General features: G+C 42.9%; 40 protein-coding genes. 22 read left to right on the plus strand and 18 right to left on the minus strand.

Features of this window, described 5'->3' with window-relative positions:
• Nucleotides 1–52 precede the first annotated feature (52 nt).
• Together ccoG and GQS54_RS19955 are read left to right on the plus strand one after the other, a co-directional pair.
• Nucleotides 53–1,363 carry a cytochrome c oxidase accessory protein CcoG gene (gene ccoG, locus GQS54_RS19950; protein WP_166425681.1) on the plus strand — a complete coding sequence of 437 codons (1,311 nt, stop codon included), beginning with the start codon at nt 53–55 and terminating at the stop codon, nt 1,361–1,363.
• Nucleotides 1,364–1,724: 361 nt separating this feature from the next.
• Complete coding sequence (locus GQS54_RS19955; RefSeq protein WP_166425682.1) at nt 1,725–2,192, plus strand: hypothetical protein; 468 nt, start codon at nt 1,725–1,727, stop codon at nt 2,190–2,192.
• Between the two features lie 382 nt (nt 2,193–2,574).
• Here the strand turns inward: GQS54_RS19955 and GQS54_RS19960 are convergent, their stop codons facing one another.
• Complete coding sequence (locus GQS54_RS19960) at nt 2,575–4,167, minus strand: class I adenylate-forming enzyme family protein (RefSeq protein ID WP_205967857.1); 1,593 nt, start codon at nt 4,165–4,167, stop codon at nt 2,575–2,577.
• Between the two features lie 529 nt (nt 4,168–4,696).
• Between GQS54_RS19960 and GQS54_RS19965 the strand changes: the two genes are divergently transcribed.
• Nucleotides 4,697–6,400: a protein adenylyltransferase SelO family protein gene (locus tag GQS54_RS19965; protein ID WP_166425683.1), complete on the plus strand. Its 1,704-nt coding sequence runs from the start codon at nt 4,697–4,699 to the stop codon at nt 6,398–6,400.
• A gap of 208 nt (nt 6,401–6,608) precedes the next feature.
• Here GQS54_RS19965 and GQS54_RS19970 read toward each other — a convergent pair whose 3' ends face one another.
• The gene (locus tag GQS54_RS19970) at nt 6,609–7,019 is read right to left on the minus strand and encodes a hypothetical protein (RefSeq protein WP_166425684.1); all 411 of its coding nucleotides are present in this window, start codon (nt 7,017–7,019) and stop codon (nt 6,609–6,611) included.
• Between the two features lie 192 nt (nt 7,020–7,211).
• Complete coding sequence (locus GQS54_RS19975) at nt 7,212–7,703, minus strand: DUF2938 domain-containing protein (RefSeq protein ID WP_166425685.1); 492 nt, start codon at nt 7,701–7,703, stop codon at nt 7,212–7,214.
• Nucleotides 7,704–7,781: 78 nt separating this feature from the next.
• On the opposite strand from GQS54_RS19975, the gene GQS54_RS19980 reads away from it, so the two are divergent.
• The 3 genes from GQS54_RS19980 (at nt 7,782) to GQS54_RS19990 (ending at nt 10,736) form a co-directional block, all read left to right on the plus strand.
• On the plus strand, nt 7,782–8,210 hold the full coding sequence (locus tag GQS54_RS19980) for a helix-turn-helix domain-containing protein (RefSeq protein WP_166425686.1): 429 nt from the start codon (nt 7,782–7,784) through the stop codon (nt 8,208–8,210).
• Nucleotides 8,211–9,129: 919 nt separating this feature from the next.
• The gene (locus GQS54_RS19985; RefSeq protein WP_166425687.1) at nt 9,130–10,323 is read left to right on the plus strand and encodes a hypothetical protein; all 1,194 of its coding nucleotides are present in this window, start codon (nt 9,130–9,132) and stop codon (nt 10,321–10,323) included.
• The gene (locus GQS54_RS19990; RefSeq protein ID WP_166425688.1) at nt 10,323–10,736 is read left to right on the plus strand and encodes a hypothetical protein; all 414 of its coding nucleotides are present in this window, start codon (nt 10,323–10,325) and stop codon (nt 10,734–10,736) included. The genes GQS54_RS19985 and GQS54_RS19990 overlap by 1 nt, the downstream gene beginning before the upstream one ends.
• Nucleotides 10,737–10,895: 159 nt before the next feature.
• On the opposite strand, the gene GQS54_RS19995 is transcribed toward GQS54_RS19990, so the two are convergent.
• Entirely contained in the window at nt 10,896–11,489 is a 594-nt protein-coding gene (locus GQS54_RS19995) for a hypothetical protein (RefSeq protein WP_166425689.1), read from the minus strand.
• A gap of 294 nt (nt 11,490–11,783) precedes the next feature.
• Nucleotides 11,784–12,158: a hypothetical protein gene (locus tag GQS54_RS20000; RefSeq protein WP_166425690.1), complete on the minus strand. Its 375-nt coding sequence runs from the start codon at nt 12,156–12,158 to the stop codon at nt 11,784–11,786.
• A gap of 328 nt (nt 12,159–12,486) precedes the next feature.
• On the opposite strand from GQS54_RS20000, the gene GQS54_RS20005 reads away from it, so the two are divergent.
• The 3 genes from GQS54_RS20005 (at nt 12,487) to GQS54_RS20015 (ending at nt 14,820) form a co-directional block, all read left to right on the plus strand.
• A complete protein-coding gene (locus GQS54_RS20005; RefSeq protein WP_166425691.1) occupies nt 12,487–12,912 on the plus strand; it encodes an energy transducer TonB in 426 nt (141 codons plus the stop codon).
• A gap of 122 nt (nt 12,913–13,034) precedes the next feature.
• A complete protein-coding gene (locus GQS54_RS20010) occupies nt 13,035–14,351 on the plus strand; it encodes a DEAD/DEAH box helicase (RefSeq protein WP_166425692.1) in 1,317 nt (438 codons plus the stop codon).
• A gap of 220 nt (nt 14,352–14,571) precedes the next feature.
• The gene (locus GQS54_RS20015; protein WP_166425693.1) at nt 14,572–14,820 is read left to right on the plus strand and encodes a DUF3297 family protein; all 249 of its coding nucleotides are present in this window, start codon (nt 14,572–14,574) and stop codon (nt 14,818–14,820) included.
• A 525-nt stretch (nt 14,821–15,345) separates the two neighbouring features.
• Here GQS54_RS20015 and putA read toward each other — a convergent pair.
• Together putA and GQS54_RS20025 are read right to left on the minus strand one after the other, a co-directional pair.
• On the minus strand, nt 15,346–19,140 hold the full coding sequence (gene putA, locus GQS54_RS20020; RefSeq protein ID WP_166425694.1) for a bifunctional proline dehydrogenase/L-glutamate gamma-semialdehyde dehydrogenase PutA: 3,795 nt from the start codon (nt 19,138–19,140) through the stop codon (nt 15,346–15,348).
• A gap of 409 nt (nt 19,141–19,549) precedes the next feature.
• Nucleotides 19,550–21,358 carry a dipeptidase gene (locus GQS54_RS20025; protein WP_205967858.1) on the minus strand — a complete coding sequence of 603 codons (1,809 nt, stop codon included), beginning with the start codon at nt 21,356–21,358 and terminating at the stop codon, nt 19,550–19,552.
• A 305-nt stretch (nt 21,359–21,663) separates the two neighbouring features.
• Between GQS54_RS20025 and GQS54_RS20030 the strand changes: the two genes are divergently transcribed.
• The 5 genes from GQS54_RS20030 to GQS54_RS20050 all read left to right on the plus strand — a co-directional run bounded on the left by GQS54_RS20030 (nt 21,664) and on the right by GQS54_RS20050 (nt 25,882).
• Nucleotides 21,664–22,530: a phytanoyl-CoA dioxygenase family protein gene (locus GQS54_RS20030; protein ID WP_166425695.1), complete on the plus strand. Its 867-nt coding sequence runs from the start codon at nt 21,664–21,666 to the stop codon at nt 22,528–22,530.
• Between the two features lie 448 nt (nt 22,531–22,978).
• Nucleotides 22,979–23,743, plus strand: a complete 765-nt coding sequence (locus tag GQS54_RS20035; RefSeq protein WP_166425696.1) for an undecaprenyl-diphosphate phosphatase — start codon at nt 22,979–22,981, stop codon at nt 23,741–23,743.
• Between the two features lie 163 nt (nt 23,744–23,906).
• A complete protein-coding gene (locus GQS54_RS20040; protein ID WP_205967859.1) occupies nt 23,907–24,413 on the plus strand; it encodes a helix-turn-helix transcriptional regulator in 507 nt (168 codons plus the stop codon).
• 214 nt (nt 24,414–24,627) lie between these two features.
• Entirely contained in the window at nt 24,628–25,005 is a 378-nt protein-coding gene (locus tag GQS54_RS20045; RefSeq protein ID WP_166425697.1) for a VOC family protein, read from the plus strand.
• A 256-nt stretch (nt 25,006–25,261) separates the two neighbouring features.
• Nucleotides 25,262–25,882: an FMN-binding negative transcriptional regulator gene (locus GQS54_RS20050; RefSeq protein ID WP_166425698.1), complete on the plus strand. Its 621-nt coding sequence runs from the start codon at nt 25,262–25,264 to the stop codon at nt 25,880–25,882.
• Nucleotides 25,883–26,041: 159 nt separating this feature from the next.
• On the opposite strand, the gene GQS54_RS20055 is transcribed toward GQS54_RS20050, so the two are convergent.
• The 7 genes from GQS54_RS20055 to xdhA form a co-directional block, all read right to left on the minus strand.
• Nucleotides 26,042–27,247, minus strand: coding sequence for a urate hydroxylase PuuD (locus GQS54_RS20055; RefSeq protein ID WP_166425699.1), 1,206 nt, complete (start codon nt 27,245–27,247; stop codon nt 26,042–26,044).
• A 21-nt stretch (nt 27,248–27,268) separates the two neighbouring features.
• The gene (gene guaD, locus GQS54_RS20060) at nt 27,269–28,567 is read right to left on the minus strand and encodes a guanine deaminase (protein ID WP_166425700.1); all 1,299 of its coding nucleotides are present in this window, start codon (nt 28,565–28,567) and stop codon (nt 27,269–27,271) included.
• 16 nt (nt 28,568–28,583) lie between these two features.
• Nucleotides 28,584–28,916: a hydroxyisourate hydrolase gene (uraH, locus tag GQS54_RS20065; RefSeq protein WP_166425701.1), complete on the minus strand. Its 333-nt coding sequence runs from the start codon at nt 28,914–28,916 to the stop codon at nt 28,584–28,586.
• On the minus strand, nt 28,909–29,418 hold the full coding sequence (uraD, locus tag GQS54_RS20070; RefSeq protein WP_166425702.1) for a 2-oxo-4-hydroxy-4-carboxy-5-ureidoimidazoline decarboxylase: 510 nt from the start codon (nt 29,416–29,418) through the stop codon (nt 28,909–28,911). Before uraD ends, uraH begins: the two co-directional genes overlap by 8 nt.
• Entirely contained in the window at nt 29,415–30,308 is an 894-nt protein-coding gene (gene xdhC / locus GQS54_RS20075; RefSeq protein ID WP_166425703.1) for a xanthine dehydrogenase accessory protein XdhC, read from the minus strand. The genes uraD and xdhC overlap by 4 nt, the downstream gene beginning before the upstream one ends.
• 1 nt (nt 30,309) lies before the next feature.
• A complete protein-coding gene (gene xdhB / locus GQS54_RS20080; RefSeq protein WP_166425704.1) occupies nt 30,310–32,661 on the minus strand; it encodes a xanthine dehydrogenase molybdopterin binding subunit in 2,352 nt (783 codons plus the stop codon).
• Nucleotides 32,662–32,726: 65 nt separating this feature from the next.
• Nucleotides 32,727–34,169 carry a xanthine dehydrogenase small subunit gene (xdhA, locus tag GQS54_RS20085; RefSeq protein WP_166425705.1) on the minus strand — a complete coding sequence of 481 codons (1,443 nt, stop codon included), beginning with the start codon at nt 34,167–34,169 and terminating at the stop codon, nt 32,727–32,729.
• Nucleotides 34,170–34,488: 319 nt separating this feature from the next.
• Here xdhA and GQS54_RS20090 point away from each other — a divergent pair, with 319 nt between their 5' ends.
• Entirely contained in the window at nt 34,489–35,133 is a 645-nt protein-coding gene (locus tag GQS54_RS20090; RefSeq protein ID WP_166425706.1) for a TetR family transcriptional regulator C-terminal domain-containing protein, read from the plus strand.
• Between the two features lie 13 nt (nt 35,134–35,146).
• Nucleotides 35,147–36,052, plus strand: a complete 906-nt coding sequence (gene puuE / locus GQS54_RS20095; protein WP_166425707.1) for an allantoinase PuuE — start codon at nt 35,147–35,149, stop codon at nt 36,050–36,052.
• A 186-nt stretch (nt 36,053–36,238) separates the two neighbouring features.
• Here puuE and GQS54_RS20100 read toward each other — a convergent pair whose 3' ends face one another.
• The gene (locus tag GQS54_RS20100) at nt 36,239–37,570 is read right to left on the minus strand and encodes an NCS2 family permease (protein ID WP_166425708.1); all 1,332 of its coding nucleotides are present in this window, start codon (nt 37,568–37,570) and stop codon (nt 36,239–36,241) included.
• A 399-nt stretch (nt 37,571–37,969) separates the two neighbouring features.
• Between GQS54_RS20100 and GQS54_RS20105 the strand changes: the two genes are divergently transcribed.
• The 6 genes from GQS54_RS20105 to GQS54_RS20130 all read left to right on the plus strand — a co-directional run bounded on the left by GQS54_RS20105 (nt 37,970) and on the right by GQS54_RS20130 (nt 45,392).
• Entirely contained in the window at nt 37,970–38,992 is a 1,023-nt protein-coding gene (locus tag GQS54_RS20105; protein WP_166425709.1) for an adenosine deaminase, read from the plus strand.
• Between the two features lie 317 nt (nt 38,993–39,309).
• The gene (locus GQS54_RS20110; protein WP_166425710.1) at nt 39,310–40,776 is read left to right on the plus strand and encodes a NarK family nitrate/nitrite MFS transporter; all 1,467 of its coding nucleotides are present in this window, start codon (nt 39,310–39,312) and stop codon (nt 40,774–40,776) included.
• A gap of 30 nt (nt 40,777–40,806) precedes the next feature.
• Nucleotides 40,807–42,519: a bifunctional protein-serine/threonine kinase/phosphatase gene (locus GQS54_RS20115; RefSeq protein ID WP_166425711.1), complete on the plus strand. Its 1,713-nt coding sequence runs from the start codon at nt 40,807–40,809 to the stop codon at nt 42,517–42,519.
• Between the two features lie 424 nt (nt 42,520–42,943).
• Nucleotides 42,944–44,170 (plus strand): alginate export family protein, encoded by a 1,227-nt coding sequence (locus GQS54_RS20120; RefSeq protein ID WP_166425712.1) that lies wholly within the window; start codon nt 42,944–42,946, stop codon nt 44,168–44,170.
• 275 nt (nt 44,171–44,445) lie between these two features.
• Complete coding sequence (locus GQS54_RS20125; protein WP_158770199.1) at nt 44,446–44,643, plus strand: antitermination protein NusB; 198 nt, start codon at nt 44,446–44,448, stop codon at nt 44,641–44,643.
• Between the two features lie 29 nt (nt 44,644–44,672).
• A complete protein-coding gene (locus GQS54_RS20130) occupies nt 44,673–45,392 on the plus strand; it encodes an SIMPL domain-containing protein (protein ID WP_166425713.1) in 720 nt (239 codons plus the stop codon).
• A 331-nt stretch (nt 45,393–45,723) separates the two neighbouring features.
• Here the strand turns inward: GQS54_RS20130 and GQS54_RS20135 are convergent, their stop codons facing one another.
• The 3 genes from GQS54_RS20135 to GQS54_RS20145 are packed head-to-tail and all read right to left on the minus strand — an operon-like array spanning nt 45,724 to nt 49,207.
• The gene (locus tag GQS54_RS20135; RefSeq protein ID WP_166425714.1) at nt 45,724–48,345 is read right to left on the minus strand and encodes a cation-translocating P-type ATPase; all 2,622 of its coding nucleotides are present in this window, start codon (nt 48,343–48,345) and stop codon (nt 45,724–45,726) included.
• Between the two features lies 1 nt (nt 48,346).
• On the minus strand, nt 48,347–48,931 hold the full coding sequence (locus tag GQS54_RS20140) for a hypothetical protein (protein WP_166425715.1): 585 nt from the start codon (nt 48,929–48,931) through the stop codon (nt 48,347–48,349).
• A gap of 6 nt (nt 48,932–48,937) precedes the next feature.
• The gene (locus GQS54_RS20145) at nt 48,938–49,207 is read right to left on the minus strand and encodes a DUF211 domain-containing protein (protein ID WP_166425716.1); all 270 of its coding nucleotides are present in this window, start codon (nt 49,205–49,207) and stop codon (nt 48,938–48,940) included.
• Between the last annotated feature and the right edge of the window lie 421 nt (nt 49,208–49,628).

Raw genomic sequence — 49,628 nt, forward strand, 5'->3', positions numbered from 1 at the left:
AAAAAGCGATTAGCATATATTCGGCTGACCGTTTTTTCTACCCGTTCAAGTTATGCACTTATTCTTTGAATCCAAGCGTTTTTTTGGTGTTGTGTCCTTATTATTATTTAGCTTAATTCCTTGGTTAACTTACCAAGGACATCAAGCAATACTGCTGGATTTTAGTGAACAACGATTTCATTTGTTTAGCATGACTTTTTGGCCCCAAGACCTTGTTTTAGTCTCGTGGATTTTTGTTATAGCTGCGTTTTTACTGTTTTTTGTTACCACTGTTGTTGGTCGAGTTTGGTGTGGTTTTATGTGTCCGCAAACAGTGTATACCTTTGTGTTTATTTGGTTAGAAGAAAAAATAGAAGGAAGCCGCAACAAACGTATTCATTTGGATCAACAAGACTGGTCATTAGCTAAGGTGTTTCAAAAGTTAATTAAACATGGCGCTTGGTTAAGTGTATCCGTTTTTACGGCACTAACCTTTGTGGGATATTTTGTGCCGATTCAGTCATTATTCATTAATTTTTTCAACGCTAACATTGGTTTCTGGCCACTCTTTTGGGTATTGCTTTTTACGTTTTGTACTTACGCCAACGCAGGTTGGATGCGCGAAATAATGTGCACTCATATGTGCCCTTACTCGCGTTTTCAATCCGCCATGTTTGACAATGATACTAAGACGGTAACCTATGACCATCAGCGCGGCGAAGGTCGTGGACCACGATCTAAAAAACTATCTAGGAAAGAAGTCGCAGCTAAAGGTATGGGGGATTGTATAGATTGTAATCTGTGTGTGCAGGTTTGTCCCACTGGAATTGACATTAGAAACGGCTTGCAATACGAGTGCATTAACTGCGGTGCATGCGTGGACGCATGTAACAATGTCATGGATAATATGAATTATTCTAGAGGCTTAATTAGTTTCACCTCTGTAGCTGCACTAGCAGGTCAACAAGCCAAATTACTGCGACCAAAAGTACTCGGATACTTTTTTGTTACCGTTGTAATTTTAATCGTTATGGTGTTTCAATATAATGCTCGTAAAGAACTTGACCTAAACGTAGTTCGAGACAGAACATCATTGTATCGTGAAAGTAATTTAGGCATGGTTGAAAATACGTATACCTTAGTCCTCATGAATAAATCACAGTCAACCATACCCGTTACCATTCAAGTACATGATTTAGTTTACCAAACACTTTCTGGTGACACCCATTTAACTTTAGCGCCTGGCGAACTGCTGCATCATCCAGTTTCTATATCTGTTAATCCAGCAACGTTACAACAGGCCGTAACTCCCTTTTATTTTACCCTCACAAGAGATAATACTGAAGAACCAACTAAACAAAAAGCTACTTTTATCTACCGATAGAAAGTCCTAAGTTAATAGCAAGCAAGCAAAAGTAGAGCAGCTAATTACTTAGATAATGTAGTAACAGGTGTTGTAGTCAACTAATTCACAAACTTTGGATTAGTTTGACTCTCCGCTCTGCAGGGGGCTGACCGTTGTAGATCCTACGAAGACATCCACCTTGACCCTACGAAGACATCCATGTTTCTATACAGAACAAAAAAAGGTACGGTGCGGTAAAATATACTACCTTTGCAATGCGTTAACGCGCGGGCTAAAAATGACCTAAGACGAAAGGCAGAAAATTCTGTTTTTAATACGTGAATGTCGACAATGAGTATTTTTAGAAAATACTATTGTTAGGTTTTTTAAGGAGGAAAGTATGAAGAAAATTTTAGGGATGGCGTCCATTGCCTTTTTGACGGGATGTGCATCAGCTAATTATTCGGACATCAACACTAGCCAAGCCGTTATTAGCAATCTCAAAGTGATTGAACTGGGTAAAGCTGGAACAAAAAAGCATCAGTTAGATGTCAAATTTGATTATAGCATCAAGGACTATAGTGACGTTACTGGGCTGTATAAATGCTCAATCTTGTTTACGAGCTCTCAGGAGGAACTGGTAACGGTCACTACAAAGCGAGAGCCGTGCAAAATTGATTCTGAAAGTGGTTCTGTATCAATTAAGTGGGATACCCCTTTATCAACGAGTGCTGGTTACTCAAAGGAAAGTTTACGCAAAATGGTATTCCCCCTCGAGTATCAAGTGACTATACATCAGAAGAGGACAAAGAATTCAAATGTCGTGATAGGAATGAGCCAACCTCTTTACATAACCTCAGATACATAACTGACGTTTGAACACGCTTGTTTATCCAGTAAGGGATAAAACACGGCGCTTCTTCACTGTTATCGCGTCGTGTTTTTGGCCATTAAAAATATACAGACCTATAAGTTTACGTAAAATAAAGTAAATATTCTGTTCCGCAAGATTACTCAACGGAATGCGCTGATTACCGGGCGCCGGGCGCCGGGCACCGAGCACCGGACGCTCATCACCAAATAAGTCTAGTTCAGGCCTTAAATTTGAATCTGCTACCTTTTATCATGAATGTCCTTATATCTTCTTTTTATATACCAATTAAGTTTTGATAGGAGTAGCTTGCATAGCCAACAGCTTTGTTGGCTAATTGGTAGGGGGTTTGGGGTAAGCCTAGTTTCAGTAATTCTCTCTATTTCTTGACATATTCATCCCTTAATTCTCGCTTCTGAATTTTGCCAATCGTGCTTCTTGGTAGCGTACTTCTAAATTCTACAGCTGAAATTCGTTGGGTTTTACCTAACCGGTTATTAACCCAATCTGTGATGTCTTGTTCAGTTTCAGTTACACCTTCTTTCAACACGACTAAAGCAAGTGGCGTTTCCCCCCATTTGTCACTGGGAATACCAATAACTGCGACATCTGAAATGCCATTATGTTGAATAAGTTCGGCTTCGATATCAGCAGCATAAATATTAAATCCTCCCGAAATGATCATGTCTTTTTTCCTGTCCAGTAAGAAAAGAAATCCATCTTCATCAAAACGGCCAATATCACCGCTTTTAAAGTAGGTCTTACCTTTAGAGCAAGTCCAAAGCATGTCATTGGTTAAATCTGGGCGTTTATAATAACCGCTCATCATCGCAGCGGAGCGCCCGACAATTTCGCCAATACTTCCTTGCGGTAATTCTGCTCCTTGTTCATCGATTATGCGTAGCTCAACGCCCTCACTAGCACGGCCTACAGACGCTAATTTATCGGGAAAATCAGTTACTGATAACACCGTGCCTATCCCGCCTTCGGTCAAACCATAGACTTCAATAAGCTTGCCTGGCCATTTATCAATCGCCTCTTGTTTTATTCCTTCTCGTAACGGCGCACTTGTCGATAATTTAACCTGGAAACTACTCAAATCGTAATGATGGAAGTTTTTATGATCCAAAATACGTTGGTATTGAACTGGTACCAGCATTGTATGGGTCACTTTCTCCGCTTCAGCTAGTTTTAAAAACGCTTCAGCTTCAAACTTTGGCATTAGAACAATCCGGCCGCCAAGGGCAAGAGTTGGCAATAATACAACCAGTGTCGTATTAGAATAAAGTGCTGTAGAACTCAGCGTAATCGCTTCTGATGAGATGCCTAATCCTTCAAAACCCACCACATGTTGATTTCGCATGGAATGACTTTGTTCAATCCCTTTAGGTACGCCTGTCGTACCAGAACTATAAATAAGGTTGAACGGATCCTCTGGAAGAATATCGACACTCATTGCAGTGTCAGGCGCAGAGGATACCAATGGTTCATAAGGGGTCCATGCCTCTGCCGAAAAGTCTAGAGAGACATAGCCATCTGTCGGCACTGCTTCGAGGGTTCCAATAAATGGTTCAATATAATGTTGATTATTTTTGGATACAAAAACCATTTTAGAGCCACTATCCCGGATCATGACTTTTAACTGCTCGCTAGATGCCATTCCAGATAAAGGGACAATACATACGCCGGCTTGCAACCCGCCCAAGAATATTTCAATATATTCGATACTACTTTTAGCAAGGATTGCGATTTTACTACCTCGCCCTAAACCACGGCTTGCCAACATGTTTGAGACTTGATTGATACGTGGCATAAAAGTCTTCCATTGACGCGTTTCGCCATCAACGGTTAAAACGTTTAATTCTGGGAAGTTCTTAGCGATATTTCTAATCCGTTCCGGAAAGGAGGTAAAGTTATCTTTGTAGATGATTTCTTCTAAAAAATCTGGTTTAACGTTTGGCATTTCGCTCATATGATTATTCCCATTTTTACTATTTATTGAAGAGCCTTAAGTTCATTCTCAGTATTTTTTAATGGATTGTAAACACTATGTTGGTTTTTATTACATGGGTAAAAGCCAGTGATAACTAACTATTTTTATTGGTGATATTCGTTACGGCAACTAGGCGCTTCACGTAAAGCATATGGACGTTCTTGTACGGGATCCGGAAGGTAATGCGTTAGGTCATTTTGTTTCAAGTCAGTTTAATTATTGGTATTTTTTCAAGGCAACTTTAGCAAATAGCGTTTCATCCATTTCTTTAGTGCAAATAGTCAAATAAACCTTAAATGCTCAACAGTGTTCGCACTTACAATTAAGGAAACTAATTACTTACTTTGTACATGAGGTAGCACAAAATTAGTAAAAAGGGCGAGAGAAAATGATGGCGTCTGCGTTTAGAAGTATTCCTGACAGTGGTACTTTAAAGAAGATCTGAGGTATCTAAATGCAATATACTGTTGTTAATTAGATTTATATGAAAAAAGGGTGTTTGAATTCCATGGCTAACCAACTTATTACTGATGTGCCTAAAAGCGTGCACACACTTGAAGATTTGGCCAAGTTAAGTGATTACTCCTTACTTGATTCTCTTAACTGTGACCCCGATGCCACTGAAACGGGCGATGACTACGCACCAAGACAGGTGTTTTCTGGGCACTATGTGCCGGTTAAACCTACGCCTATTGCTAACCCGGTATACGTTGCCCATAGCGAAACATTCTTTGCTGAATTAGGGTTTGATGACAACCTAGTGCACACAGAGGGTTTTGCTAGTTTATTTACCGGCGATATGTCCAATGTTCCATCCCCTATGCGCCGAGTTGGGTGGGCCACAGGCTATGCGCTGTCTATTTATGGTACTGAATACATTCAGCAGTGTCCTTTTGGTACTGGCAACGGTTACGGCGATGGGCGAGCGGTTTCTGTGCTTGAAGCCGTGATTGATAAAAAGCGCTGGGAGATGCAGTTAAAAGGTGGCGGGCCAACCCCTTACTGTCGTGGCGGAGATGGCAGAGCCGTGTTGCGTTCAAGTGTCAGGGAGTTTTTAGTACAAGAGCACATGCATGGCTTGGGTGTGCCAACGTCGCGATCGTTATGTTTGTTTGTCTCGCAATCAGAACAAGTAAGGCGCCCTTGGTATTCTGAAGGCTCTTATGCCACAAACCCAGATATGAACGTATCTAACCCTGTGGCGATTTCAACGCGCGTCGCACCTTCGTTTTTAAGAGTGGGTCAACTTGAACTCTTTGCTCGTCGCGCTCGCGTTAATCAGCATCCCGATGCGCTCAAAGAGCTAGAGATGATCGTGTTGCATTTGATTGCGCGTGAATATCAAAATGAGATTGATCACGAGCTCGCCATTGCAGAAAAAGTCGTACAATTAGCGCTCGCATTCCGTGACCGATTAACCACGTTGATTAGCCACTGGCTGCGCGTAGGCTACTGCCAAGGCAACTTTAATAGTGACAACTGTGCTTGTGGTGGTTATACGCTCGATTACGGTCCATTTGGTTTTATTGAGCTTTTTGACCCTTATTACCAACCATGGACGGGTGGGGGACAACATTTTTCGTTCTTCAACCAAGGGGCGGCAGCACAAACAAATTTCGACATGTTTTGTAAAGCTTTACAACCTTTGCTCTCGGTAGCGCCCGAAGCGCTTGCGGAATTGAATCAGATAAACCTTGGGTTCGCTTCAGCCATGCAAGATAAAATGGAAAAAATGTGGGCATCAAAACTTGGCCTAGCGTCTTTTGATGCTCAGCTGTTTAATCAACTGATCACGTTAATGGTACAAACATCGGTCGACTACAGCATTTTCTTTCGTGAACTCTCCAAAATCCCAGATGATATTTCAGGTGTCAGCAAAAGTTTCTACAACACGCCAACAGACGAGTTATCCGAACAATGGGCATTGTGGTTACAAAAGTGGCGAAGTATGCTTAATACTCAAGAGAGTATTCAAAAAACTGCGCACATGATGCAGCAGGTTAACCCTAAATATACCTGGCGAGAATGGCTAGTTGTGCCAGCTTACCAGCAAGCGGGTAAAGGTGACTTCGAACTTGTTCGAGAGTTGCAGCAGGTATTAACACAGCCCTTTGATGAACAGTCGAGCGAGATTGAAAGTAAGTACTACAGCTTAAAACCACAGGCGTTTTTTGATGCAGGTGGGGTGTCTCACTACAGTTGTTCTTCTTAAATAGAAATAAGCTCGCTTACTCTTTATCAAACAAAAAACACGGCGCTGCGATAGCATTATCGCGCCGTGTTTTTCACCGAGTAAATAGATAGCGAGCATAATTATCTTCATATGCTTTAGCGCGGAGCATATTTCATATGTAACACTGAAAATTGATTTAGTTGCGTTACTGCACACCCCCTTAAAGGCTCAAAAAACAGATACCGCTTTAATGCTCTTTTGCTTTTTGGTTATCTGAGAATAACAGCAAGTAGGTCAGGCCGATAATGCCAAACAATGCACAGCCTGATAATAAGAAAGGGTCAATCACGATGTTTTCTTTAAATTCGAACGTTCCTGCTGATATCTTCTTCCAGCCCATAAAATGTTGGTTAGCAGCAACGGTCGCGCCGAAAAAGCCGATGACCAAGCCAATGTATTTAGCAATCCAGTGCGTGGCGACGGGGGATATTAATATAAGTCCTAAAATACCGATAACGGTGCGTTGTGCTCGGCAATAAGGGCAAACGTAAGCCATACCGGTGAGGTCCGTTGACCATGCCACTAGTGAGACAACAATTGCGACTAATCCAACTATCTTAGTGTGCGCCAAATAGGTGTTTAAATTCAAAAGGTTCATGTGTGTTTATTTCCTTATTCAAAGCGATATTTGGTAGCGTGTGTAGTATTAAGAACAGCTGCACGCTAATCGCACCACGGCTTAGCTATATTGCTGACAAACTCGACCCCGCAAAAAAATCGATACGCGGGCGAAATTCGATAGTGAATAATGTACTCGCCATTGCCTGTTATCACTTATGTCATTAATCAATTACAGCGCATATACATGATGTACCGCTAAGCCTGATAAATACAAACCAAGGCCAAAGACTGAATGATTAATAATACTATGCACTCTGGCGGAATTAGGGTTTGCTGTGCGAGACGCGGCAATACCTGCCCCCATGCCCAGCTGCATTATCAAAAAGGGTGCTAACACGGTAGCAATACCAACTAAAAGCGCAGGCCCAACGGTTGGACTGTGTACCCACGGGCTTCCGTAAATAATAACCAAGATAGCTGCGTAACTTATGCCAATTACATAGTGGGCAACCCATCCAATAAGGAGCTCGAAGCGCATTGTGCCTGATGTAGCGATAGCGTCATGAATAAATTTCCCTTTAGGTATGTAGGCTATCCAGCGTCCAACCATTGCCCAATTCGTGGGGGGAATACCGAATAACTGCATCCTCAATATAGCCCAGACATCCATCACAACTGTGGCGCCAATCCCGATGAGTAAGGTAAAAAATAATGTGTTCATAGACTTCTCTGTTGCTGGTTATAGATTCAAACTGATGCTAGTCTACAACTTAAAGTTAACTTGAGGTCAAGTGCTGTTATGGATATTTCTACTGTGGCTAAGCGTTCTGGCGTGCCTGCTTCTACGTTGCGCTATTATGAGGAGAAAGGATTAATTTGCTCTATCGGTAGGAAAGGATTACAACGTCTTTTTGCAGCTAACATATTAGAGCGGTTAGCATTGATAGCCTTAGGCCGCGTGGCTGGATTTTCACTGGAGGAAATTTCGGGCATTTTAGGGGCGGGTGACAACCCTGATATCGACCGAGAAATGTTGCTAACAAAAGCCACTGAATTGGACCGCACCATCCAAAAATTAACTGCCATGCGCGATGGACTACAACACGCTGCCGCATGCACCGCTCCTAGTCACCTAGAATGCCCGAGGTTTCGCCGCTTAATGGGGCTAGCCGCCTCTGGTGCAATTAAAGGCCAACCCTCGAATAAACCCGTAAAGAAATCGCAGTGACTCACAGTATCGCCTGGTGGGCCAGAAACCTGAAAGAAATCAGCGCTACTGGTTTGGCTATTCTCTGTGTCGTCGAGATAAATATGCAGCAATCTTAGTCCGGTTAGAATACGCGAAAAAATAACGAATAGTTATGGAGGATAAGGGCTATTCAAATTTACTTTACAGGCAACTTGCCAGTGTCTAAGTACGAGCTTTAAGTCACAAACCCCAGACCCCAGACCCCAAACCCCAAACCTTCAAACCTTCAAACCCTCAAGCCCAAGCGATAAAAGGGCGCTTTAACTGGTAGCGCGTGGAGGTCGAATTCGGATTGGGTAAAGGTTGTGGATAAATGCATCTGCTGCTGATTCATTTCATAGTTGGCGAGTCAAGCAACTTATAACGTAGCCAAACGTTAACCCCAAATACAGTTTCTGTCAGTACTTCCACCTTGATAAAAGGCATTATCAGGATGCTTAAAAACGACTTCGAATGTTTCATTTTGCATTGCTTTGTTGTTTAACCAGCCAGCATGATCTGTCGAAAAAACGATAATGCCCGTTGATAGGGTGAAAGTCGAAGGGCACTCGTTAAACACCCATAGGCTAAAGTTTGCCAATAATAGAATTTGATATGGTCAAATTTTTCAACTATAACTAACGAACAGCTTCAGAAAATGGTAAATAAAACTAACCTGCACTTATGAAGAAACTGAATTATCAAATGGCTGAATAAGTATTGATGCATAAGATTCGTAGTGTGTGGTGTACTTGAATGTTGGGCTTGGGTTTAGCCTGTATTGAGCGTTCAAAAACACTCAGAAATTATAACAGCGTATGAAAATATATACCTAAATTTAGATGTTTATTAAGTATATTAACGGAACTTTGACGAATAGGTGCAAATCCCCTTTGAAACAGTATACATGCGAAGAAATATGAGAATAACAGTCTTCTGCACCCTAATTATATTATCTTTTTTGCCAATAACAGCCCAAGCCGATATATCTGATCGTATTGCGTTTAGCGGCTTTGGACGAATAGTTGGCGGCTATTTAGACGAAGATAGTGCAAGATTTGAGGGATATTATAATAGTGTCAGCTTTTCTCAGCAATCACTGTTTGCCCTGCAAAGCGACATTACTATTACTGAGGAATTAAGCCTCTCTGCACAATTACTCGCCCACTCCGCTTTCGACCGGAAGTCTGGCCTCGAGTGGTTATATGTAAATTATGAACCCAATCAAAATTGGCGGTTCAAATTGGGGAAATTACGTACACCGTTCTTTCGATACAGCGACGTAATAGATGTTGGATTTGCTTATCCTTGGCTTACGCCACCACTACAAAAATTCAGTAGCCTGTTGTTTTCAAATTACGAGGGTGCAACTGGCACCTACCGATTTAATCTTGATTCAACAAATGTTGAAGTTGAAGCTTTCTATGGAACGTTTGATGGTGAATTGACGCGCACCGAGCAGTCAATCAAAATGGATGTTGATGAAATAAAAGGCCTCATTTTTAGTCTGACTTCTGGCAATCTCAGCGCACGTGTTTCAACGACTATGTCTTCTGATTTTGACGCAGACGTTGTCCAGTTTACCGAGCTGGCTAACCTTTTAGATTTTGCAGGTTTCCAACAAAATGCTGAATCGTTGCGTTTTGATGGCGACATTACTGTTTATCAGGGGAATATTAACTACGACACTCTCGACTACTTTGTATCAGCTGAGTGGATGAAAGTTACTTCAGACTTGCTTGTTATACCGGCATTAGATGGCTATTACTTGAGTGCTGGGTATAACTTCGCCCCATTTCAAATTCACTTAAGCTACTCTACATCAAATAGCAAATACGACAACGTCGAAAATTTAGTGCCTAAAGGGTTAGATCCGCAACTGACCCAATTGTCTTTTGCATATGATCAAGTTATTGATAGTTTGCCCGATTATGAATTAGATACTGTAACCTTAGGGTTACGCTGGGACTTACGCTATAACATATCGGCAAAGGCAGAAGTTACGTTTTTAAAAGGAAAACCAGGTAAAAGTTCATTTTTCACAGGAATCACCGACCCTGACTTTGATAGGAAAGCAAAGCTTTATCAAATAGGCGTGGAGTGGGTGTTCTGATGAAATATACAGCGATGCTAATCCTTACCCTAACAATGTGCACGTTCAGTAGCCAAGCAATCGATCTTATGGTCGTCGCGAATACTGACATAACTGATATTAACGTTAAAAAGCGTGAAGTAAGAGATATCTTTATGGGGAGCAGTTCTCAGTTTCCATTAAAGCCGGTAGCGTTAACCCCAGATAGCGAAGCTCGCTTAATTTTTAATACCAAAATAGTTGGCTTAACTGAATCCCGTATCCAATCTTATTGGGCTCAAATGCGATTTAGCGGCAGAAAGAAACCACCAATCGAATTTGATTCAGTTGAGTCATTGCTAACGTTTATGATTAACAATCAGGGCACGATAGCGTATTTACCTAGTAATACTAAATTGCCTACAGGTTTTACTGTTATCTACCGCACAGAATAACGCGTATTATAAAAAAGGTATAAGGCGCGAATTCAACTTGGAAGTTCACTGTCCACTACCAAGTGACTTAGCCGATTACCGCCAAAATAAAACCTCTCTAATGGTTTTTTAACGAACTATTTTTGCTTAGCTAGCTAGAACGAATCAAAAACGAATCATCTAATCTTCATAACCCCAAGGTGCGACTGGCGCCGACACTGGCTTGGTTAAATCGAAATCTACTCGAAACTCTCGCCCTTCACGGATTAGTCGATATGAAAAGGTATCTGGGTAGCTATAGATTTGCCATGTGTTGGTGATAGATTGCGCTAAACCGTGCTCAGCGAATATTTCTTTTGAGTACTGGTCGATAGGGAAGGATTGTATCTGGTTAAAACCCGCGCCTAGCGTGTGCCCGCCATACATAGTCACTGGATCATCAGTGCCGTCTTTATGACGATGATCATGTTTTAGACTCAGACCACTACCGGTTTTTGTAATTATCCAGGTACGTGATGCATTATCGCCGACGTAGAATGGAATTTGTAATTCTGATTGACTGCATTTGCGTACAAACATAATTAATTTTGCATCGAACGCGGCGCTAGGCTGGTTATCTACTACCACTTTCCCCTCAAAGGCCTTGCCACAATGCAAGGCAATGCTAGAGAAAAAAGCGTCGTGAGTAGGAATAGAAACCAGCGGAGCCTCTTTTGAAAAGGCCATAGAACTTGCCATGATAGAAATACCTACCAGCCCATTTTTTATATGCATTTAGTCATTCTTCTTATTCGTTTTTAAAAGTTGATAATATCTTTCTTGTTGACTAATACCAATGTGCTATTAATTAGCATGCAGATCAAACGAAAAAATTATCGAGCAATATTTAAAGACTTATGACTGATATTAAGCAACGATATTGGGGTTTTATGTTTTATAACTTATTATATATCGCCTTTATAGGGCAATTGTTTATAGATAACAGTCGAGTTGGTCTTGTCAATAACCGTGATACCTGTGGATATATTAAAAATGTTGCCCGTTAAGCGGGCGACATTGAGTGTGTTTTTAATTCATTTCGGACATAACTCTGCCGACATTTGTCATCACTTCATCTAGTTCCTTTGTTGGGCTGAAGTCTATAAATTTAACATCTTTGTCTACAATGGCTGTATGACCAGCATGCGCATAAAAAACGTCGCCGGCTACAAATGACTCTTCCTTGCCATTGTCATATATAAAACGGAAAATTCCCTCAAATATGTAACCCCAATGCGGGCAATGACAACTGTCGTTGCCGAGTCCTTTTAATAAAGGGGTAAAATCTGTGCCTTTTGGTAGCTCATGAAATACCACTGTCATATCACCTAAACCGGATAGCGAGCGCATGATCATGTCTGGGGCTTCCATTACGACAGGTATGTCTTCTTTTTGTAATTTCATCGGTATCTACTCCATGTTGGATTTATAAAAATGCTACATCTGCATTCTGTTTATCATGTTTATGCTTAGGTAATGCTAGTAGCACATAACAATCAACAAAAAGTGTAGCTGAGATATTCATCTTCATTAGTTTTTAATGTATTGGAATGCCAAATACATCAGCAAGCAGCCGCTTAATTCATAGAAAGACAGATAACAAAGTACTTATTATGCTTGATGGTTTGCACCTTTATTTTCTATGGGCGCTAGCTAAATTTGTGCGTATATTTCATGCTTAACCACCTAGGTTTTTCTGCTAATCTAGCTGCTAAAGCTACATGGAGCGTTTATGAATAAATTACTGTTAGTTGTTGTCGGTGGATTTCTGGTTGGTGGGTGTGCGACGGTACCTAAACAGAGTACCCTCACGGCCCTAGATTTAACCGCAGATAAAGCAGCGGTAAATAATTATTGGATTACTTACCGAAAGGTAGCGCCCGAGTACCCGCAGCAGGCAAAGAATGATAAAATCTCTGGCTGCGTTGAGTTTTCATTGCTTATTGATGTGAACGGGCGGGCAGTGGAGCCAACAATAATCAAAGCGTTCCCTGAAGGGGTGTTTGATAAACAGGCCGATAATGCAATAAGAAAATGGCTATGGGTACCCACAAAAACGAATACTGAACGCCAACCTGTTTTGACCACTATCCAGCAGGATTTTGTGGTTAGAAACTCGCAGAATGCCAAAGCGGCATATGACGCGTGTAAAATTTAGCGTCTGTTTATGTGCCAGTCATTGTGGGCGCATGTTTGTGAACTATTTTTTAAAACCTGTGTTTAAAAACCTGTGGTTAAAGCTGTATCAATGAATATCAATAACCTGAGGAATATCCATCTATGTCATTTAGTGCCTTAGGCCTGTGTGATGAACTATTAAAAGCGGTTGCGGAGCAGGGCTATACTGTGGCATCACCGATACAGGTTGAAGCTATCCCCGCTGTGTTGAGTCAACGTGACGTGATGGCTGTGGCGCAAACAGGTACGGGCAAAACGGCGGGTTTTACACTCCCTGTGCTGCAATTATTATCAGTCGGTTTACGTGCACAGCCCAAAGGTGTACGTGCGCTAATTATTACACCGACTCGTGAACTCGCTGCTCAAGTGGCTAAGAGTGTTAAAGATTATAGTCAACGAATGAATGTTCGTTCTGGAGCCGCGTTTGGTGGCGTGAGGATTGAGCCACAAATATCCCAATTAGCAGATGGTTTGGATGTTCTGGTCGCTACGCCTGGTCGTTTGATTGATCTTTATAATCAGCAAGCAATTAACTTTGCTCAGTTAGAGATACTGGTCTTAGACGAAGCTGACCGCATGTTAGATTTGGGCTTTATCAACGATATTCTTCATATTCAAAGTTTGTTACCGACTAAACTTCAAAGTTTAATGTTTTCAGCCACATTTACAAAAGATATAACGTCACTTGCTAAAGGCATGTTAACTAACCCACTTATAATAGAGGTGGCGGCGCCAAACAGTACTGTTGATAGGGTAACGCAGAAAATATATGCGGTCGACAAAGCGCGTAAAAGTGAGTTGTTAATACATTTGATTAAAAAATACGATTGGCGTCAAGCGCTAGTATTTACGCGTACTAAGCAGGGGGCAGATAGTTTAGTCACGCAGCTAGAGAAGGCTGGTATTAGTGCTGCATCTATTCATGCGAACAGAACACAGCATGCTCGCACGCTTGCTTTAGATGGTTTTAAAAGCGGGAACGTTAAGGTATTGGTTGCGACTGACATCGCGTCTAGGGGAATTGATGTTAACCAATTACCCTGTGTGGTTAACGTTGACTTTCCTTATGTACCAGAAGATTACGTGCATAGAATTGGTCGCACAGGCCGTGCTGGCAACGCCGGTTTAGCCATTTCATTATTCAGTGAAGATGAAACTAAACAATTACAGGCTATTGAACGTCTTATTGGCCGCAAGCTCGAACGTGAGATCATTGCAGCCTTTGCTCCCACAGCTAAATCGTCGACTAATAAAGCAAACCATAACACTGCGCCCCATAAAAAAACATCAATCAACACGTTAGATGATGACGAATACGGTAATTTTGAAGCTGATCCTCAACCTCGTAATTCCCGAGGAAAGCCTCAGGGGCGAGGAAAACGCGCGAGTGATGCTACTGGTCATAAACGCCGTTATTAAACGACATCATTAAAGTGCACGATGCTCAAATTCTCGTTACACGTCCGTGATTTACTGGCTTTAGCACAAGAGGGGGCTGTCAAAACTGCGAGATGACATAATGGTTTGCAAGCCAGATCTGTCATTCTGCTAACAACGGCACTAAACCTTACTGGAGTTCTTGAGCGCTAGGCGTGTATTGTCTACAATAGCGCTCTTTTTATTTTTTCAGGTCATTAAGATGAACGACACTAAAGCGCTACCCGAGTTACCGGATCGCCTTTCGGGTAATCCCCGCAGCAAATTTCATGTAGAAGAAATTTTTGAGCACCACATCGGTATTCGGTTGAACGGCAAAGAGCATACAAATGTCGAAGAATATTGCATTAGCGAAGGTTGGGTAAAAATTCCTTCTCCTAAAGCGTTAGATCGCCGCGGACAACCGCTTTTAATTACCCTAAAAGGAACGGTCGAAGCTTTTTATTGCTAACCGTTTTTAGTTCAACTGGCCTGTTTTCATAACAGGGGAGACGTACTTGCACCGTAGAATTTTGATCTTCTGGTACGTTTTCCCTAGCGCTTGAATCATATATCAATAGCCTTAATATTTAATTCAACGATAAAAAATTAATAGCACGACGACGATGATTACCCCTATAGGGCTAGTACTATTTATTGTGGGCGCCATACTATTGTTAATTCAGGCATTTGATAAGAGTGCTTTGTGGGACTTGGGGGGGCATTAATTCGTTTAGTTGGCTTTTATCGTTGGTTATTGGGATGAAGCTAAATCGTCTTTTTATTTGCAACTGGTAGGCATGAGGCTGCTGCTGGCTAGATATACTTTGCGTAAGCATTTTAATGGCTAGCAATAAGTATGCTCGACTTTCTAAACTGATTTTCTATCGTTAATACACCAATTTGCTATCCACAAAAAGAAAACCCCGACTAAAATCCGGGGTTTGCTAATATTTTTAAGCGCGGCTTTTTGGGGCGCTTTTTAATACCAGGGGTACTACTCGTCGTCTTCTTCCTCTTCCACTAACGTCATAAGTGAGGTATTACCGCCAGATGCGGTGGTATCGATACTGACCGTTTTCTCTGTTAGCAAACGTTGGATCAGGTGATCATTATACTCTGCAGTTATAACAGGCAATATTGCTCCTGTGCGCTTAGCTAGCATTTTTACCATGTAGCTTGAACGATCACTGTTACTGTCTATTACCACGCCTGTAAGGGCATCTTCCGCCAACAAAGCTTGTAAGTGATGCAATTTAGCCACCTGGAATACGCCTTCGGGCGCACCGGTAGCGATAAACTGTTCGCGAAATTCAATCGCTTCTTCGTAGAACAGTTCAGACACGACAGCAATAACCACATTCCCTGTTGCTAGGGCAGTTACAATAGATAATGTCCAATATTCGAACGTTACGTCTTTATCAGCGAAACAAACCAATATGCCTCTGGGTTCAAGGTACAGCACATTAGATTCGCCCGTTGGCCCTGGTAAAACTTTGGGCTTTTTCAAACGTTTCTCGATACTAATTAACTGAGAACGGGCTGCAGCTAAGGTGGAATTTAAATCTTCCGCCAATTCTTCAACTATGCCGACTTTCGCTAACTTTGCGAGAAATTGGCGAACCGAAGAAATACGGGTATTTAAATCTGTTAGTCGCCATTCATGTTCAGTCGCATGGGCAAGTTTCATAAACTGAGCCGCTTGTTGCGTGGCCTTTTCATCACTTTGCAGTGCTGAATCTGTATTAGGTAGCAATTCACTTACTGGTCTTGGGGTCGATTTTTCTAGCATTAGCCGAGGTAAGTAGTTAGGGCCGCCTGCTTTAGGGCCTGTGCCTGATAATCCGCGTCCGCCAAAAGGTTGAACGCCGACGATAGCGCCAATCATATTGCGGTTTACGTAGACATTACCGGCCCGAGAAAGCTTAACCAACTCCATGGCGCGCATATCAATTCTGGTATGAATTCCCATGGTTAAACCGAAGCCAGTGGCATTGATTTTTTCTACTGTGCTTTCTAAATCTTCTGCCTTAAAGCGTACTATATGAACACACGGGCCGAACACTTCACGCTTGAGTACCGATATATCCGCTATTTCATAAAGCTTGGGCGCAAAGAATGTCCCCTTATTAGCAGGGACTTTGCACTCATATAATAAAGTGCCAGTTTTTTGCATATCTTCAGCATGGGCTTGCAAGTTGGCTAAGGCTTTTTGATCAATCACCGGGCCTATATCAGTGGCCAAATAGGCTGGATCACCGACACTCATTTCCTGCAGAGCGCCGATTAGCATTTCGGTTACCGTATCGGCGATTTCTTCTTGCAAAAACAGTACACGCAATGCGGAACAGCGTTGGCCTGCACTTTGAAAGCCTGAGGCGATAACGTCATCGACCACTTGTTCGGGCAGGGCGGTTGAGTCTACAATCATGCAGTTTTGACCGCCAGTTTCGGCGATTAGTGGTACTTGTTCACCGCCTCTTTGTGCCAACGCGTTAGCGATAATATTGCCGGTAACCGTTGAACCGGTAAACATAACGGCTTTTATTCGCTCATCTGGTAATAACACGTCACCTACATCAGGACCTTGTGCGATAACGGCTTGAACCACACCAGCAGGTAAACCTACGTATTCCATTAATTGCAAAGCACGTAGTGCGATTAAGCTGGTTTGCTCAGCAGGTTTGGCAATTACCGTGTTACCAGTTACTAGCGCCGCGGCTACTTGGCCTAAGAATATGGCCAATGGGAAATTCCATGGGCTGATACACAGCACTACGCCACGAGGTGCCAGTCTGTCGTCTTCTGCAAGTATTTCTGCGCGGGCAGCGTAATAACGACAAAAATCTACCGCTTCGCGAACTTCGTCTACTCCGTCGGTGGTGACTTTTCCTGCTTCTTTAATACACAGAGCGATCAGCTCATCTATATTACGTTCAAGAATGTCAGCAGTGCGGCGCAATAAATCCGCGCGCTCCTTCATAGATGTTTTCGACCACGTAGCGAAGGTTTCGTGTGCAGTAGTTAACTTATCAGCCATTTGTTGCTGAGTATCGAACTGGTGAAAGCCAATAATTTCATCCAGATTGGCAGGGTTGCGCACGGCATGGCAACCTTCAGGTACTTGATCTTCAGTCAATAGATGGTCGTCAAACCAGCGGTCGACAGCGGCTTTAAGCGGCATAATTTGATTAATATCGGTGACGTCAATGCCTTTTGAGTTGTCTCTTTCTTTACCAAACAACGCAATGGGTTTCTGGATCTGGTCGTTATATTTAAACTTTAATCGTTGGGTCTTTTCTACCGGATCTTCAAGTAGCGATTCAACTGGTCTAGATTCATCTACGATAGCATTAACAAAAGACGAGTTTGCGCCGTTCTCAAGCAGGCGGCGTACTAGATAGGCTAATAAGTCTTCGTGCTCGCCTACAGGGGCATAAATACGACATTGAATGTTCTCTACGGTCACAATCTGATCGTATAGGCTGTCACCCATACCGTGCAGACACTGAAATTCAAACCCTTCTTTATCGTCACCAGCCAATTCTATTATAACTGCGGCTGTGTAGGCATTATGCGTAGCAAATTGCGGGTAAATCGTATCTCGATAATCGAGTAAACGGTTAGCACACGCATGATAAGATACATCGGTAGATGACTTACGGGTAAATACAGGAAAGTGTTCTAACCCGTCTTTTTGCGCGTTCTTTATTTCAGTATCCCAGTATGCGCCTTTAACCAACCTGACCATCATTTTACGGTCGACTTTTTCGGTCAATTCTCGTAACCAGTCGATTACATATAATGCACGCTTTTGATAAGACTGCACTGCTAAACCAAAGCCACTCCAGCCTGCCAAGTCAGGATCACTGAATACGTGTTCAATAACGTCCAAAGAGATATCTAGACGTTCTGATTCTTCGGCATCAACGGTTAAACCAATATCGTATTGTTTGGCTAATAAACATAATTGTTTCAGTTTTGGAGGAATTTCTGCCATGACTCTTTCTCTATGGGTAAACTCATAGCGAGGATGAATGGCCGATAACTTAACTGATATCCCTGGGCTCTTTCTGGGGCCTTTGCCTTTTGCCGCTTTGCCTATTACTTCAATCGCTTGTGCATAAGCAGTAAAGTATTCGTCAGCATCTTTTTGCGTTCTGGCACCTTCACCGAGCATGTCATAAGAATATACGTAGCCTTTACGCTCTTTTTCTTCTGCGCGCTGGACGGCATCTTCGATGGTTTCACCCATAACAAACTGCTGCCCCATAACCTTCATCGCGATATTCATGGCTTTACGAATAACGGGTTCGCCAACTTTACCCAAGGTCTTTTTCAGGAAACCAAATTTATTTTGTTGGTTCGCATAATTAACCAAGCCACCGGTTAATAGTAAACCCCAAGAAGATGCATTAACAAATAATGAGTCACTGTTGCCTAGATGTGAGCTCCACTGGCCTTTGGATAATTTATCACTGATCAATTTATCTTGAGTACGTTTGTCTGGTACCCGCAGCAGTGCTTCGGCTAAGCACATTAATACTACGCCTTCGGCGGAAGATAGAGAGTACTCGTTAAGCAGTGCTTCAACTACGCCCGTACCTTCTTGATCATTTCGAATTTGCAGCACCATTTTACGGGCTCGTTCCCAAGCACGGCTGCGAGCACGCATATTCACTTCTGCGTCAGGCAGAATATGTTCAACGGCAAGGTTTTCATCAATTCGATAAAAATCACGAATTTTTTGACGAATGGCTGATTCAGTGACTAAGTTACCGTCAAACAACATATAAAACTCCAAATAAACTGGAAAATAAAACGCACGGTGTGCTCTTTTTCAAGCCACCACAATATCTTGCGGAGTATATAGACCACAACTACTGGCGACAACGTTTGTGAACCGGAAAAATAAACAAATAGTGGTATGAATTTTCCGACTAACGGTTGATAACTATTCAAAAAAGTAAGTAGTGAATTATTGCGCAAAAAAAAAGAATAAATATTGGCGTTATGATGGGCAAGAAAGTGAGAGGTCTTGGGCTTTGCTATCGCCTATCGACGAACTTTTAATGGCATATAGCTGAATAACTGATGCATGCATTTATTTTTAGTCTGTGTTGAAAAAAAGCGACCCATGTTTAGTGGGTCGCTGGGCTAAAAGCAGATTAAAGGAGCAGGGGGGTAAATCTCGATTTGACTTACTCTAAGCTTGGTAATTGCCCCACACGAGCAATCATTTCAGTGATTATTTGCATGTCGAGTAAAAACTGCTCTACTCGTTTAAATTCATTGGCGTTATGCCCAGTGTATTTTTCGTGGGGCATAGCCAAGCCAAATTGCACACCGTTGGGTAGATTATGTACCGATGTGCCACCGCTAGAGGAACCAAACTCACGTGGCATAGACAAGTTCTCTGTGGCTACATCGACTAAAGCATTCACCCATTGGCCTTTGGGATTGCGATACATGGGTTCACGCATACCAATTTTAAAATCGACAGCGATAGCACTATTTTTTTGCCATGCACTTAGTTTGCTTGAAATATCTTGCTTTATTGCATCTACTTCGCGTCCGACTGGTAATCGTAAATTTACGCCTACTTGTAAGTTTTTATCATCAAGGGCGATAAAGGTTACTGCGTTGGTAAGAGGCCCCATAAATTCATGAGAATAATCAATGTCCAACGTTTTGCCTAACGAATTCAGCCCCCAATTGGCCACAATATAAGTGGCGGCATCGGTTATATGATTGAATTTAAATATGGCATTCTTGTGCTGCACAAATTCAATAAACGCAAACATTCTGGATACAGGGTTCACGCCCGATTCGGGCTCCGATGAATGAGCTGATACACCTTTAACCGTTAGCGTTACTCCTTGGGATTGCCCTTGAGTTTGTCCTTGGGAGTCAAGAACGGCATAAATAGAAAAATTACCTCCATTGGCGGCCACAAAGTTGGCAGCTAACTGATTGAGTTTTAACGCTAACGCCTTGGGGTTAGAACTGGTTATCGTGGCAACACTAGCTGAAGGTATTTGATTCATGGCTAAGCCGCCCGTGATAGTCACAATTTCAGCAGTGGCGTGAGTATTCGTTTCACCTGGACGGACAGTAAAGTTGGCCATTACACTGCCAGAACCTTTTTCTGCGATCACCACTGGATAATTACCATCTAGCGCCAGATTATAATTGGGGGTGGGGTTACGGGCGAAATAATAGGGTATGGCTTGGGATGAGGTTTCTTCGGTGGTATCAATTAATAAATGAATATTACGCAGTAACGGAATGTTTTCTTCTTGAATGACTCTCATTGCGTATAACGTGACCACTATACCATTTTTGTCATCTTCGGTGCCTCTGCCATACATACGATCACCGATGCGGGTTAAATGGAACGGGTCAAGTTTAGTACCATCTTCTAACACCCACAATGCAGGCGTAACCGGCACTACGTCCGCATGGGCATGAATACCCACTACTTCTTTTGAGCTACCGTTAAGAGATACTTCGTAAACTCGATTGTCGATATTACGAAATTCTAAATTGAAATCTTGCGCTATTTTAGCAATTACGGTGGCCATTTTCTTAAAATGAGGATTATCGTGTTGTGCTAAACCTGACACGTTAAAAGTCGGTATTGCCACCAGTTGTGCCAAAGTTTTGATGGCTTCTTCACCGTATTTCAGCCGCGAATACAGACCTAATAAACGCTGCATTACATGGTGTTCTGACGATGTTAGGGTTTCTTTCCCGCGATACTTTTTAATGGTCAGTGACAGGGGATTTTTTGAGGCTGTACTTTGCTCGATAAGACCTTTTTCATTCAGCACAGAGGATGAGAGTATCTGCTTTAAAAAATTATCGAAGGTGTCTGTTGATTGTACTTTCACGTTTTCGACAATGCGACTCGACTGCTCAGCCGAAAAATTCTTAATGGGTATTCCAGCATAAACAAAGTTTACGAAACTCATCGCCAGCAACAAGCCGGTCTTTGTTAAAATATTCAACAGCAGATTTCTCCCTTTTATTATTTTTATAACATTTAGCTGGTTATTATATCGTGCTTGAGGACTAATCCAAAATGTCACTTCAAGTTGTAATATCAAATAGAGTCTACGGTATATGCGTGTTCGTGTTGAAAAAGACATAACGCCATTATGCACTTACCCGCTTAAGCAAACTCAGTAAATGAATAGAACTGATATGTTCTAACATGATTTGAACACAAATTTTAAACTCCCTATTTTAATGCTTGCTGTCATGCTACTTTTTGATCACACCTGTATAAGAAATATAAGCGGAATATTTGAGTATGACTAAAACGAAAAATATTGAGTCTATTGTTGATCTTCAGCATGATCTTGCAAATAAACACAAAGCGTTTCAATCTGATAATAATAATGTTTCAGATTCGCTTAAAGCACAAATTGCTAAGGACTTTGACGAGTTACAAAAAAATGGCTTCGTCATTATCACTAACTTGCTTAGTGAGAGTGAGTTAAACGCTATTCGTAATGCAACCCTGCCTTTATTAGGAGATGCAGGTCGCAATAACTTTGAAGGGGTCATGACACAGCGCCTCTACAGTGTGCTTGAAAAAACAAGAGTCATTGATTCGCTTGCTGTTCATCCTAGGATCACCGGATTACTTGATAAACTATTTCAACCCAACTATTTGCTCAGCCAAGCCCAAATGATAAATATTTTGCCTGGAGAGGCAGCACAACCATTACATTATGATGACGGATTTTACCCTGTGCCGCGCCCACGTGAGCCATTTGGTGCAGCATCAATATGGGCTATAGATGAGTTTACCGAGGAAAATGGCGCGACAGTTTTCATTCCCAAAAGCCACATGTTTGGACAAGAGATTATCACCGATAGAAGCACAACTATTCCGTTAGTCATGCCTGCGGGTTCAGTGGTATTTTTTCTAGGTACGACTTGGCACGGTGGCGGAGCTAATCATTCGCAACACAGCCGCCTTGCGGCAACATGCCAGTACTGCGAACCGTGGTTGAGACCACAAGAAAATTTTTTTCTTGAACTGAGTCAGAAAACATTGCAAGAAATTCCACAACAATTGCTTAGTATGGTTGGATATTCTATACATCCTCCCTTTATGGGGATGGTTAATGGCATGCATCCGAAGCGCACATTGTCTGATAGCAAAAAATAATGTTAATGGCATTTTAAAGGTCGACATTCGCTGATGGTCTGGTTGTCGAGTAAGCCTTTTTGCCATTGGAGTGCCCACCTTTTGCGCACGAGCGAGCGACCAATTAGTGTCATTTTTTTGCTTAGTTACCAAGTATTTAGTATCGATAGCATGAACCGCTACTTTTCAGGGTAGCTACTCAAGGCCGACTTGATTAGGCTACTGTGTTACTTACCCTAATATTTGAAACAGCGTGCAACATAATCCTTGGATGGCATTTTCGTAAACCGTGTAAAATATAATGATCACGCATGACGTTCTTATCTAATGAGTCTTCGGCGAAATATCTTGTACTTGAAATTCAATACTGCCCGAGCCATGTGTGTATCATCGTTCTCGTCGATAGGTTTGATGGGAGTGAGTAAATTGGCGATTAGGCCATATCTTAATTAGGTTTATAGAAAATAGTATGGATTTTTTACAGTCAATAATTTTAGGCATCATTGAGGGTGTTACCGAGTTTTTACCTATTTCTTCAACTGGTCACCTGATCGTTGCAAGTAGTTGGTTAGGCATTGAACAGACCGAGGCAAATAAAGCGTTTGAGGTTATCATTCAGCTTTCTGCCATCCTTGCTGTTATTGCTAATTATAAAGACAAATTCACTTTAAAACACCGCGACTTATGGGTGAAAGTGCTGTTGGCCTTTATCCCAATTGGCTGCATCGGATTGTTATTCCATCAACAGATTAAAGACTTTTTTACTGTTTCAATCGTGGGCACGATGTTCATTGCTGGCGGAATTGTCTTTTTAATTGTTGAGTATTTTTATAAAGAACATTCTGAGCAAACAATCGGGATAGAAAATATATCCTATAAGCAAGCCATGTGGATAGGCGTTGCCCAAGTATTTGCCCTTATACCGGGCACAAGTCGAGCCGGGGCTTCTATAATTGGAGGCTTACTGGTTGGGTTGAACCGAAAAGTCAGCGCGGAGTTTTCTTTTCTGTTAGCGCTGCCTGTACTTGCCGCTGCAGCTGGGTTTGATACTTTAAAACACTATAATGAGTTTAGTGATGGTAATTTACTCATTTTGTTAGTGGGTTTTGTGACCTCCTTTGTTGTTGCTTATTTGTCGATTAACTTATTTATGCGTTTTCTGGACAGATTTACATTCGTTGCATTCGGAATATATAGGATTGTGTTCGGTGTGATTTTGTTGTGGCTAATGTAATAACACGCGTTAGTAAATATTCAGGTAACCGTTATTTATACGGCGAATACCCCGCCAGCACTCTATTGACGTGCTACTGTCGTACTAATGGCATATAAATGACGTATTAAAAAAGGCAAGACTTCTTCATATTAATCGCACTTATATGAAGAGGAAATGAAAAATGGATATGCAATTAGATAAAGACACGTTGAAGACTCAACGAGACACTAGAGCCTGGAGCCAAACGCAGCTGTCTGAGGTAACAGGCTTAAGTTTACGGACAATTCAACGAATTGAAAAATCTGGCGTGGCGTCCCAAGAATCAGCTAAATCGTTGGCGTCAGTTTATGAATGCTCTATCACTGAGTTATTGGTCAAAGATATCTCTTCATCTGATGAAAATAGGTTTTCTATCAATAATATGAGTTCGACCGCTAAGATGATCCATTTAGCCGTGTTATGTCCCGTGCTTGGCATTGCACTTTATTTATTTTTCACGGGACATAGTTCAACCGAATGGGTTGCCCTCATTAGAGATTCTATTTTTAGCAGTGCGATTTCACAAGATAGGCTAGATAAAATAAGCTTGTTGATTTTGGTTCTGGCGGTAGGATTACCATCGTTAATCCCTGGCTTTATGTATGATTTTATAAGTAAAGACGGTGGCCTTTTAAAACGTTTACCTTAGAAGTATTGAATTACGTGGTACCTCGTTACTGATTAATTAAATTTATTGCTACGGCTGTAAAGTGCTGATAACTTGTTGAGTTAACTAATATTACATTCAGGTTAGCGCTGATTTATCTGGACTGTTTACGCCTACTGATTAGGCTAAATAGTAATTGGTTTCGTCAGGTTGGCCTAATTTTAAATGCCAGAAGGCTATTGCAAGGAGTATAATTATGTTCAGTCACGTGATGATAGGTGTTAACGATATGGAAGCATCAAAAGCGTTTTATGATGCCACTATGGCTGTTTTGGGATACAAACCTGGTGTTATGGATGATAAAGGGCGTTGTTTCTATTTTGAAAAAAGCGGAATATTCGCGTTAACTAAACCGATCGACGGTGAGCCCGCTTGTCATGGGAATGGTTCGACTCTAGGCTTTAAGGTGGAAAGCGTCGAGCAAGCGGAAGCTTGGCATGCTGCTGGTTTAGCAAATGGTGGCGTCGCTTGTGAAGATCCTCCTGGTGTTCGCGGATCGGGTGAAACTCAAATGTACCTTGCATATTTACGTGACCCAGCGGGTAATAAAATCTGCACTTTGATCCGCGTATAGGATCTCTCGTTTTATTGCTTGATAATATTCAACGTCAAATTATAAAAAAGTGCTCAAAATAGAGCACTTTTTTGTATCTGCTTTACAAGCCTAGTTTATTCATATCAATGTCATCTTTAAGATTATCCTGTACTGTTACACTCGTATTTTTCTATGGTGATTGTAAACAGTAAATGTCGCTTAACACTTTGACTGTCATGTTAAGGGAGTATTTTGAGTCTCAATGCATTAACAATAAAACTAATAGGCGTTATCCATGTTTATTCCAAATAATATGCGTATGCAAGGCGATAAGGCAATTGCACAGTTTATTAATGACCATAGCTTTGGGATTTTGGTGTCTGAGTCATTAGAAGCGACGCACATTCCATTTATTTTTGCGCCGGATGAGGGCGAAAATGGCGCGTTATATGGGCATCTCGCAAAGGCGAATCCACAATGTAAGCAACTCGCGCAAGAGAATGCGTTAGTTATTTTCAGTGGCCCACACGCATACATTTCGCCAACTTGGTATGAAACCGGTCCTGGTGTGCCTACATGGAATTATTCAGCAGTGCATTGCATCGGTCGTGCATCTTTATTAAATGAAGATGATACAGTGCAAATTATCGATCGTCTTGTAGCCAAATATGAACCTGAATTACTAAATAACAAAGTTCTGATGCCACAAGCTTATCAGGACAAGCTTAGGCAAGCGGTGGTTGGTTTCAAAATAATTATTGATCACGTTGACGCCAAAGAAAAATTAGGACAACAACGAAAATCGGCAGATCAGCAAGGCGTGTTTGACGCGCTTTTACAAAGTACAAATGTTAGCGACAATCAACTTGCCGACTACATGCAGCACAGAAAACTGGGTACCGGAAGGGCAGGATAAAAGTTGAATTTTATAAGGTTGCTGATAAATTTTTGCGAACAGCATTATACCGAGCGCACAGGGATAACTATGATCCCTGTGCGTAAATGGCCTTTATTGGATTTGCCCAATAAAGGCCAGTGAAACGTTCTTTTTAAACATTGATGTCATCTAATGTCTTTATTGCTCAATCCATTTACGTATCGCTTCGCGGTCTTGCTCAGTCATACCGGTTTTGTTCATTAACGGCATATCTTTGGTCACTACCGCACGCTGATATATTAGCGGCGCTTTAGCGCGAATATGTTGCCATGTATCAAATATCAATCCCAGTGGAGCAACTACAAATAAGTTGTCTGTTGGTTTTGCTGAATGGCAATTAGCACAGTGAGTTTGAACTACATCAAAGGCTTTTTGTTCGACCGCGTTGAGCATCACAGGAGCTGATTGAACTGATACGGATGTGGCAGATGATTCTTCTGATTCGCGAGGATAAGATACCCAACCAGCAATGAGCAGCATGCCAATCGCGCCAGTAATAAGCACTGACGGCCGTGAAATACCAATATGTTTTAAGTTGAAGTAATGACGTATCCATGCTGAAACCACCCCAATTGCCATTAATACCGCCCAAGCTTGTGGGTGTTGAAACGTCATAGGGTAATGGTTACTGATCATAATAAACAGTAATGGCAGCGTTAAGTAATTGTTGTGTACCGAGCGTAATTTAGCCCCTAAGCCCCAAGCGGGATCAATTTCTGTATTATTGCTGACAGCGTCAACCATTAGGCGCTGGGCAGGCATTATTTTGAAAAACACATTACCAGCCATAATGGTACCAATTAAGGCGCCTACATGCATAAACGCACCGCGACCACTAAACCAATGGGTCGCTAAGTAACTTACTGCACCAAGCAGCACAAGTAACATAATACCGAATAGAGCAGGGTAGCGACTAAGCGCGCTGCGACAGGCGCCTTCGTAGATAAACAGCCCCCCGAAAATAAGTCCTAATCCACGAATAATGGCGTCTTTAGGCGTCAAATCCATAACTGTGGGGTCAATCAAGTAAATGGACGCACCATAATAATAAATTAAGCTGAGTAATAAAAAGCCGCTTAACCATGTTGTGTAGGCTTCCCATTTAAACCAATGCAGCGTTTCAGGGATTTTTTCAGGACCGCGCTGGTATTTAGCGACTTCGTAAAATCCGCCACCGTGCACTGCCCACAAGTCGCCTTTAATGCCTTTATCTTGTTTCCATTTTGGCGGAGTGCGTAAGTTGTTATCTAGCCATATAAAGTAAAATGACGCACCAATCCACGCCACGCCAGCAATGACGTGAAACCAACGTATAAATAATGATGACCAATCAAACCATGCCATGCTGAAGTTCCTTGTTTATTATTATTCTGTGTGTGTTTGATAAACCGGCTCACCGGCGATATAGGTGGCGCTGATGGCTCGATCATCTGCCAACATGCTAAGCGCAAAAATAATATCTTGTACGTCGTTGTGTTGCTCGAATCTAAGGGTGGTTAATTCATCAAAATTAGGGTTAAGCACGACGAAATCCGCATCTGTACCGGGGTTTAAGTTGCCTATACTATCTGCTAAACCATGGGCAATCGCCGCGCCTTGCGTCATCAAATATAAGCCATGAAGTGGTTGTAATTGATCGCCGCGCAATTGACCTACTTTATAGGCTTCACCTAAGGTGCGCAGCATACTAAAACTCGTGCCCGCACCAACATCTGTTGCTAAAGCTACTGGTATATTGTATTTCTCAGCTGTTTTAAGATCGAATAACCCACTGCCTAAAAACAGATTTGAGGTGGGGCAAAAAGCGATACTTGCGCCGCTTTGTGCCATTCGTTGCCATTCATGTTCCTGCATATGAATGCAATGTCCAAAAACTGCTTTGGGGCGCAACATATTAAATTTATCGTAGACATCAAGATAACCATTATGTTTGGGAAACAGCGAATTTACCCAGGCAATTTCATGCAGATTTTCATTTAAATGGGTTTGAATATATACATCTGGATACTGCTGGGCTAATTCACCTAAAAGGTGTAATTGCTCGGGACTACTGGTCGGCGCAAAACGAGGGGTAATGGCATACAGTAATCGATCTTTTTTGTGCCAACGGTCAATTAATTCAGCGCTTTCTATCTGGGCTTTTTTAGGCGTATCTTGAAGCCAAGTTGGGCAATGTCTGTCCATACAGACTTTACCTGCAATCAGCAGCATATTGTGCCTTTGGGCAGCAGCAAATAATGCATCGGCTGCGCACTGATGTACCGAAGAATAGACCATGGCACTGGTAGTGCCGTGACGGTAAAGTTGGCGTAAGAAAATATCAGCAATGTGCGCCGCATACTCGGGTTCGGCAAATTTACGTTCCGTGGGGAAGGTGTATTTTTCTAGCCAATCTAGTAGTTGCTCACCAAAACTCGCAAGCATCTCTGTCTGGGGGAAATGCAAATGGCTGTCAATAAAGCCGGGTACAATGAGTTGGCCAGAAAAATCATGGATTACAACGTCAAGATATTGATTTTCAATGTTTTTTCTTTCACCTGTTGCAATGATTTTACCGTTACGCGTAACCATTGATCCGTCGTGTATATAGGTATAATCATCTTCAGGATGGTTACTTTGTTGTGTAAAGTGCAAAATAGATGCGAGGTATAAATGTGTTGTCATTGAATAAAGTATTCCATTAGCTACCGCGGTAACTACTAAAGCCAAAAGGCGAAATAAGAAGCGGGATATGGTAGTGACCGCCGTCTTGCGTTATTTCAAAATGCACATCAACGAAAGGATAAAATGCGCTACCGTGCTGGCTAGATAAATATTCCCCGGTCACAAACCTAAGGTGATAATACCCAGCTGAAATAACTAATTTTCCCCATTGATTACAGCGGCCATCAGCGTCGGTTATTGCATGGTTAATATCACCATTAGGAGCGGTTAATATAAGCTGCATATTTGAGGCTGGTTTACCTAGTGTGGTGTCCAAAACATGGCTGGAAAGTGACGGTGTTTTACTCATCTGATAAGCCTTTTAATATACGTAAATTGGTTATTTTAATCTGTTCATCACTCGCATTGGTAATCTCAGCGGGTGTGGTGTTGTCAATCCGTCGCTCAATTTCCTTAAGCATGGTGTGCGCATCGAGTCCACTGGCGCAAATGATAAAAATAAAACCGTGTTTCTCTTTGTAAGCCTGATTTAATTTTTGTAACGCGATTAACGTCGCTTCATCCGCTTGACGAGCGCCATCTTGCTCGTTGCTCGCCATGGCTTTAGTGCTGGCATACTTTTCACGTAAGCTATTGATATCGCCAATCATTGGATGAGCATCGAACGCTTGTAAAAAGTCCTCGCGTTTCATTTCTTGCCAATTAGCCCTTGCCCGCTGAAGGACATTAGGCGTATTAGCATAAGGACGCTGTTCTTGCATTTTGGTTACCCAACGTTTGGCTGCGCAAGTTTGGGCGAAAAATTTTTCCGCGTTTTCAACGGTACTGTTATTCAGTTCATCTAAGGTCATAATAAGTCTTTAAGCTCTTTTGAAGCGCGCCATACTTTCGCTTGTTTCTGGCGCTGTGTTCCACTTTTATTGCTCTGATCTGCGTTGATTTGCCCATCTGTAACACCTTTACAATTGAGGCGTTGAATAAGCTGCCCTGCAATAGATATGGCCACCTCAATCGGACGTTTTCCGGGTATATCCAATATGCCAATTGGACTGACTAAACGGTTTGGCTCAAAAGTGTCCGGCATACGAGCGGCGATACGGGTGGCAAAGCGCTTGGCTTTGGTGTTTGAGCCTATCATGCCGATATACGGCACGTCAGGGCGCTTAAGTGCCGCTTCCACAATCGCGTAATCTAACTGGTGGTTATGGGTCATTATTACCACCCAACTGTCATTAGGTGCTAACGAAATATGCTCAGCTGGTTCGTCGCTAACAATCATCTTTAGGTTGGCGAAATTGAACGTTTCCTTGCCCCTTGGAAATAGCTGTTCTCTTTGATCAATCCATTGTATTTGCAAAGGCAATTGTGCCAGCAGCGGTATCAGGGCGTGAGCTACATGTCCGGCACCGAAAACTTGCACGGTTTGACATTGCTCTACCATCACTTCGAATAACACATTCACCGCACCACCGCAGCATTGCCCTAGTTTGCTTGATAAGGGGTAATGCTCAATATGTTGAGTATGCTCATTACCCGCTAATAAAGCGCGCGCCAGCTCTGTGGCTGCAAATTCAAGATGACCGCCACCTATAGTATCGAACGTTTCATCACCGGTAATGACCATTTTGCTACCATTACCGCGAGGGGTTGAACCTGCAGATGCCAACACAGTCACTAATACATAGGCTCTACCTTGTTCTTGGCATTGATGTAGGGCGTCAAACCATTTATTGGTGTTCATATTAGTTGTGCACGCTGATTGACGTGTTACAAAGCGACTCGATGCACTTCAGTACTGCTTCAGGTGTGGCGGGCGCTGGAAGTTGCGGGTCCTGTTTATAATCCGTGAGACTTGATATGGCGTCTTTTAAAGCGCACCAGACAGAATTGGCTAGCATAAAGGGTGGCTCACCTACCGCTTTTGAGTGATAAATACTGTCTTCATCATTATCCCGCTGATACAAATCAACGTTAAATATTTTTGGTGTATCACCAATAGCGGGGATTTTATAAGTGGCAGGGTTGTTACTTATCAATCGGCCGTTATCGTCCCATTTTAAGTCTTCAGTGGTTAGCCAGCCCATACCTTGTATAAAGCCACCTTCAATTTGGCCAACATCAATAGCAGGGTTTAAACTGCGCCCTACATCGTGAAGAATATCGACACGTTCGACCTTGTATTCCCCGGTTAATATGTCAATGGCGACTTCAGAAACCGATGCACCATAAGCGAAGTAGAAAAATGGGCGTCCGTTACCTGTGCTGCGGTCATAATGAATTTTCGGTGTTTTATAAAAGCCAGTAGATGAAAGTGAAACGCGGCCAATGTAAGCATTTTGGACAAGCTCTACAAAATCAATACTATGCTTGCCTAACATAACCTTATTATTAGCGAAGATGACATCTTGGGCAGTTAAGCCAGAGGCATTTATTTCAGCGGCATAAAATTCAGCTAAGCGTTGCTTGATAGTAATACAGGCATTTTGCGCTGCTTTACCGTTTAAGTCAGTACCGCTGGATGCGGCGGTTGGTGACGTATTCGGCACTTTATCTGTGCGGGTAGATGTCACTTCCACGTCATGCAGGGAAATACCAAATTCATTGGCAACGATTTGGCCAATCTTGGTATGCAGACCTTGGCCCATTTCTGTGCCACCGTGATTTATTTGCATGCTGCCGTCTGTGTAAACATGGAGCAAGGCACCCGCTTGATTCAAATGTTTGGCGGTAAATGAAATACCAAATTTAACCGGCGTTAGCGATAGGCCTCTTTTAATAATGGGGCTAGTTTTATTGAATTCGCCGATGGTTTTTCTGCGCGCCCAATAATCTGACGAGTCTTCTAAGCGGCTGATAATATCCTCCAATAAATTGTGTTCGACAGTCATACCGTAGGGCGTAATATTACGCTGATTTTCACCGTATAAATTTAGCTTACGCACCGTTAGCGGATCTTTATTTACGCTACGTGCGATGGCATCCATCATAGCTTCTGCCACTATCATCCCTTGCGGCCCACCAAAACCACGGTAAGCGGTATGTGAAACCTGATTGGTGCGACAGCGATGACCAGCAACATTAACGTTCTCAAAGTAATAACCGTTGTCACAATGAAACATAGCTCGGTCGACAATGGCGTCGGACAGGTCAGGGGAGTGTCCGCAATTGCCATTTATTTCTATATCAGCCGCATTTATCAGTCCATCTTTATCAAAACCGACCTTGTAATAATTCTCGAAGGGGTGACGCTTTCCCGTCGCAATCATGTCTTGCATGCGTGGTAAGCGCAGTTTTACTGCACACTGGTTTCGCTTGGCGAGTAAGGCTGCAATGCATGCCCATTGAGCAGCCTGAGTTTCTTTACCGCCAAACCCACCGCCCATACGGCGCATATCCACCACGACCTTGTGCAATTTACAATTTAACACTTCCGCAATCAGTTTTTGAACTTCGCTAGGATGTTGGCTTGAGGTATAAACCAGCACTCGGTCTTCTTCTTCATTAATGGCCATGGAAACCTGGCCTTCAAGATACATATGTTCTTGACCACCAATGCTTAGATGATTCTCGGCGGTGAAGTCACTGACTTTATATGCCGCAGCAAAATCACCCTGTTGCATGTAATGAGGTGGGCGCACAAAATTACGTTGTTGCTTGGCCACTTCGATGCTTAAACAAGGTGCAGTTGGTGCTATCTCTATTTTTGCCTTAAGGGCTGCTTGACGAGCGTGTTGTACGGTGTCGGCGAGGACTGCAAATATCGCTTGGCCGTGAAACAGCACGTTGTTTTGCGCGAAAATAGGATCGCCATCAAACACCGGGGCAATATCAATATGCCCTGGCACATCGTCAACGGTAATTACATCTATTACCCCCGAGCTGGCCCATACTTCAGTGAGATCTAACGATTTGATAACCCCTGACGCCGCAGGGCTAGTGCCAATAGCGGCAAATTGTAAATTAGCAGGCTGGGGCATGTCATCGACGTAACGCGCCTGTCCACTGACCTGACGAATGGCACTTTCGTGAGGATGTGATTTACCAACTTTACCCTGTGGGTTGTTAGTAAAGGGCTGTTCTATCAGTTTACGCATGGAAACAACCTCGCTGTAACGCTTTATGGGGGGGGGGCGTTCGATTGTATCGTACCGGAATGAAGTTATTCATAAGCGTGCACCCGCGTCTCTATTTTATGGTTTTGCTGATTACTTTGTAACCAAAAACGTTTCCAAAGATTAACGATCATTGTTTGCCGATAGTCCGCACTTGCACGTACATCGTCGATAGGGTTAAACGCCTGACTCAATGCATTTTTACCGGCTTCAAACGTGGCACTTTGTGACCAATCTTTACCCACTATTGCAGCGCGTAAATCGGTTGCTGAGGCGGGGGTAGCAGCAACGCCACCAAAACCACTACTCACATCCTGAATCACATTGTCATTATCGATCGTTAGATTAAACACTGCACATACGGCTGATATATCGTCTTCTTGGCGTTTAGATATTTTATAGGCACTGATTTTGCTATTCGGTTTTTTGTATGGGATAAAAATAGCTTCAATCCATTCATCTTTTTGCAACAGTGTTTGCCGATAGCCCGTGAAGAATTCATTGATGGGGATGTCTCGGCGGGTTGAGCCATTGTCTACTTTAACGCGTGCATTTAGGGCTAAAAGAGCAGGGGGCATGTCACCAATCGGCGACGCGTTTGCCACATTACCACCCAGCGTTGCTTGATTTCGTATTGGGGTAGATGCAAAACGGTCGAGTAGCTCATGTAACTCGGGAAAATGTGACAGTAACAGTGTTTCCATCTTGCTTAATGGCACTGCTGCACCAATGTTAAGGCCTGAGTCTGTCTCATGCAAAACGTGCAGTTCGGCAACGTTTGTCAGGCTAATAAGCGTCGGCAGGCTTTTTAGCTGTTGGGTGACTTCTAGTGCTAAATCTGTACTGCCAGCGAATTTGCGCCCATTAGGGTGAGTTTGTATGACGTGCGCTAATTCAGCTCTACTGGTCGGCATTAAAAGGTTATCAAGGCCCGCTTTAGACATATTTAATTGGGTTAATTGCGTCAAAGTTGTTATTTGACTCTGGCTAAATTTATCGTCGATTGTGCCCGTACATGATGCTACAGCGGCATCAATAATAGGACGGTAACCGGTACAGCGACATAAATTTCCACCAAGGGCGATATTGATTTGTTCTCTGTTTGGTACTTCGCCTTGCTGATATAAAGCAAACATTGACATAACAAAGCCGGGTGTACAAAAGCCGCATTGTGAACCGTGAGCGTCAACCATAGCGGCTTGCACCGGATGAAGCTTATCGCCGTCAGCTAAATGCTCAACGGTTAACAGTTGTTTGCCATGGATAGCAGATAAGAAAGTGACGCAACTATTTAGAGCGCGATACTCAAGTGCAGAGCCATGATCGTTTGCCTGCGCAATGACGACGGTGCAAGCACCGCAATCGCCTGATGCGCAACCTTCTTTAGTACCGCTTAAGCGGCAATCATCCCGAAGGTAATTAAGCAGTGTTGTGTCTGCTTGAGTTGCATCAATGTGCACAGCTTTGTCGTTAAGTAGAAAGCTGATCATAGTTATCTCCGAGTGAGCCAGTCATAAATAGTGTGAATACTATTTATATAATAACGTGAATTAATACAAAAACCAGACCAACTGGTCAGGTTCTTGCAATTTAGTTTACAGCTCTTGGTATCATGAGTGTTTGGTGTCGTTGTATTTTTCATGCTGGAGTGTATGAATCAATGCGCGATTAATGCCTAAGTCGCTAATTTTTAATGATTAACGTACCTATAGGCAAAGTAAGGTTTTTTAGGTAGCATGTTAACTAATTGTTAATGAGGCTTGACCGGCTAGAGATACTAGCCATAAATAAAGGGAACTAACGGATTCAATGAGTGACTCATTATCGAAAAAAAATGACAGTATCGGTGCAATAAATCGTACGAATATTCTCGCGGCTGCGGAAAAAGAGTTTGCAATTCATGGGTTTAAGGGGACTCGGGTGCAGCGTATTGCGGACCGAGCGGAGCTGCCAAAAACCAATGTTCTATACTACTTTAAATCTAAAGACGGTCTGTATTTAGCTTTGCTACAAGAAATTTTAAGCCTTTGGAATAGCAGTTTTGATAATGCCAAGGCTCAGGACGACCCAGCAGAGGTACTGGCGACGTATATCGCGGACAAAATGGAAATATCCCGTCTTCGTCCTGACGCGTCGAAGATTTTTGCACTGGAAATCATCAACGGTGCACCAAACTTGAGCAGTTTTTTTAAAGATCAACATTCATCTTGGATGAATTCACGGGTTTCGGTGCTGCGTCAATGGATAGAATTGGGAAAGCTTCCTGAAATTGATCCCCATTATCTTTTATTTAATATTTGGGCAAGTAGCCAACATTATGCAGATTTTTCTGCGCAAATTACTGAACTAAAAGGCCAAGCGATGGATCAAATCGAATTCGCAAACGCCACCAAGAGTTTAGTTAAACTTATATTGCAAGGCTGCGGCCTAACAGTACCACCACGATTTCAATAACAAGAGACAGGAAATGAACCACGCGTATCCACGAGACTTAATTGGTTATGGCGACACTCCGCCCAATCCAAACTGGCCAGGCAAAGCAAAGATTGCAGTACAGTTTGTGCTTAACTACGAAGAAGGGGGGGAGAGCAGTGTGCTACACGGCGATGAGGCGTCCGAAGTATTTTTATCGGAGATCATTGGCGCACAAGCATATCGAGATCGTCATCTAAGCATGGAATCCATGTATGAATATGGCAGTCGTGCAGGTTTTTGGCGCCTTCATCGGTTATTTGAACGACTGAACGTTCCCATCACGGTATTTGGTGTAACGATGGCGTTGCAGCGTAATCCTGAGGCCGTTGCGGCAATGAAAGAAGCAAATTGGGAGATTGCCAGCCACGCCATGCGCTGGATCCATTATCAAAATATGCCTGAAGCGCAAGAACGCAAAATGATCGACGCATCAATGCAACTCCATCAGGCGATAACGGGTTCAAAGCCCAAGGGGTGGTATACCGGCCGTACGAGTCCAAATACACTTAAGCTGATCTCCCAACGTGATGATCTGCTTTATTGTGCGGACTCTTATGCAGATGATTTACCTTATTACGACACCAATCACGATAAACCTTTGCTGATTGTGCCTTACACGCTTGACACCAATGACATGCGTTTTGCAAGTGCCCAGGGATTCAATAGCGGCGAGCAGTTCTTCCAGTATTTAAAAGATGCTTTTGACGTATTGTATGAGGAAGGTGATTACGCCCCTAAAATGCTCTCAATCGGTTTACATTGCCGTATTATCGGGCGACCCGCACGTATGGCCGCCTTACAGCGTTTTATTGAGTATGTGCAAGAACATGATCGCGTCTGGTTATGCACTCGTCAAGAAATTGCTGAACATTGGCGAGATAATTTTCCGTTCAAATAAGGCAATTCAATACCATCAAAAATGTGAATTTTGCGGAATTACATAGCTAATAGATAAAATAAATGTGCGTCAAGCTGATGATTTTAAGTAATAACATTTAGAGCAAGATATAAAAAACCGTGATAATCGACCAACTATCACGGTTTTTTTTCGCCCTTTAACTAACGTTAAAGTAAGGCAATAGTCCTACTTTAAATCGAGCACATAACGCAGTACAAAGACCGCCGCCATAGCGTAGGTAATCCATGTCACTTCTTTATATCGACCAGTACCAACCATTATGCCCACGTACGTAATAAAACCCAGTGCGATGCCTTCGCTAATACTAAATGTGAGCGGCATGGCCAATAAAGCAACCGAAGCAGTGGAAAGAGCGGTGAGATCCTCAAAGTCCAATTGCTTAAATGAGTCCATCATCAATATACCCACCATGATTAATGCTGGTGTCGTCGCCATAAGCGGGATCACTTTCATCAGTGGCGTGAAGAATAAGGCAAGCAAGAAACACAAGGCGACAAACACACTTGTGAGACCTGTACGTCCGCCTGAGGAAACACCCGCTGCGGATTCTACGTAAGAAGTGACAGGAGACGTGCCTAGAGCCGCACCTACTACACTTGCTGCTGCGTCTGCGGTCATCGCAGGGCCAATTTTGGGTAATCTTCCTGCTTTATCTAGCAGATTGGCTCTGCGAGAGACGCCGATTAACGTGCCTATGGTATCGAACATATTGACGAACAATAGAGCAAAAATAAGATCCCAAGTCGTGGCGAAATTTTCGATGGGGTACATGATGTCCATGGCAAAAAATGTATTGCTCATGCTGTCGGGCATACCGATAAACGAATCGGTGTGCTGGGTTAAATAACCGTCACCGACAGGAATAAAGGCACCTATTAAGGTAAGGATCAAAACAGAAATCAGAATTGCGCCCGTGACGCGTTTTATGAAAAGTACAATCGTCAGTAGAATTCCAGCCACGGCAAGCATGGTTGCTGGTTCAGACAAATCGCCTATGGTGACAAACGTAGCTGGGTGATCGACCACAATACCGGCATTCTTTAAACCAATGAAGGCGATAAATAAACCAATACCACATTGCACGCCAATTTTTAACGCCGCAGGTATGGCATCAGCAATTTTAGTGCGAACCCCGGTAACCGATAACAGTAAAAACAATATACCGTTCCAAAATACGATACCTAGGGCCGCTTCCCATTGAATATCCCGCGTTAAACAAATGGTGAAGGCGAAAAAAGCGTTCAAACCCATCCCTGGTGCCATTGCGATAGGATAATTGGTCATAAAGGCCATTAGCAATGTACCAATACACGCAGCTAATGCGGTAACCGTGATCAGGCCGACCACAGGCATGCCACCAGCAGATAAAATACTGGGATTTACCACCAAAACATAAGACATTGCCGCGAAGGTCGTTAGGCCTGCAATAAATTCGGTTTTAATATTGGTGCCATTGGCTTGCAGTTTAAAGAGCTTTTCGAATATAGCGTTAAACATAGGGACTTCTCATTGTGGGTTCTCTTTCTAGCCTGGGCGGGCCGATGATAAAGTGGTTAAAGTAAACCGGTGAAAGCAAAAACCTGACCATTTAGTCTAGCTTTGGTGTGATTTATGCTGAACAATGATACACAAAGTGACAGCTGTACGCTTATTGGAACGGTTAAAGACGAATAAAATAATGGCTAATATTGGCTATAGTGACAATAAGTTCGGTTAAAATAGGTTTAATAACAAACGTTGTGGCGTTGTTGCCCTTCGATGGTGCGCGTTACGCCTTGAAATAGTGCGAGCTTTTATGGGGTTGGCCATAAGCTATAATACCTCGATTCACCTAACAAAGCGTTCAGTGCGTGACAATCGTTACAATGAGTACAATAAGAGGATTTAATAATAAAAATGCCCGTTCATAATTTATCTACCGCAAATTTAATCAATTCCCTGCCCAAAGCAGAATTGCATTTACATATTGAGGGTACCCTTGAGCCTGAATTAATGATGGCATTAGCAGCGAAGCACCAAGTGACACTACCGTATTCAACTATTGATGATGTGCGCCTTGCCTATAATTTCGATAATTTACAAAGCTTTCTGGATTTATATTACCTCGGTGCGTCAGTGCTGCGTGATGAAGATGATTTCTATCGCCTAATGTGGGATTACCTGTGTAAATGTAAAGAAGAGAATGTGGTCCATGTGGAAATGATGTTCGATCCGCAAACCCATACTGAGCGCGGCATCGATTTTGCGGTATTTATGGCTGGCTTCACCCGTGCCATGGCACAGGCTGAAAAAGAATGGGGACAGTCGAGTTTACTTATTATGTCGTTTCTACGCCATTTAAGTGAACGCAATGCATTTGACACATTAACCGCTGCGGCGCCGTATTTGCCTATGATCACGGCAGTGGGACTCGATAGCTCAGAATTGGGTAACCCACCGGAAAAATTCACGCGTGTCTTTGCCAAAGCCAAAGAACTTGGCTTAATGCGGGTGGCCCATGCGGGTGAGGAAGGCCCCCCTGAGTATATTTGGAGCGCATTACATGACTTAGACGTACATCGTATCGATCACGGCGTGCGCAGTGTTGAAGATGGGGCATTGATGAAAGAATTGGTCAGCAGACAAATGCCGCTGACAGTATGCCCATTGTCGAATATAAAATTATGTGTGTTTGATCACATGAACGAACATAATTTATTGACGTTATTGGAACATGGCCTAATGGTGACAGTTAACGCTGACGACCCGAGTTATTTTGGAGGGTACCTTAACGATAACTATCATGCATTAGCGGCACACTTACCAATAAATAAGCAGCACATTAAAACACTCGCCAGTAATAGTTTTAAAGCAAGTTTTTTAAGCGAAGAGAAAAAAAGTCACTGGCTAAACCAAATTTCGAATTTTGATGCAGATTGACAAAGCGCAGAGCCAGCAAGCACGGATTCTGTGCACCATGCACTATTTTAAACCTTTTTCTTGTACTGATAACTAAGACAATACCTCCATTTATTTAGTAAGTTATTGAATTTAATTGTTTTTATGTGATTGGCATCATTACTGCATTTTAAACCTTGTATGCACTTGTGTTGTTAATAATTATAAAACTAAAAACACACACTTAATCATTACAGAAACGTAATTTTTAAGTAAGGCAATGTAGCCCGCAACGACTTTCCGTGTCCTGGAGTCGTTACGGGTTTTTTTTTGAGAAAATTTTCTAATGAGTAATATAAATGAGCGTTGATAAATTTAATTTACTGTCCTTTACCGGCAAAATGAAAACTCTACATCTATCTTGGATAGCCTTTTTTATTACATTTATGGTGTGGTTTAACATGGCACCCTTAAAAGGCGCCATCGTCGATGGTGTTGGCCTGACGCTCAGCGAATGGAAAACCTTACTCATTATAAATGTTGCCTTAACGATCCCAGCGCGGGTCATTATCGGAGCCTTAACGGATAAGTTCGGTCCGCGTATCGTATATTCTGCTTTAATGGGCATCTGCTCTATTCCGTGTTTTATGTTTGCCCTCGCTGACAGCTTTACCCAATTAGTCATTGCCAGATTTGCCTTAGGGTGTATCGGCGCTGGATTCGTTGTGGGAATAAGAATGGTAAGTGAATGGTTCCCCCCAAAAGAATTAGGCACTGCTGAGGGCGTATATGGTGGCTGGGGTAACTTTGGTTCAGCAGCTGCGGCCTTTACATTACCGACCTTAGCGATATTTTTTGGTGGCGAAGATGGCTGGCGCTATGCAGTCGGCATCACGGGCTTAATGAGCTTATTATTCAGTTTTGTTTATTACAAAAACACCACTGATACCCCTAAAGGTTCCACTTATTTTCGCCCCAAGAATTTAGGCGGCATGGAAGTCACCAGTGTTGGAGATTTCTATTTATTGTTATTTATGAAAACGCCAATGTACTTAGCTCTTGCTTTACTTAACTGGAAGTTGTCTCCCCAAGGTGTATCACTACTAGGTGAAAATGTCGTGCTCATTATCTACCTTGGGTTGGTCGCCTTATACGTTTATGACGCTTATGCCACCTACAAAGTGAACAAAGATATCTTTGTCACGCCAGTGCCGGAAGCACATCGCTATTCTTTCAAACAAGTGGCGGTTTTAAACGTTTTATACTTCGCTACGTTTGGCTCAGAGTTAGCTGTTGTGTCTATGTTACCGGCATTTTTTGCCGAAACGTTTGAATTAAACATGGCAACGGCTGGTTTACTAGCCGGTATGTATGCGTTTATGAATTTAATGTCTAGGCCTGGCGGTGGGATGATATCAGACCGTTTTGGTCGTCGAAAAACCTTACTTATTTTGACTGCAGGTTTAGCGATTGGTTATTTTTGCTTAAGTTTGATTGATTCAAGTTGGCCTATTTGGTTAGCTGTTATTGCGGTCATGGCATGTTCGTTCTTTGTACAATCAGGGGAAGGGGCTGTCTTTGCTGTAGTACCGTTAATTAAGCGTCGATTGACCGGACAAATAGCTGGCATGACTGGGGCGTATGGTAATGTAGGTGCCGTTGTTTATCTGACTGTCTATTCACTGGTTGATACTGCGACTTTCTTCACGGTTATCGGATGCACCGCTGTTATCGGTTTTATCGCCCTGTTCTTTATGAAAGAACCATCGGGTGCCATGACGGAAGTGCGCGAAGATGGTAGTGTTGAATTGATCCACGTTACTTGAGAATCAGTCACTGTTGATGAGTTATAATTTTTGGAAAAACTAAAATTAACATTCGGTGGTTTTTCCACTCAGGGGGTAAAGGCAGAAAATCAAGATGCCTTTGCCGCCTACTTACCTGAAGACTCAGATTTAAGTGCAAAGGGCGCAGTCGCCGCCATTGCTGATGGTGTCAGTGTTTGTACGCGTGCCCGAGAAGCCGCTATTACCTGCGTGACTAATTTCATTCAAGATTATTACCAAACCCCGCAAACTTGGACCGTTAAACATGCGTCTAGCAAAATACTGCAAGGCCTAAATAGATGGTGTTACGGGCAGCACGATTATGAACATGGTGGTCATAGTCAAATGGTCACCACTTTTAGCGGCATGGTGTTTAAGTCGACTTCTGGCTTTATTTTACATTCCGGCGATAGCCGTATTAGCCGCGTTCAACATAACGATTTTGAGCAACTTACGACGGATCATGTTTCCCGCCAAGGTGGTAAAAATGTGCTCACTCGAGCGGTGGGGATTGAAGCAAATCTGGACGTAGACTTTCGGACCCTTGAATTAGAGCTCGATGATATTTTTGTGTTTACCTCAGATGGTGTCCATGAGTTTTTGTCGAATAAAGAACTGCTGGTATTTATCAAAGATACCAGTGTTAGCTTAGAACAACGGGCAAATAATATTGTTGCTGCGGCGCTCAACGCAGGCAGTGACGATAATGTCACGTGCTTGTTAGTGCATATCACTGAATTACCCAATGCCAGCTTAGACGAACATTATCGACAGTTGATGCGCTTAGCAATGCCGCCGGCGTTAGAAGTCGGAATGAAGTTAGAAGGCTACCGAGTGGTCCAAACCTTATTCAACGGCACTCGAAGTAGTTTGTATAAAGTCGTTAATGAGCTGGACGGTAAAACCTATGGGTTAAAGATCCCTTCACAAAACTTTGTTGATGATCCGATATATTTGAGCGGATTTCTGCGCGAAGAGTGGGTAGGGCAACATATTAAGCATCACAATGTGATGAGAATATTTAAACGTCCTGATAATGCTAAATTCATGTACCACATATGCGAATTCATTGACGGGCAAACATTGCGTCAGTGGATGGTAGACAATCCTTTACCTTCCATAGAGCAAGTTAGGGGAATTATTCGGCCATTGGTTGACGCCTTACGGGTATTGCAGCGAAAAGATATGGTGCACCGTGATGTAAAACCTGAAAATGTTATGGTGGATCACAATGGCGAAGTAAAACTTATCGATTTTGGTACTGTTTTGGTTAATGCGCTAGTTGAAACCAACTCTTTGCCACAAGAGAATATCGCGTTAGGTTCAGTGCATTATATCGCGCCAGAGTATTTACTTACCCAGCGTAGTGACCATAAATGTGACATGTTTTCTGTGGCGGTAGTGGTGTATGAAATGCTGACTGGGCACTTGCCGTTTAAACCGTTTCGTTATCAAGACTATATTCCCAACGCATATCATGAATGGGAGTATCAGGCGGTTACCAAATTTAGAACTGATTTACCATTATGGATCGATTTGACCTTAAAGAAAGCGTTGCAGCCCAATCCAATCAATCGTTATCAGGCATTCTCAGAATTTATGATGGATTTATCTCAACCTAATCAACGATTATTGTCGGCTATGCAAAAACAACCGTTAATACAACGTAACCCGCTATTGGTTTACCAGGGGATTTGCGTCATACAACTAGGCATTATTCTGTTTATGATATGGAAAGGGTAAATAAGACCATTCCAATAATAAATTGATAGAGCACAAACCAAGTGCATATGTGCACGTTATCGGTTGAGCACCGTGCTTGAATCAAAAGATATAAAACTTAAGCTATTGAAATATATAAATAAATAAAAATGGCATCACAGATGCATAGAAGAACTTGTAACAAACACGGTTGACGGCGTCATCTTTCAAAAAGTGAATTGATGCGTCAAAAAAATAAGAAAGGCGTTAACGCCTACGTGTGTGTTCAGACAGATATGTAAATCTTGCCATGAGGCATATTTACAGCGAGGCAATGTAGCCCACAACTATTCAATTTTTGGATAGTTGTGGGTTTTTTTTTGGAAAAAATAGCCACGATAAAATCCCCATCAGCCCAAAGAGTTGGGCTGAGCAAAACATATTCTAACTGACCAAAGGAAAAAACATGGGCGCACACACGAAACTAAATCATAAAAATAAATCAAAATTAGCCCTAATGGTGGGTCTGTTATGTGCCGGTGCGAGTATCGGTCAAGTCCAAGCCGAACAAAGTATTACTCAAGCGCTGAAAGACGGAACTGCCGCAGTCGATTTGCGTTTGCGTTATGAGAATGTTGAGCAAGATACTAACGATGCCAATGCCTTAACGCTGCGCACGTTGCTAGGCTATACCACCGGCAGCTTTAAAGGTTTTTCAGCCAAAATTGAAGTGGAAGATACGCGCATTGTATTAGGTGAGGGAGATTATACTGTTGGGCCAAGCGGTTATAACGTGGGGCAATATTCTGTTATCGCGGATCCCGAACATACTGAGTTAGATCAGGGCTATGTACAATATCAAAACGAGAATTTGACAGCGAGATTTGGCCGGCAGGTGATCGCGATGGACAGCCACCGATTTGTCGGGCACGTTGGGTGGCGCCAAGATCGACAAACCTTCGATGGGGTTAGCGTTAAATACGCACCAAGTAAAGCGCTCACCTTAAATTATGCCTATCTTACACAGCGTAATCGTATTTTCGGCGAAGACGCCGATCTTGATAGTAAAGATCATCTTATCAACGCATCTTACAAAACATCGGTTGGTACGTTTGTGGGATACAGCTATTTACTGGAAGTGGATAATGAAACGGATAATTCGCTTGATACCTATGGCGTAAGTTTCAGTGGTAGCAGCAAACTTGCAGACACGACAATATTGTACGGTGCTGAATATGCCACCCAAAGTAGTGAAACGGCTACCACTGACTTTGATGCGGATTATTTAATGCTTGAAGCAGGTGTCAAGCTTTCCGCTGTGACAGTAAAACTCGGTTATGAGTCGTTGGGTTCAGATGATGGGCAGTATGGTTTTTCCACCCCTCTAGCTACCTTGCACAAATTTAACGGTTGGGCTGACATGTTCCTCAATACACCTGCTCAGGGCCTTGTGGATGTAAACGTAACCTTAGCAGGAAAATTAGCCGGCGGCGGATGGAGCGTGGTGTACCATGACTTTAGTGCCGATAAAGATAGTGATGTTATTGATGATTTAGGCAATGAAATCGACCTTAGTTATGTGCGTAAATTTAGTGGAGGTTATGCCACGGGCATTAAATACGCGGCCTATTCAGGAGATAGCGGTTTACAAGATACCGACAAGTTTTGGTTGTGGGGCAGTGCGTCTTTTTAATAATAGTAAAAGGTTGTGAATAGTGATTAGGATACGGCCGATATGATAGCCGGTTGTTGTACCTGATATAGCGCTATTAAAAGTTGAGGCTTAGAAAATACATAATAAAACTAAATTGCAAGTCAGCACTGAGTGCTCGACTTGCTTTTTTTTATGCGCCTTGCGCTGAACCATGCGTTACAAGCGTTAAAAAAGAAGCATGATTCAATAGGGTTTGATAAGCTAGTTATTGAACATCAAATTGCACGCTATTTTTAATACTTTCAAGGATATATATGTCGGAATTCGAATCCATCGCCAATACTAGCTCCTATTTTGTTGGCTGGTTTACACTTGCATTGATTAACGCCGGGTTAGCACAAGGTAAGGGCCGGAACGGGCTGATATGGTTTATTGTTTCTTTGTTTGTCGGTCCTATTGCCACTCTATTGATTGTTGTGTTTGAAAACTTAAATAAGCAACGTCACTTTTAACGTAAGTTTGTTTGGATAAAGCGTAAATTATGGATACTCGCGGAAAAGGTTCAGCGTTAATTTTAGGTGCGTTTCTATGCGCAGGTTTGGTTGCTCTTGGTTATCAAATCAGTCATTCGGTCATAGAGTATCGCCAGTTTGAGCGCAGCGTTACTGTAAAAGGCTTATCTGAGCAGGAATATCCTGCTGATATCGTCATTTGGCCTATTCAATTTACCGTGGCGGATAATTCCCTTGAATCTCTTTATGAGTCGATAGAAAGCAATACCGCGTTAATCTCTGATTTTTTAGAAGAGCGGGGTATCGCCGAAACCGACATCAGTATATCAGCGGCCGCCATAACGGATAAATCCGCTCAGCAGTATGGCGGTAATGCGACTCCAACTTTTCGTTTTACCGCAGTGCAAACGGTCACTGTATATTCGAGTAACATCCAACTTGTGCGTGGTGTGATGGGGCAATTAACCGAATTAGGCAAAAAAGGCATTGTGCTAAATCAAAATAATTATCAGGCCAATGTTGAGTACATTTTCACGCGATTAAATGAAGTTAAACCCAAGATGATCGAAGAAGCAACCACCAAAGCCCGTGAAGTAGCCCAGAAATTTGCGAAGGATTCAAAGAGTGTGTTAGGCAAGATTAAACGCGCATCGCAAGGCCAATTTAGTATTAGCGCTCGGGATCGTAACAACCCACATATTAAAAAATTACGGGTAGTTTCCACGGTTGAATATTATCTATCTGATTGAGGTTGTATTCATTCATTGGGTTGCGCATTGGAGCAGGTCCTTACCAAACCGACCTTTTATGCTGGCCCATTCGTCACTCTGATACAAGCCACACTTTTCTTAAATTTGCAGCCTGACTCGATGCTAAACACGCACCTTTACAAGGCATGTGATACTTACTTGCTACGCTTGTTCCCATTTATGTGATTAAAGGGGCGTTTTCCGTTACATCTACGTCATTCAACTACCACATATAACGAAGCGCTGCATATATAACTAATAGATTTTGTCTGATTAGGCTTAAACATGCGCCGCGCACTATAGGCCTCTGATTATGCCATTTAAAACCCAATTATTGCGCATATATGATCCCGCGGCGCATTAGCCATTTTTCAATCTCGACCGCAAACAGAATAAGAGAAGAAATAAACAGGCAAGCGGCGAGATCTAACATGGGTAGAGGCTGAGTGTGGAATATGGTGTTGAACGCTGGGGTATAGATCACCACCAACTGCAAGAATAGCGTGAGTATAAATGCTCCGAGCATCGGCAGATTACTTAGCAAACCAACTCGCCACATAGACGCACTCTCGCTGCGTACCGCTAGAGAATGAAACAACTGAGATACCGTCAATACGGTAAACACCATTGTTTGCCAGTATGCCACGTCGCGGGAAAGCGCCCAGGCTAAAGTCGCAAGGGATATGCCACCAATAAATAATCCGACCCATATAATATGTTTCCACATGCCATGAGAGAAAATGTTCTCATGTGGTGGGCGAGGGGCCCGTTTCATTATACCCGGCTCGGCAGGCTCGGTTGTTAATGCAAGACCCGGTAGGCCATCGGTCACTAAGTTGATCCACAAAATATGGATAGGCAGTAAAGGAATAGGCAACCCGAGGAATGGGGCGAGAAACAACGTCCATATTTCACCAGAGTTTGAACTCATGGTGTACTTAATAAACTTACGAATATTGTCGAATATGCGCCGCCCAGAACGTATCGCTCGCACGATCGATGAAAAATCATCATCCAGCAACACCATATCCGACGCTTCTCGTGCCACATCGGTTCCTTTTTGACCCATGGCCACACCAATATTCGCACGCTTCAATGCTGGGGCATCGTTCACCCCATCTCCCGTCATAGCGACAAATTCGCCCTTGGCCTGTAGCGCTTTCACGATGCGTAACTTTTGTTCAGGATCTACTCTGGCATAGACTCTTATTGTTTCAACAAGTTGAGAGAATTTTTTATCGGGTATCTTTGCTAGTTCATCACCGCTTAACATCGCTTGCTCGTCATCAGTAATGCCGAGGCGCTGTGCAATGGCCATCGCCGTTCCGGGGTGATCGCCTGTTATCATGACAGGAATAATTCCCGCGGTTAGACAATCAGTTACCGCTTGGGACGCTTCAGGTCGGGGGGGATCAATTAACGCCACCAGCCCTAAAAATATTAGCTCACGCTCCACCGTTTCTGCCTTCAGTGGCTCGGGTAATCCATTGAACTCACGTTTTGCAAATGCCAGTACGCGGTAACCTTTATTTGCCAACTGTGCCGCCTCAGCCAGCACATCCGCAATGTCAAATTTCGTGACACTATCGTTACCCAAACTTTGGGTACATTGTTGTAGTACCCGTTCCGGCGCACCTTTAATATATCCGGTCACCCCGTCAGATGTTTGATGCAAGGTTGTCATCTGTTTTCGCTCACTATCAAAGGCGATAGCGGCTAAGCGCGGCTTCTGTTGCTCTAAGACAAACTTGTCAAAACCAGCACTTTGGGCTGCTTCAAACAGGGCCAGTTCAGTAGGCTCACCAGCGGGTTTATCATCTTTAACGGTGATGTCATTGTTCAGTGCCATGGCATATCCCAGTTCTGTCCTTGGACTGTTAGCCCCTGACTCAGACAATGATTCAAATCTTTCGCCCGCAACGAAAAATAACTCAGCGGTCATAACATTTTGTGTCAATGTACCAGTCTTGTCAGTGCAGATGTAAGTAACTGACCCCAAGGTTTCCACCGCGGGTAAGTTACGCACCAAAGCGTTATGACGGATGAGTTTACGTGCACCCAAAGCAAGTGAAATGGTCACCACTGCTGGCAGGGCTTCAGGTATCGCTGCAACAGCCAAACTCACCGCGGTTAAAAACATCAGTAATATGGGCTGCCCTTGCAATAAACCTGCGCCAAACACCAGCATGCATATTGCCAGCACGGCTAAAGCAAGGTAACGGCCAAAGCGAGACAACCGGGTCTGCAAGGGGGTTTTAGCGCTCGCCTCGTCTTGCAGTAGTCCCGCAATCTGGCCTATCTGTGTCGCCATTCCACTGGCAACCACCACGCCCTTACCGCGGCCACGTGTAACCATGCTGCTTTTAAACACTAAATTAAAACGGTCACCTATAGGCAACTCAGGATCAGCTAAAGACGCTATTTGTTTTGCTATTGCATGTGACTCACCGGTCAATGCCGATTCATCGATTTGAAGCTCTTCTTCCTCCAATAACCGCAAATCAGCAGGTACTATATTTCCTGCCTCGAGCATCACTACATCACCGGGCACCAGTTGTGCTGCGTCTATCGTAACTTCATGTGCATCACGTAATACATGCGCATCTGGTGCGGCCATTTTTCGTAGCGCTGCTACTGCCTGTTCTGCTCTAAATTCTTGTACCGTGCCGATGATCGCATTCAGTAACACGATCACCAAAATAGCCACGGTATCTTGCAGTTCACCAATAAATCCCGAAATGAGTGCAGCCACAAGCAACACAACAATCATAAAGTCAGAGAACTGACCGAGTAAAATAAACAACAGGGAACGTCGCTTTTTTTCGACAAGCGCGTTGGAGCCATATTCGGCCAGACGTTTTTTGGCTTCATCTGCTGATAGGCCAGAAAGCGATGATTCAAGCTGCTGCAGAACATCAGCGGGTGATAAATTGTGCCACTTGAATGTTGACATGTTAATTTCCGGCCAAGAAGTAAATAAGCGAAGCGGTTATCAGTGCAACCAATAAGGTCTGGATGCCACTGCGTAACCACGTTACTCCCGATATTCGGCCCAGAAAAACCCCTAATAAAAACGTCAGTAGGAGTGCAACAAAGCTAGCAGCATAAAGGGGAGAAAAAGGGAGGTTGACGCCCGCATGTGCCAGCCACAGAGGTAACAATATTAGCAGTGAAATAACCAGCGGTGCCAAGCCATTAACGAGTCCAATCAACAGGGGGACCCAGCGTGATGCAACACCGTGAGCACTGCCATGAAGATCACTGATCATTGACCTTTCTAGCTTTCCCAGAGCATACTTTCGTTCTGCTGACTCGCTGATATAAGCGCTACTGATACCGCTCATGCCCAAAGCGATAGCAGCGCCTAAACAGACGCTAATAATCATGGATAAATCGACAGGCTCACTGACAATAAAGCCCATGATCAACCCAAGCATCGTTAGTGCGCCATCAAAGCCATTGACAACAAAATAACGACGCACTATTCCTTGCGAGCGGGTGATATCGAGCAAGAACAGAGCCTGCCTAAACAAACTCATAAAATATTAATTGACCATGGTTTCATTATGCACTTCAACCTCATCAATACTGTGAATCGAACCACCCATATTGGTAATAGCAGATTGGACCGCGTTAAAATTAATTGCGTTACCTTTAAGCTCAACTTGAACTGTTTCGGTATTTTCATCTACGTCAATTACCACTAATTTAACGCGATAATCGATACCAGCTTGCGTAATGGCCTGTGAAAAATCAAGGGCATTAGGCTGATGAGGTTTGAGTACATCCAGCACGATCCTTTTGACGTTAACCATAATGTGCCGCCCTTAAATTTCAGTTATCTTAACCATAGTCTATAAATCCTTGCCGTTATCCCCAGAGCTATATTTTCATGGGGAAACCCATTTAATAGCACAATCAAGGCGAATGAAAATCTTAAGGTTCACTTCTGGATATAAATCAATTTTTCAGCCCGCATCATCGTTTTACGTTTCTACGTGTTATCAGTTGTTTGGGCATGACTAACGAAATACAGCGTAATAATTGATGGGCCTTATTCTATGAAATGACATTCCGCTTATGCCGGCTTATTCGCCATGTATGGATTGGGTAAATACACCTACGCATTAACGAATAGGCACAAAAAAGCCGGGGCCACTTTGAAGTGACCCCCAATAGTTGGACATTCCAATTACTGGGGGTCTTTTTATGTCCAAACATCATAGAGTATTTAAG

This window comes from Paraglaciecola sp. 20A4 (genome assembly GCF_011378905.1).
Lineage (GTDB): Bacteria > Pseudomonadota > Gammaproteobacteria > Enterobacterales > Alteromonadaceae > Paraglaciecola.

What these genes read in the sequence shown, in the direction of transcription:
- ccoG (WP_166425681.1), top strand. Translation starts at nt 53, where the DNA reads ATGCACTTATTCTTTGAATCCAAGCGTTTTTTTGGTGTTGTGTCCTTA.
- GQS54_RS19955 (WP_166425682.1), top strand. Translation starts at nt 1,725, where the DNA reads ATGAAGAAAATTTTAGGGATGGCGTCCATTGCCTTTTTGACGGGATGT.
- GQS54_RS19960 (WP_205967857.1), bottom strand. Translation starts at nt 4,167, where the DNA reads ATGAGCGAAATGCCAAACGTTAAACCAGATTTTTTAGAAGAAATCATC.
- GQS54_RS19965 (WP_166425683.1), top strand. Translation starts at nt 4,697, where the DNA reads ATGGCTAACCAACTTATTACTGATGTGCCTAAAAGCGTGCACACACTT.
- GQS54_RS19970 (WP_166425684.1), bottom strand. Translation starts at nt 7,019, where the DNA reads ATGAACCTTTTGAATTTAAACACCTATTTGGCGCACACTAAGATAGTT.
- GQS54_RS19975 (WP_166425685.1), bottom strand. Translation starts at nt 7,703, where the DNA reads ATGAACACATTATTTTTTACCTTACTCATCGGGATTGGCGCCACAGTT.
- GQS54_RS19980 (WP_166425686.1), top strand. Translation starts at nt 7,782, where the DNA reads ATGGATATTTCTACTGTGGCTAAGCGTTCTGGCGTGCCTGCTTCTACG.
- GQS54_RS19985 (WP_166425687.1), top strand. Translation starts at nt 9,130, where the DNA reads ATGAGAATAACAGTCTTCTGCACCCTAATTATATTATCTTTTTTGCCA.
- GQS54_RS19990 (WP_166425688.1), top strand. Translation starts at nt 10,323, where the DNA reads ATGAAATATACAGCGATGCTAATCCTTACCCTAACAATGTGCACGTTC.
- GQS54_RS19995 (WP_166425689.1), bottom strand. Translation starts at nt 11,489, where the DNA reads ATGCATATAAAAAATGGGCTGGTAGGTATTTCTATCATGGCAAGTTCT.
- GQS54_RS20000 (WP_166425690.1), bottom strand. Translation starts at nt 12,158, where the DNA reads ATGAAATTACAAAAAGAAGACATACCTGTCGTAATGGAAGCCCCAGAC.
- GQS54_RS20005 (WP_166425691.1), top strand. Translation starts at nt 12,487, where the DNA reads ATGAATAAATTACTGTTAGTTGTTGTCGGTGGATTTCTGGTTGGTGGG.
- GQS54_RS20010 (WP_166425692.1), top strand. Translation starts at nt 13,035, where the DNA reads ATGTCATTTAGTGCCTTAGGCCTGTGTGATGAACTATTAAAAGCGGTT.
- GQS54_RS20015 (WP_166425693.1), top strand. Translation starts at nt 14,572, where the DNA reads ATGAACGACACTAAAGCGCTACCCGAGTTACCGGATCGCCTTTCGGGT.
- putA (WP_166425694.1), bottom strand. Translation starts at nt 19,140, where the DNA reads ATGTTGTTTGACGGTAACTTAGTCACTGAATCAGCCATTCGTCAAAAA.
- GQS54_RS20030 (WP_166425695.1), top strand. Translation starts at nt 21,664, where the DNA reads ATGACTAAAACGAAAAATATTGAGTCTATTGTTGATCTTCAGCATGAT.
- GQS54_RS20035 (WP_166425696.1), top strand. Translation starts at nt 22,979, where the DNA reads ATGGATTTTTTACAGTCAATAATTTTAGGCATCATTGAGGGTGTTACC.
- GQS54_RS20040 (WP_205967859.1), top strand. Translation starts at nt 23,907, where the DNA reads ATGGATATGCAATTAGATAAAGACACGTTGAAGACTCAACGAGACACT.
- GQS54_RS20045 (WP_166425697.1), top strand. Translation starts at nt 24,628, where the DNA reads ATGTTCAGTCACGTGATGATAGGTGTTAACGATATGGAAGCATCAAAA.
- GQS54_RS20050 (WP_166425698.1), top strand. Translation starts at nt 25,262, where the DNA reads ATGTTTATTCCAAATAATATGCGTATGCAAGGCGATAAGGCAATTGCA.
- GQS54_RS20055 (WP_166425699.1), bottom strand. Translation starts at nt 27,247, where the DNA reads ATGGCATGGTTTGATTGGTCATCATTATTTATACGTTGGTTTCACGTC.
- guaD (WP_166425700.1), bottom strand. Translation starts at nt 28,567, where the DNA reads ATGACAACACATTTATACCTCGCATCTATTTTGCACTTTACACAACAA.
- uraH (WP_166425701.1), bottom strand. Translation starts at nt 28,916, where the DNA reads ATGAGTAAAACACCGTCACTTTCCAGCCATGTTTTGGACACCACACTA.
- uraD (WP_166425702.1), bottom strand. Translation starts at nt 29,418, where the DNA reads ATGACCTTAGATGAACTGAATAACAGTACCGTTGAAAACGCGGAAAAA.
- xdhC (WP_166425703.1), bottom strand. Translation starts at nt 30,308, where the DNA reads ATGAACACCAATAAATGGTTTGACGCCCTACATCAATGCCAAGAACAA.
- xdhB (WP_166425704.1), bottom strand. Translation starts at nt 32,661, where the DNA reads ATGCGTAAACTGATAGAACAGCCCTTTACTAACAACCCACAGGGTAAA.
- xdhA (WP_166425705.1), bottom strand. Translation starts at nt 34,169, where the DNA reads ATGATCAGCTTTCTACTTAACGACAAAGCTGTGCACATTGATGCAACT.
- GQS54_RS20090 (WP_166425706.1), top strand. Translation starts at nt 34,489, where the DNA reads ATGAGTGACTCATTATCGAAAAAAAATGACAGTATCGGTGCAATAAAT.
- puuE (WP_166425707.1), top strand. Translation starts at nt 35,147, where the DNA reads ATGAACCACGCGTATCCACGAGACTTAATTGGTTATGGCGACACTCCG.
- GQS54_RS20100 (WP_166425708.1), bottom strand. Translation starts at nt 37,570, where the DNA reads ATGTTTAACGCTATATTCGAAAAGCTCTTTAAACTGCAAGCCAATGGC.
- GQS54_RS20105 (WP_166425709.1), top strand. Translation starts at nt 37,970, where the DNA reads ATGCCCGTTCATAATTTATCTACCGCAAATTTAATCAATTCCCTGCCC.
- GQS54_RS20110 (WP_166425710.1), top strand. Translation starts at nt 39,310, where the DNA reads ATGAGCGTTGATAAATTTAATTTACTGTCCTTTACCGGCAAAATGAAA.
- GQS54_RS20120 (WP_166425712.1), top strand. Translation starts at nt 42,944, where the DNA reads ATGGGCGCACACACGAAACTAAATCATAAAAATAAATCAAAATTAGCC.
- GQS54_RS20125 (WP_158770199.1), top strand. Translation starts at nt 44,446, where the DNA reads ATGTCGGAATTCGAATCCATCGCCAATACTAGCTCCTATTTTGTTGGC.
- GQS54_RS20130 (WP_166425713.1), top strand. Translation starts at nt 44,673, where the DNA reads ATGGATACTCGCGGAAAAGGTTCAGCGTTAATTTTAGGTGCGTTTCTA.
- GQS54_RS20135 (WP_166425714.1), bottom strand. Translation starts at nt 48,345, where the DNA reads ATGTCAACATTCAAGTGGCACAATTTATCACCCGCTGATGTTCTGCAG.
- GQS54_RS20140 (WP_166425715.1), bottom strand. Translation starts at nt 48,931, where the DNA reads ATGAGTTTGTTTAGGCAGGCTCTGTTCTTGCTCGATATCACCCGCTCG.
- GQS54_RS20145 (WP_166425716.1), bottom strand. Translation starts at nt 49,207, where the DNA reads ATGGTTAACGTCAAAAGGATCGTGCTGGATGTACTCAAACCTCATCAG.